The 57,035-nt window shown below is 68.9% G+C and carries 53 protein-coding genes (1 of these 53 running past the window's edge); 34 read left to right on the top strand and 19 right to left on the bottom strand.

What is annotated here, in order from left to right; genetic code table 11:
• On the bottom strand, positions 1–704 hold the 5' portion of the coding sequence (ald, locus tag EV140_RS08985; protein ID WP_130283165.1) for an alanine dehydrogenase. Its footprint begins 412 nt before the window's first position; 704 of the gene's 1,116 nt are visible here — the first part of the coding sequence; the start codon lies at positions 702–704; its stop codon lies beyond the left edge, outside the window.
• Between the two features lie 264 nt (positions 705–968).
• Between ald and EV140_RS08980 the strand changes: the two genes are divergently transcribed.
• From EV140_RS08980 to EV140_RS08965, 4 genes are read left to right on the top strand one after another with little or no spacing between them, the layout of a single operon-like run.
• Positions 969–2,174: an ABC transporter substrate-binding protein gene (locus EV140_RS08980; RefSeq protein WP_130283163.1), complete on the top strand. Its 1,206-nt coding sequence runs from the start codon at positions 969–971 to the stop codon at positions 2,172–2,174.
• Positions 2,175–2,218: 44 nt separating this feature from the next.
• On the top strand, positions 2,219–3,442 hold the full coding sequence (locus EV140_RS08975; RefSeq protein ID WP_130283161.1) for an ABC transporter ATP-binding protein: 1,224 nt from the start codon (positions 2,219–2,221) through the stop codon (positions 3,440–3,442).
• A 3-nt stretch (positions 3,443–3,445) separates the two neighbouring features.
• Complete coding sequence (locus tag EV140_RS08970; RefSeq protein WP_130283159.1) at positions 3,446–4,360, top strand: ABC transporter permease; 915 nt, start codon at positions 3,446–3,448, stop codon at positions 4,358–4,360.
• Between the two features lie 38 nt (positions 4,361–4,398).
• Positions 4,399–5,151 carry an ABC transporter permease gene (locus EV140_RS08965; protein WP_422386119.1) on the top strand — a complete coding sequence of 251 codons (753 nt, stop codon included), beginning with the start codon at positions 4,399–4,401 and terminating at the stop codon, positions 5,149–5,151.
• 24 nt (positions 5,152–5,175) lie between these two features.
• Here the strand turns inward: EV140_RS08965 and EV140_RS08960 are convergent, their stop codons facing one another.
• Positions 5,176–6,168: an asparaginase gene (locus EV140_RS08960; RefSeq protein ID WP_130283157.1), complete on the bottom strand. Its 993-nt coding sequence runs from the start codon at positions 6,166–6,168 to the stop codon at positions 5,176–5,178.
• A gap of 49 nt (positions 6,169–6,217) precedes the next feature.
• Between EV140_RS08960 and EV140_RS08955 the strand changes: the two genes are divergently transcribed.
• The 3 genes from EV140_RS08955 to dxr all read left to right on the top strand — a co-directional run bounded on the left by EV140_RS08955 (position 6,218) and on the right by dxr (position 8,904).
• Entirely contained in the window at positions 6,218–6,691 is a 474-nt protein-coding gene (locus EV140_RS08955) for an OsmC family protein (RefSeq protein ID WP_130283155.1), read from the top strand.
• A 124-nt stretch (positions 6,692–6,815) separates the two neighbouring features.
• Positions 6,816–7,802: an FKBP-type peptidyl-prolyl cis-trans isomerase gene (locus EV140_RS08950; RefSeq protein ID WP_198674410.1), complete on the top strand. Its 987-nt coding sequence runs from the start codon at positions 6,816–6,818 to the stop codon at positions 7,800–7,802.
• 22 nt (positions 7,803–7,824) lie between these two features.
• Positions 7,825–8,904, top strand: a complete 1,080-nt coding sequence (dxr, locus tag EV140_RS08945) for a 1-deoxy-D-xylulose-5-phosphate reductoisomerase (RefSeq protein WP_130283151.1) — start codon at positions 7,825–7,827, stop codon at positions 8,902–8,904.
• Here the strand turns inward: dxr and EV140_RS13360 are convergent.
• Both EV140_RS13360 and EV140_RS08935 read right to left on the bottom strand, forming a co-directional pair.
• The gene (locus tag EV140_RS13360) at positions 8,901–9,413 is read right to left on the bottom strand and encodes a hypothetical protein (protein ID WP_198674409.1); all 513 of its coding nucleotides are present in this window, start codon (positions 9,411–9,413) and stop codon (positions 8,901–8,903) included. The two genes, dxr and EV140_RS13360, sit on opposite strands and share 4 nt — an antisense overlap.
• Positions 9,410–10,708: a serine/threonine-protein kinase gene (locus EV140_RS08935; protein WP_130283149.1), complete on the bottom strand. Its 1,299-nt coding sequence runs from the start codon at positions 10,706–10,708 to the stop codon at positions 9,410–9,412. The genes EV140_RS13360 and EV140_RS08935 overlap by 4 nt, the downstream gene beginning before the upstream one ends.
• Positions 10,709–10,742: 34 nt before the next feature.
• Here EV140_RS08935 and EV140_RS08930 point away from each other — a divergent pair, with 34 nt between their 5' ends.
• Entirely contained in the window at positions 10,743–12,074 is a 1,332-nt protein-coding gene (locus EV140_RS08930) for a M50 family metallopeptidase (protein WP_241971395.1), read from the top strand.
• Positions 12,075–12,115: 41 nt separating this feature from the next.
• On the opposite strand, the gene EV140_RS08925 is transcribed toward EV140_RS08930, so the two are convergent.
• Positions 12,116–13,300, bottom strand: a complete 1,185-nt coding sequence (locus EV140_RS08925) for an acetyl-CoA C-acyltransferase (protein ID WP_130283145.1) — start codon at positions 13,298–13,300, stop codon at positions 12,116–12,118.
• 139 nt (positions 13,301–13,439) lie between these two features.
• Between EV140_RS08925 and EV140_RS08920 the strand changes: the two genes are divergently transcribed.
• The 9 genes from EV140_RS08920 to rbfA all read left to right on the top strand — a co-directional run bounded on the left by EV140_RS08920 (position 13,440) and on the right by rbfA (position 25,016).
• On the top strand, positions 13,440–14,219 hold the full coding sequence (locus EV140_RS08920; protein ID WP_130283143.1) for a CoA transferase subunit A: 780 nt from the start codon (positions 13,440–13,442) through the stop codon (positions 14,217–14,219).
• 2 nt (positions 14,220–14,221) lie between these two features.
• A complete protein-coding gene (locus EV140_RS08915; RefSeq protein ID WP_198674408.1) occupies positions 14,222–14,899 on the top strand; it encodes a CoA transferase subunit B in 678 nt (225 codons plus the stop codon).
• An 88-nt stretch (positions 14,900–14,987) separates the two neighbouring features.
• Positions 14,988–16,136: a flavodoxin-dependent (E)-4-hydroxy-3-methylbut-2-enyl-diphosphate synthase gene (ispG, locus tag EV140_RS08910; RefSeq protein WP_173826876.1), complete on the top strand. Its 1,149-nt coding sequence runs from the start codon at positions 14,988–14,990 to the stop codon at positions 16,134–16,136.
• A gap of 217 nt (positions 16,137–16,353) precedes the next feature.
• Entirely contained in the window at positions 16,354–18,126 is a 1,773-nt protein-coding gene (locus EV140_RS08905; RefSeq protein ID WP_198674419.1) for a proline--tRNA ligase, read from the top strand.
• Positions 18,127–18,244: 118 nt separating this feature from the next.
• Complete coding sequence (locus EV140_RS08900) at positions 18,245–20,284, top strand: PhoX family protein (protein ID WP_130283141.1); 2,040 nt, start codon at positions 18,245–18,247, stop codon at positions 20,282–20,284.
• 121 nt (positions 20,285–20,405) lie between these two features.
• Positions 20,406–21,401 carry a transcription termination factor NusA gene (gene nusA, locus EV140_RS08895; RefSeq protein WP_130283139.1) on the top strand — a complete coding sequence of 332 codons (996 nt, stop codon included), beginning with the start codon at positions 20,406–20,408 and terminating at the stop codon, positions 21,399–21,401.
• 11 nt (positions 21,402–21,412) lie between these two features.
• A complete protein-coding gene (locus EV140_RS08890; protein ID WP_130283137.1) occupies positions 21,413–21,700 on the top strand; it encodes a YlxR family protein in 288 nt (95 codons plus the stop codon).
• Between the two features lie 75 nt (positions 21,701–21,775).
• Positions 21,776–24,469, top strand: coding sequence for a translation initiation factor IF-2 (gene infB, locus EV140_RS08885; RefSeq protein WP_130283135.1), 2,694 nt, complete (start codon positions 21,776–21,778; stop codon positions 24,467–24,469).
• Positions 24,470–24,581: 112 nt separating this feature from the next.
• Positions 24,582–25,016: a 30S ribosome-binding factor RbfA gene (gene rbfA / locus EV140_RS08880; RefSeq protein WP_096421984.1), complete on the top strand. Its 435-nt coding sequence runs from the start codon at positions 24,582–24,584 to the stop codon at positions 25,014–25,016.
• A gap of 10 nt (positions 25,017–25,026) precedes the next feature.
• Here the strand turns inward: rbfA and EV140_RS13260 are convergent, their stop codons facing one another.
• Both EV140_RS13260 and EV140_RS08875 read right to left on the bottom strand, forming a co-directional pair.
• Positions 25,027–25,197, bottom strand: a complete 171-nt coding sequence (locus EV140_RS13260; RefSeq protein ID WP_157985634.1) for a hypothetical protein — start codon at positions 25,195–25,197, stop codon at positions 25,027–25,029.
• A gap of 106 nt (positions 25,198–25,303) precedes the next feature.
• Positions 25,304–26,566, bottom strand: coding sequence for an MFS transporter (locus EV140_RS08875; RefSeq protein ID WP_241971394.1), 1,263 nt, complete (start codon positions 26,564–26,566; stop codon positions 25,304–25,306).
• A gap of 77 nt (positions 26,567–26,643) precedes the next feature.
• Here EV140_RS08875 and EV140_RS08870 point away from each other — a divergent pair, with 77 nt between their 5' ends.
• A complete protein-coding gene (locus tag EV140_RS08870; RefSeq protein WP_130283133.1) occupies positions 26,644–27,192 on the top strand; it encodes an ArsR/SmtB family transcription factor in 549 nt (182 codons plus the stop codon).
• On the opposite strand, the gene EV140_RS08865 is transcribed toward EV140_RS08870, so the two are convergent.
• Positions 27,156–28,043, bottom strand: coding sequence for an HhH-GPD family protein (locus EV140_RS08865; RefSeq protein WP_241971393.1), 888 nt, complete (start codon positions 28,041–28,043; stop codon positions 27,156–27,158). The genes EV140_RS08870 and EV140_RS08865 overlap by 37 nt on opposite strands.
• Before the next feature lie 344 nt (positions 28,044–28,387).
• On the opposite strand from EV140_RS08865, the gene EV140_RS08860 reads away from it, so the two are divergent.
• The 3 genes from EV140_RS08860 to EV140_RS08850 are packed head-to-tail and all read left to right on the top strand — an operon-like array spanning position 28,388 to position 31,546.
• Complete coding sequence (locus EV140_RS08860) at positions 28,388–29,788, top strand: SDR family oxidoreductase (protein WP_198674417.1); 1,401 nt, start codon at positions 28,388–28,390, stop codon at positions 29,786–29,788.
• 24 nt (positions 29,789–29,812) lie between these two features.
• On the top strand, positions 29,813–30,589 hold the full coding sequence (locus tag EV140_RS08855) for a CAP domain-containing protein (RefSeq protein ID WP_130283131.1): 777 nt from the start codon (positions 29,813–29,815) through the stop codon (positions 30,587–30,589).
• Positions 30,590–30,637: 48 nt separating this feature from the next.
• A complete protein-coding gene (locus EV140_RS08850; protein ID WP_130283129.1) occupies positions 30,638–31,546 on the top strand; it encodes a glycerophosphodiester phosphodiesterase in 909 nt (302 codons plus the stop codon).
• Positions 31,547–31,559: 13 nt separating this feature from the next.
• Here the strand turns inward: EV140_RS08850 and EV140_RS08845 are convergent, their stop codons facing one another.
• A complete protein-coding gene (locus EV140_RS08845; protein WP_130283127.1) occupies positions 31,560–32,945 on the bottom strand; it encodes a M20/M25/M40 family metallo-hydrolase in 1,386 nt (461 codons plus the stop codon).
• Here EV140_RS08845 and EV140_RS08840 point away from each other — a divergent pair.
• From EV140_RS08840 to EV140_RS08825, 4 genes are all read left to right on the top strand, one after another.
• Entirely contained in the window at positions 32,944–33,489 is a 546-nt protein-coding gene (locus tag EV140_RS08840) for a hypothetical protein (protein WP_130283125.1), read from the top strand. The genes EV140_RS08845 and EV140_RS08840 overlap by 2 nt on opposite strands.
• Before the next feature lie 84 nt (positions 33,490–33,573).
• Complete coding sequence (locus EV140_RS08835) at positions 33,574–34,407, top strand: ABC transporter substrate-binding protein (RefSeq protein WP_130283123.1); 834 nt, start codon at positions 33,574–33,576, stop codon at positions 34,405–34,407.
• Positions 34,407–35,261 carry an amino acid ABC transporter permease gene (locus EV140_RS08830; protein ID WP_130283121.1) on the top strand — a complete coding sequence of 285 codons (855 nt, stop codon included), beginning with the start codon at positions 34,407–34,409 and terminating at the stop codon, positions 35,259–35,261. The genes EV140_RS08835 and EV140_RS08830 overlap by 1 nt, the downstream gene beginning before the upstream one ends.
• Positions 35,258–35,995 carry an amino acid ABC transporter ATP-binding protein gene (locus EV140_RS08825; protein ID WP_130283119.1) on the top strand — a complete coding sequence of 246 codons (738 nt, stop codon included), beginning with the start codon at positions 35,258–35,260 and terminating at the stop codon, positions 35,993–35,995. Before EV140_RS08830 ends, EV140_RS08825 begins: the two co-directional genes overlap by 4 nt.
• On the opposite strand, the gene mmuM is transcribed toward EV140_RS08825, so the two are convergent.
• Positions 35,988–36,887, bottom strand: coding sequence for a homocysteine S-methyltransferase (gene mmuM / locus EV140_RS08820; protein WP_241971392.1), 900 nt, complete (start codon positions 36,885–36,887; stop codon positions 35,988–35,990). The two genes, EV140_RS08825 and mmuM, sit on opposite strands and share 8 nt — an antisense overlap.
• Positions 36,888–37,122: 235 nt before the next feature.
• Between mmuM and EV140_RS08815 the strand changes: the two genes are divergently transcribed.
• Positions 37,123–39,252, top strand: a complete 2,130-nt coding sequence (locus EV140_RS08815) for a DEAD/DEAH box helicase (RefSeq protein WP_130283115.1) — start codon at positions 37,123–37,125, stop codon at positions 39,250–39,252.
• Between the two features lie 11 nt (positions 39,253–39,263).
• Here the strand turns inward: EV140_RS08815 and EV140_RS08810 are convergent, their stop codons facing one another.
• The 4 genes from EV140_RS08810 to EV140_RS08795 all read right to left on the bottom strand — a co-directional run bounded on the left by EV140_RS08810 (position 39,264) and on the right by EV140_RS08795 (position 43,098).
• Complete coding sequence (locus EV140_RS08810) at positions 39,264–39,812, bottom strand: hypothetical protein (protein ID WP_130283113.1); 549 nt, start codon at positions 39,810–39,812, stop codon at positions 39,264–39,266.
• A gap of 319 nt (positions 39,813–40,131) precedes the next feature.
• Positions 40,132–41,451 (bottom strand): maltokinase N-terminal cap-like domain-containing protein, encoded by a 1,320-nt coding sequence (locus EV140_RS08805; RefSeq protein ID WP_130283111.1) that lies wholly within the window; start codon positions 41,449–41,451, stop codon positions 40,132–40,134.
• A 29-nt stretch (positions 41,452–41,480) separates the two neighbouring features.
• The gene (locus EV140_RS08800; RefSeq protein WP_130283109.1) at positions 41,481–42,386 is read right to left on the bottom strand and encodes an aminotransferase class IV; all 906 of its coding nucleotides are present in this window, start codon (positions 42,384–42,386) and stop codon (positions 41,481–41,483) included.
• A gap of 7 nt (positions 42,387–42,393) precedes the next feature.
• Positions 42,394–43,098 (bottom strand): Pr6Pr family membrane protein, encoded by a 705-nt coding sequence (locus tag EV140_RS08795; RefSeq protein ID WP_130283107.1) that lies wholly within the window; start codon positions 43,096–43,098, stop codon positions 42,394–42,396.
• Positions 43,099–43,198: 100 nt separating this feature from the next.
• On the opposite strand from EV140_RS08795, the gene EV140_RS08790 reads away from it, so the two are divergent.
• The 3 genes from EV140_RS08790 to EV140_RS08780 all read left to right on the top strand — a co-directional run bounded on the left by EV140_RS08790 (position 43,199) and on the right by EV140_RS08780 (position 46,296).
• Entirely contained in the window at positions 43,199–43,699 is a 501-nt protein-coding gene (locus EV140_RS08790) for an 8-oxo-dGTP diphosphatase (protein ID WP_130283105.1), read from the top strand.
• Positions 43,700–43,748: 49 nt separating this feature from the next.
• Positions 43,749–44,681, top strand: coding sequence for an aldo/keto reductase (locus EV140_RS08785; RefSeq protein ID WP_130283103.1), 933 nt, complete (start codon positions 43,749–43,751; stop codon positions 44,679–44,681).
• 142 nt (positions 44,682–44,823) lie between these two features.
• Complete coding sequence (locus tag EV140_RS08780) at positions 44,824–46,296, top strand: hypothetical protein (protein ID WP_130283101.1); 1,473 nt, start codon at positions 44,824–44,826, stop codon at positions 46,294–46,296.
• On the opposite strand, the gene EV140_RS08775 is transcribed toward EV140_RS08780, so the two are convergent.
• Positions 46,205–48,448, bottom strand: coding sequence for a S9 family peptidase (locus EV140_RS08775; protein WP_130283526.1), 2,244 nt, complete (start codon positions 48,446–48,448; stop codon positions 46,205–46,207). The two genes, EV140_RS08780 and EV140_RS08775, sit on opposite strands and share 92 nt — an antisense overlap.
• Positions 48,449–48,481: 33 nt before the next feature.
• On the opposite strand from EV140_RS08775, the gene EV140_RS08770 reads away from it, so the two are divergent.
• The 4 genes from EV140_RS08770 to EV140_RS08755 all read left to right on the top strand — a co-directional run bounded on the left by EV140_RS08770 (position 48,482) and on the right by EV140_RS08755 (position 51,381).
• Positions 48,482–49,411 (top strand): J domain-containing protein, encoded by a 930-nt coding sequence (locus tag EV140_RS08770; protein WP_130283099.1) that lies wholly within the window; start codon positions 48,482–48,484, stop codon positions 49,409–49,411.
• 258 nt (positions 49,412–49,669) lie between these two features.
• Positions 49,670–50,449 carry a ParB N-terminal domain-containing protein gene (locus EV140_RS08765; RefSeq protein ID WP_130283097.1) on the top strand — a complete coding sequence of 260 codons (780 nt, stop codon included), beginning with the start codon at positions 49,670–49,672 and terminating at the stop codon, positions 50,447–50,449.
• Between the two features lie 141 nt (positions 50,450–50,590).
• Positions 50,591–51,028 (top strand): hypothetical protein, encoded by a 438-nt coding sequence (locus EV140_RS08760; RefSeq protein WP_130283095.1) that lies wholly within the window; start codon positions 50,591–50,593, stop codon positions 51,026–51,028.
• Entirely contained in the window at positions 51,025–51,381 is a 357-nt protein-coding gene (locus EV140_RS08755; RefSeq protein WP_130283093.1) for a hypothetical protein, read from the top strand. The genes EV140_RS08760 and EV140_RS08755 overlap by 4 nt, the downstream gene beginning before the upstream one ends.
• 4 nt (positions 51,382–51,385) lie before the next feature.
• Here the strand turns inward: EV140_RS08755 and EV140_RS08750 are convergent, their stop codons facing one another.
• The gene (locus EV140_RS08750) at positions 51,386–52,357 is read right to left on the bottom strand and encodes a DUF4190 domain-containing protein (protein WP_130283091.1); all 972 of its coding nucleotides are present in this window, start codon (positions 52,355–52,357) and stop codon (positions 51,386–51,388) included.
• Between the two features lie 32 nt (positions 52,358–52,389).
• Positions 52,390–53,292: a DUF429 domain-containing protein gene (locus tag EV140_RS08745; RefSeq protein ID WP_130283089.1), complete on the bottom strand. Its 903-nt coding sequence runs from the start codon at positions 53,290–53,292 to the stop codon at positions 52,390–52,392.
• Between the two features lie 80 nt (positions 53,293–53,372).
• Here EV140_RS08745 and EV140_RS08740 point away from each other — a divergent pair, with 80 nt between their 5' ends.
• A complete protein-coding gene (locus EV140_RS08740; RefSeq protein WP_130283087.1) occupies positions 53,373–54,137 on the top strand; it encodes a DarT ssDNA thymidine ADP-ribosyltransferase family protein in 765 nt (254 codons plus the stop codon).
• A 51-nt stretch (positions 54,138–54,188) separates the two neighbouring features.
• Here the strand turns inward: EV140_RS08740 and EV140_RS08735 are convergent, their stop codons facing one another.
• Positions 54,189–55,190 carry a PfkB family carbohydrate kinase gene (locus EV140_RS08735; RefSeq protein ID WP_130283085.1) on the bottom strand — a complete coding sequence of 334 codons (1,002 nt, stop codon included), beginning with the start codon at positions 55,188–55,190 and terminating at the stop codon, positions 54,189–54,191.
• 172 nt (positions 55,191–55,362) lie between these two features.
• Positions 55,363–56,793 carry an HNH endonuclease signature motif containing protein gene (locus EV140_RS08730; RefSeq protein ID WP_130283083.1) on the bottom strand — a complete coding sequence of 477 codons (1,431 nt, stop codon included), beginning with the start codon at positions 56,791–56,793 and terminating at the stop codon, positions 55,363–55,365.
• Positions 56,794–57,035 lie beyond the last annotated feature (242 nt).

Below are 57,035 nucleotides of genomic sequence, written 5' to 3'. Positions count from 1 at the left end.
ACGAGATCGGCGGCGACAACGGCCTTGTCGATCTCGTAGCCGTTCGACGCGATCGTCTTCACGCGGCCGGCATACAGGGCATCGAGCTCACGCAGACGCTGGAGGTTCGTGTCGAGCACGGTCACGTCCGCGCCCAGTCCCACGGCCATCGCGACCGCGTTCGTGCCTGCGACACCACCGCCCAGCACCACGACGTTCGCGGGGTGCGTGCCGGGGACTCCCGGTACCAACAGCCCCTGGCCCCCGTTGGGCCGCATCATCGCGTTCGCGCCAACGATGACCGACAGCCGACCAGCCACCTCACTCATCGGGGCGAGCAGGGGCAGGGCGCGCGAGGGCAGCTGGACCGTCTCGTACGCGATCGCGGTGACCCGTGCATCCAAGAGTGCGTGAGTGAGTGCCTCCTCCGCGGCGAGGTGCAGGTAGGTGAACAGCAGGAGATCGTCGCGGAAGTAGCCGTATTCCGACGCGATCGGCTCCTTCACCTTGAGCAGAAGCTCGGCCTCGCCCCACGCCGTGGCCGCGTCGGGCACGATGCGGGCGCCCTGGGCCACGTACGCCTCGTCGGGGATGGACGATCCCGCTCCGGCGCCAGCCTGCACCAGCACCTCGTGCCCGTTGGCAACAAGGTCGTGCACACCGGACGGCGTAATGGCCACGCGGAACTCGTTGTTCTTGACCTCGGCGGGGACGGCGATTCTCATCGGAACTCCTTGGATCGGGACGTTTCGGCGCGAGGGCGCGCGCTGTTGCGCCGCGCCCCACTGCGCTGCGGCACCACTGTAGCGCCGATTCACGATGGATTCCGCACTCTTTTTCGCCTGGATGTGCTGATTTCGTGAAATTTATGTTTCAGAATGGACGAATCGAGCGCTGTGGGGTGCGGTACGCGTCGTCCGTGTGTCAGTATCAAAGACACCACAGCCGCCAGGACAGAGACGTACCTGAACGACCAAAGGAGCAGCGCCATGAATCGTCCGCTTCCCGAAGACCCGATGGTCCGCAGCCTGATCGCGCACGCACGCCGCGGGCAGGTGACCCGTCGCACGATGCTCGCCGGTACCGGCGCATCCGCAACGGCACTCGCTCTTGCGGCTTGTGCCGGTGGCGGCAGTGAGTTGCAGCCCGCCGAGGACCGTTCCGAGTCGGACCCGACGCTCAACTGGGCGAACTGGCCCTTCTACATCGATGAAGATGACAACGGCAACTACCCGACACTCGAGGCTTTCCAAGAGCAGACGGGCATCTCGGTCACCTACAACATCACCGTTGACGACAACAACTCGTACTACGCCACGGTGCGTGACCAGCTCGCTCTCGGTCAAGACATCGGCGCCGACACGGTGTGCCTCACCGACTGGATGGTGAGCCGTTGGATTCAGCTCGGCTACACGCAGGAGTTGAACTACGACAACATCCCGAACGCCGCAAACCTGTCCGAAGACCTTCGTAACCCCGAGTTCGACCCGGGCCGCCGTTTCTCCATTCCGTGGCAGGGTGGTTTCGCGGGTATCGCCTGGAACACAGAGCAGGTGGGTGAGCTTCGCTCGGTCGATGACCTCTGGGCGCCCGAGCTCCGTGGCCGCGTGGGTGTGCTCTCCGAGATGCGCGACACCATGGGTCTCATTCTCATGAATAACGGCGTCGACATTTCTGGCGACTTCAGCGCAGACGACTTCAATGCGGCGCTTGACATCTTCCGCGAGCAGGTCACGGGCGGTCAGATTCGCAACGTCCGCGGCAACGCGTACACGGAAGACCTCGTCAATGAGGACACTCTGGCCGCGATCGCCTGGTCGGGCGACATTACGCTGTTGAACTTCGAGGCGGGGTATGAAAAGTGGAAGTTTGTGATCCCGGAGGCAGGCGGAACCCTGTGGGCTGACAACTTCCTCATCCCGATCGGTTCACCGCGCAAGACCAATGCTGAAACGCTGATCAACTACTACTACGAGCCGGAGGTTGCGGCCGAGGTCGCGGCATGGGTGAACTACATCACACCGGTCGAGGGAGCCCGTGAGGCGATGGAGGCGATCGACCCCGAACTCGCCGAGAACGAGCTCATCTTCCCGAGCGACGAAACGCTGGCGAACACCCGGATCTTCCGCGGCCTGACCGGTCAGGAAGAGAACGAGTACCAGGCAGCATTCCAGTCGGTGCTGCTCGGCGCCTAGCCGCGTAGCACCAGCCGATCTACCACCCCAAGGAGCACACCGCGGTGACAAACAGCGCTGTTTCGCGCGGGGATTTCGCTGAGGCAGGTGCCGACCTCGAACTGGTCGGCATCTCCAAGCGATTCCCCGGATTCACGGCAATCGACGACCTCGATCTCACGATTCCTGCCGGATCGTTCTTCGCCCTGCTTGGCCCATCGGGCTGCGGCAAGACGACGACGCTCCGGCTCATCGCGGGCCTCGAGGAGCCGACTGCCGGCCGCATCCTCATCGGCGGCAAGGACGTCACGCGGACGAAGGCGTTCCAGCGCCCGGTCAACACGGTGTTCCAGAGCTACGCCCTCTTCCCGCACATGACGATCCTCGAGAACGTCGCGTTCGGCTTGAAGCGTCGCGGGGTGAAAGACGCCACGAGGCTCGCGCACGAGGCCCTGCAGCTGGTCGAACTCGACCACGTCTCGGCGCGCCGACCCTCGCAACTGTCCGGAGGGCAGCAGCAGCGCGTCGCGTTGGCACGCGCGGTCGTCAACCGACCGGCGCTACTGTTGCTCGACGAGCCTCTCGGTGCGCTCGACCTCAAGCTGCGGCGTCAAATGCAGATCGAGCTGAAGGACATCCAGTCGGAGGTCGGTCTGACCTTCCTGCACGTGACCCACGACCAGGAGGAGGCCATGACCATGGCCGACACGGTCGCGGTCATGAACAAGGGCCAGATCGAGCAAATGGGTGCACCCCAGGAGCTGTACGAGCTGCCACGGACCGCGTTCGTCGCGACCTTCCTCGGCCAGTCGAACCTCTTCACGGGGCAGGTGGTGTCGTCGAACGCCGACAGCATCACCGTCGACTCGGCGGGAGCGCGCATCACGGTGCCGAAGCCTCGGGCGGAACGCCAGTCCGGCCTCGTCACGGTGGGTGTACGTCCTGAGAAGGTGTCGCTGACCAGCACGAAGCCTGCCGAAGCTGCCGGCGTCAACGTGGTGGGCCCCGGACGCATCAGCGACGTGTCGTTCAGCGGCGTGAGCACCCAGTATGAGGTGACGATCGCCGGTCACGGACCGATCTCCGTGTTCGAGCAGAACACGAGCATCTCGCGCATGCACCACGACGGCGATGAGGTCTGGCTCACCTGGAGCGTCGAGCACTCGTTCGGGCTCGCCGACGAAGGCGACGTCGAACACGACGCCCCGCGCTTCGTCGACGACACGCCTACGACGTCCATTGCGACGCGCAAGCGCGCGCAGCTCAAGGCGGAACTCGAGGAGGGCTAGCCCATGGCCTTCTCCGCGTTCACCCCGACGGAGCAGAAGGCCGACGCGTCGATCCAGAAACGATCGCCGGTCGCCCTGCTCTTGCTCTTGCCGGGTGTCATCTTCCTCGTTCTGTTCTTCGTCACGCCCCTGCTCTCGCTCCTACTGACGAGCCTCCAAGAGCCCGTTCCCGGCGGCTTCTTTGGTGAGTACCGCCAGGCGTTGCGCTGGGAGAACTACGTCTTCGTGCTCGAGACCTACGGCACGCAGACCCTGCGCTCCTTCGGCTATGCCGCGCTCGCCAGTCTCTTCGCGCTGTTGATCGGTTTCCCGCTGGCGTACTTCATCGGCATCACACTGCGGCGCTTCCCGCTGCTGCAGGCGCTGTGTCTAGTTCTCGTCATCGCCCCGTTCTTCATCTCGTTCCTGCTGCGCACCCTGGCGTGGAAGCAGATCTTCGCGATCGAGGGGCCCGTCGCCGGGTTCTTTTCGATGATCGGGATCCTCGGGCCAGGGCAGTCGATCACGGGAACCGCGTTCTCGGTGGTCTTCGGTCTCACCTACAATTTCATCCCCTTCATGACGCTGCCGATCTACGCGACCCTCGAAAGGCTCGACCTCCGACTCGTGGAGGCGGGAGGCGACCTGTACGCGAGCCCCGCCACGACGTTCCGCACGGTGACGCTGCCGTTGGCGGCGCCCGGCGTGATCTCGGGAACGCTGTTGACGTTCATCCCGGCGTCGGGTGACTACATCAACGCGTCCCGCGACTTCCTCGGCTCGACCGAGACGGCGATGATCGGAACGGTGATCGAGGCGAACTTCCTCGTGCTGCAGAACTATCCCGCGGCGGCGGCGCTGTCCATTGTGCTGATGGCCGTCATCCTCGTGCTGGTGGGCATCTACGTGAAGCGCAGCGGAACGGAGGACCTGCTGTGAGAGGCTTCGGCAAGTACACCATCTGGGTCTACTCGGGGATGGCGCTCGTCTTCCTGATGATCCCGATCGTCTACACGATCATCTTCTCGTTCAACGACGCACGGCGCACGAACATCATCTGGCGCGGCTTCACGCTCGACAACTGGCTCAACGTATGTGCGGCGCAAGACGTGTGCCGGGCCTTTGGTAACTCCATTCTGATCGCCGTCGTGGCGACCTTCATCGCCACGGTGCTCGGAACGATGATCGCGATCGCGCTCGTGCGGTACCGCTTCCGGTTCCGCAACACCACGACACTGCTGATCTTCTTGCCGCTGACGACGCCCGAGGTGGTTCTCGGTGCCGGCCTCGCCGCGCAGTTCCTGCAGGCTGGCGTGCCGAAGGGCCTCGGAACGGTGATCATCGCCCACGCCCTGTTCTGCATCAGCTTCGTCATCGTTACGGTGCGGGCCCGCGTCGCGAGTCTCGACCCTGCGCTGGAGGAAGCCGGGCGTGACCTCTACGGCTCGCCGCAGCAGGTGTTCTGGCGCATCACCTTCCCGCTCCTGTTGCCGGGCATCATCGCCGCAGCGCTGCTGTCGTTCGCGCTCAGCTTCGACGACTTCATCATCACGAACTTCAACCGTGGCGCCGAGGTCACCTTCCCGAGCTTCGTCTACACGGCGGCCGCCCGCGGTATCCCGCCGGAGGCAAACGTCATCGCGTCGGCGGTGTTCCTCCTCGCGATCCTGTTCGTGCTGGTGTCGCAGTTCACGGCGGCCGCGCGCCGCCGTCGACTGGCGAAGCTCTAGTCGCCCCGGCGGGTTGCGCGTGCACTACACGGTGACGCGCAGCCCGCCGACGACGGCGTCACCGCCTCGCACGGGCTCCTCAAGTTCGGCCCGAAACGCCGCGACGGTGTCGACGTCGACCTGACCTGTCGCGGCAAGAAGCTCAAGCGCCACCGGAGTGGTGGCACGCATCGACCCGTCCAGGATCTTCACCGCGACGCCGACGCCGCTCGGGAGGCCGATCACGACGAGCCCCTCCGCGCCGATCTTCGCGATCGCGCCGAGGGTTTCTATGACGCGGGTGTTCGCCCGACCCTCACCGTCGATGGCCCACGGCTCGGCGATGACGGCCGCCATGAGCCGCTGCGCTGCCGGCGTTGTCCCCGCCGCCACGCGGGCCGTGGCCCGCGCCAATGCGGCGAGCGACGTGGCGTGCAGCGGGGCGCCGCACCCGTCGACGCCGGTGGCGCGGATGCGCTCACCGAGCATCCCTTCGATGCTGTCGACGATGCAGCGCTGTACGGGATGCTCGGGGTCCAGGTAGCGAGACGGATCGCCGTCTCCGAGGGCGTCGCCGGCGCGCAGGAAGCCGGCGTGCTTCCCCGAGCAGTTCATCGCGAGTCGGCTGCGCTCGCCACCGTTCGCCCGGTACGCAGCCCGCTCGGCTGAGCCGAGCGGCCAGTCGGCCGGGCACTGCAGGTCGGCGGCAGTACGGCCGTCGGCGGCGAGCATGCGCTCGACGACGGCCAGGTGGCGGGGCGAACCGCAGTGGCTTGCCGTCGCGAGCACCAGCTCATCGTCGGCGAACTCCGCACCCGATTCGATCAGGGCGAGCGTCTGCAGGGGTTTCAGCGTCGAGCGCGGGAAGACGGTCGCGTCCACGTCGCCGAGCGTGCGCAGCCGCTCGCCGTCCGCCGTGACGACCGCGGCAGTGCCAATGTGGCGGGACTCGATGAGGCCCGAGCGGTGGAGGTGCGCGAGTTCGACGCTTCCGTCGACGCTCAAGGGTGCGGGGGCGGCGGACGGGGTCGAGTTCATGGTGAAATCGAGCGTAGCGCCGCGATGCGGCGACGAGAGGGAGACGCACATGCGCGAGCACGGCTACGCCGTCACCGTCACCTGGAGCGGCAATCGCGGTGAGGGCACGTCCTCGTACCGCTCATACGGGCGAGACCACGCGATCAGGGCGGACGGCAAACGCCACGCCATCGACGGCTCGGCCGACCGCACCTTTCACGGCGACGCCGATCGCTGGAATCCGGAGGAGTTGCTCATCGGGGCCCTCGCCCAGTGCCACATGCTGAGCTACCTGCACGTCGCCGCCGACGCCGGCGTCATCGTCGTCGACTACGTCGATGCGGCTTCTGGAACACTCGAGACGCGCGCGGACGGGGGAGGGGCGCTCACGGAGGCAGTCCTCCGGCCGGTCGTCACCCTCGCCGCCGGCGGCGACACGGAGCTCGCTCACCGCTTGCACGAGCGGGCGGCCGAACTGTGTTTCATCGCCAACTCGGTGTCGTTCCCCGTTCGCCACGAGGCGCGCACGGTCATCCGCGACTGACGTCTGCGCGCGTGGAGCCTGATTGATCCGCCGCGGCTGAGGGGGGATGGGGCGTGGAGCCGACTCCAACGCGACAGGTGGCAGACTGGGCCCTTCCGTTCGCATCGACGCCGAAGGACTTCCTGTGCGCCATTCCACCGTATTTTCTAGCCTCATCGCGGCCGGGCTCCTCGTCGGGCTCGCCGCGTGCACGCCGTCGGGGGAGTCGACGAGCAACGAGCGCGATACCGCAGACGGATCCTGCGCGGTAGCCGGCGCCGCTAGCGACGCGGTCGCGATCGACGGCGACTACGGGCAAAAGCCGGTCTACGAGTTCGACGGCCCGCTGAGCCCCGACACGACCGAACGCACCATCGTCTCCGAGGGGGACGGGGCCGAGATCGACGAGGGAGACATCGTCGATCTGAACTACTCGATCATCAACGGCGCGACCGCCGAGGAGATCGAGTCGACATACGATCAGGGAACGTCTGTTCAGCTGCGCGTCGACTCGCTCGCTCCCGTGCTCAGCGGGCTGTCGAAGACGATCGCGTGTGCCACCGAGGGCAGCCGCATCGTCGGCGTGATCCCCCCGGTCGACGCCTTCGGCGAGGCCGGCGCGCCCGAGTTCGGGCTGGAGGCCTCGCAGTCTCTGGTCTTCATTGCCGACATTGTGCGCATCGCGCCCGAGCCGCTCGCTCGCGCTGAGGGTGAGCCGCAGGAAGCCCCCGCCGACTTCCCCATCGTGGAACTCGCCGAGAGTGGCGTGCCGACGATCACCATTCCCGACGTTGAGCCCCCCGCCGGGTACGGGGAGGCGACGCTGATCCTCGGTGACGGTGACGTTGTTCCCGACGGCGCGACCGTGACGGTGCACTACACGGGGATCAACTGGAACACCGGCGAGGTCTTCGACTCGAGCTGGGAGCGCGGGCAGCCCGCCTCCTTCCCGACCGGAGGCGTGATCCCGGGCTTCCGTGACGCCCTGGTCGGCTCGACCGTGGGTTCGCAGATCGTCGCGATCATCCCGCCCGAGCTCGGCTACGGCCCGCAGGGCGGAACCCCTGACGGCTCGATCGGGGCGGAAGACACGATCGTATTCGTCGTCGACATTTTGGGCTTCGCTGGCTGATCGAGGCGGCAGGATGGTCACTATGCGCGACGTGATCATTCTCGGCTCCACCGGCTCCATCGGGGTGCAAGCCCTCGAGGTGGTGGAGGCGAACCCTGACCGATTCCGCGTGGTCGGCCTCGCTGCCGGTCGCAACCGTGAATTGGTGGAGGAGCAGGCTCGTCGCTTCGGCGTGCAGCACGTCGCGCTCGGCGCGGAGGAGGCGGCCCGACTCGTCGAGACGGTCGACTGCGACGTGGTGCTGAACGGCATCACCGGCTCGGTGGGGCTCGCCCCGACGCTCGCCGCGCTGACCGCCGGTCGTACCCTCGCGCTGGCGAACAAGGAGAGCCTGATCGTCGGAGGTTCCCTCGTGACCGAGCTCGCGCATCCCGGTCAGATCGTGCCCGTCGACAGTGAGCATTCGGCCATCGCCCAGGCGCTGCTCGCCGGCGTCGCGCACGAAGTGCGGCGCCTCGTCTTGACAGCAAGCGGGGGTCCGTTCCGCGGGCGCTCGCGCGCGTCGCTTGAGGGGGTCACCCCGGCGGAGGCGCTCGCCCACCCGACGTGGGACATGGGCCGCGTCATCACGACGAACTCCTCGACGCTCGTGAACAAGGGCCTCGAGGTCATCGAGGCGAACCTGCTGTTCGAGGTGCCGTACGACCGCATCGACGTCACGGTGCACCCGCAGTCGATCGTGCACTCCATGGTCGAATTCGTCGACGGGTCGACGATCGCGCAGTGCTCGCCGCCCGACATGCGGCTGCCGATCTCGCTCGGGCTCGACTGGCCGCACCGTGTCGCCGGTGTCGGGGCGCCGCTCGACTGGACGACGGCGAGCACGTGGACGTTCGAACCGCTGGACTCCCGGGCATTCCCGGCGGTCGAGCTGGCGAAGCAGGTGGGGGCTGCGGGCGCGACTTTCCCTGCCGTGTTCAACGCCGCGAATGAGCAAGCCGTTCACGCATTCCATGACGGACGCATTGGCTACCTCGCGATCCTCGACACCGTGCGCGACGTCATCGATCGGCACGAGGCGAACCCGATGACGCTCGAGGGCGTGCTCGAGGCAGAGGCCTGGGCTCGCCGCGCGGCCGACGCGGTGATCGCCGCGGCTTAGTCGCGGTTGCCCCGGCCGCCGCGACCGTTGCCCGGGTTGCCGGGAGGGCCCCCGTTGTCGCTGCCGGGTCCGCCGCCGTTACCGCCGCCCTCAGTAGCCTCGCGCTCGGCTTGCTCGCGCTCCGCCTGCTCGCGTGCGGCTTGCTCGCGCGCGGCCTGCTCGCTTGCCTCACGCTCGGCGCGTTCAGCCTCGGCGTGCTCGGCCGCCACGCGTTCGGCCTCCACGCTCGCCGCGACAAGGGCGATGGCGGCGATGATGCTGTCTAGCCGCTCCGTCGAGACGAGCCCGCGGGCGTGCGCGTCGCGCGCGTCTGCCTCAAGGGCCATCAGGCGCATGGCCGCGGCATTCCAGTCGCCGTCGGCGGCGGCTGTGGTCACCGCAAGCGTCTGTTGTTGAAGATCACGCGCGGTGTCGTCGTCGTAGGACGCGCCGCCTGCACAGCCCGATACGATGAGTCCCGCGGCGACGGCCAGCGCGGTCGACCGCGCCAGGAGCACGGTGAGCCTCACGGGGTCACGCTCCGCTGCAGTCGTTCGAGGTTGTCGCCGAGTTCCCCGGGCACACTCGGATACTCGACCGCGGGCTTGACCGACGAGTTTCCCGCCGTGAGTGAGGTCGCGAGGGCCACGCCGGCGACCCCAAGGGAGACGACCGCGATCGCCGCGGCGGCACCGAGGACGACGCGGGCAAGCCGCCCACGGAGGCCGAAGGGCCGACGCGACTCGTGCGGTCGGGTCGCATCGGCTGCGCGTGCCGCAGACTCGGTGCGGCCCGCCCCGCCGATCACCCCGGTCGTCCGCTGCTCGACCGGGGGCAGGATCCGGGTGGGCTCGGGCATCGCCCCCGTCGCCTCATCATCGATGGCGACCTCGGCGGTGCTGGCGGGCGCCGATACCGGGGTGGCGACGGTTGCCGCACTGTCATCGTCGATCTCGGGCAGCGCTGGGACGTCGGCGAGCCCTCTCAGCTCGTCGGCGACCTCGAGCGCCGTGGGTCGATCGTCGGGGTCGCGCGCCGACATGCGGCCAAGCAACGACCCCCACCCGACGTGCATGTCGTGGGGGATGGCGGGGTCGCGCGTCACGCGCGCTGCAGCGGCTTCCACGCCGGCGGCATCGAACGCGCGGCGCCCCGTGAGTGCTTCGAGCAGCACGAGAGCGAGCGAGTAGATGTCGCTCGGCGGCTCGACGGCGGAACCGAGGGCCTGTTCGGGGCTCAAGTAGTGCACGGTGCCGAGCACGGCGCCGGTTCCGGTCTGCCCGTCGGCGTCGACGAGGCGCGCGATGCCGAAGTCGACGAGCTTCGCGCGGGGGGCGGTTTCGCCCTCCGCGGTCGCCGGGACCAGGATGTTGCCGGGCTTGACGTCGCGGTGGATGATGCCGCGGGCGTGGATGTGCGCGAGCGCCTCCGCGATCGTGGCCCCGATGACGGCCACCTGATCGTGGGGGAGCCGGCCGCGCGAGATCATGCGCCCGAGATCGTCGCCGTCGACGAGCTCGAGCACGAGGGCTGCGCCTCCGGGGGCTGGCACCCCGTCGACGGCGTCGAACAGGGTTACGAGGGCGGGGTGGTTGAGGCCCGCCAGGAGGTCGACCTCGTCTCGGTGCCGGCGCATCCCGTCGCCCGCGGCCAGCTCCGCGCGAAACACCTTGAGCGCGACCTCGCGCCCGAGTTGCGTATCGGTGGCGGCAAAGACGCTCGACATGCCCCCGCGGCCGATGAGTCGGTCGACGCGATAGCGGTCGCCGACGATTCGGCCCGGCGCGAGGTCGAGGCCGCTGGTCCCTGCGGACGTGGCGGTCATGAGACGCAATGCTAGACCCGGTTACTCTGTGCCCGTGGAATCCGTCCTGCTGTACATCGTCGGCATCCTCGTCGTCGTTGTCGGGCTGGTGGTCTCGATTGCGCTGCACGAGCTGGGCCACTTTGTGCCCGCCAAGGCGTTTGGCGTGCGCGTCCGGCAGTTCATGATCGGCTTCGGTAAGACGATCTGGTCGACGCGGCGTGGCGAGACCGAGTACGGCTTCAAGTGGATCCCGCTCGGCGGTTACATCTCGATGGCCGGAATGTACCCACCGGCCGCCGGGTCGAAGGGGCGGTATTCCACGACGGGCTTCTTCCAGACGCTCGTACAAGACGCGCGTTCGGCGTCGGCTGACACGATTTCCCCGGGGGAAGAGCACCGCAGCTTCTACCTGCTCCCGGTGTGGAAACGGATCATCATCATGCTCGGCGGCCCGTTCATGAACCTCGTGATCGCGGTCGTGCTCTACGCGGTCTTGCTCATGGGCTTCGGCATTGCGCAACCGTCGACCACGCTCGGCAGCATCAACGAGTGTGTGGTTCCCGCCACGAGCGCCGTGCAGGAGTGCGGCCCCGACACGCCCGTGGCCCCCGGCAACGAGGCGGGGCTGCTTCCCGGCGACCGCGTGCTCGCGATTGACGGCCGGGCCATCGCCGAGTGGGACGACATCTCGGCCGCCATCCGCCCCGCCGCCGGCCGCACGATTCCCGTCATCGTGGAGCGCGACGGCGAGGAGGTCAGTCTTCGTCTCACGCCTCTCCTCACCGAACGCTACGTTCTGGATGATCGTGGCCGGCTCATCGACGGCCCTGACGGTCAGCCGCTCACCGAGGAGGTCGGCTTCGCCGGCATCGCCCCGGCGTACGAGACGGTTCAGCAGCCCGCAAGCGAGGTGTTGCCGGCGGTCGGTGACAACATCGAGGCCGTCGTGCGCATCATCGCGACGCTGCCGCAGCGCATGATCGATGTCGCCGAGGCCGCGTTCGGGCCTGCCGAACGTGACCCGAACGGCCCGATCAGCGTTGTGGGCGTCGGCCGTATCGCCGGGGAGATCGCGAGCCTCGACACGATTCCCGTGGTGGAGCGGGTGTCGGCGCTCGTCGGCGTTCTCGCCGCTCTGAACGTCGCCCTGTTCGTCTTCAACCTGATCCCGCTGCTGCCGCTGGACGGTGGCCACGTTGCTGGTGCGCTGTTCGAGAAGCTCCGCCGCTTCTTCGCGAAGTTGTTCGGCCGCCCCGACCCGGGCCCGCTCGACACGGCACGCCTCGTACCGATCACCCTTGGCGTCGTTATCGTGCTCGGCGTCATGAGTGCGCTGTTGATCTACGCCGACATCGTGAACCCGGTGAGGCTCTTCACCCCGTAGTGCCGAGACGCGCGTGCGCGCCCCGGCACTCTCGGGTGTTCCTAGACCGCCTCGAGCAGCAGCGACTGCCCTTGCCCGCCGCCCCCGCACAGCGAGATGGCGGCGCGGCGCGCACGGCCCGCGTGGACCGCGTGTGCGGCGTGCGCCACGAGGCGTGCCCCGGATGCTCCGACGGGGTGCCCGAGGGCGATCGCGCCGCCGTCGGGGTTCACGATCGCCGGGTCGACGCCCAGGTCGCGGGTCGACTGGATCGAGACGGCCGCGAACGCCTCGTTGATCTCGATGTGGTCGAGGCTGTCGACGCTCCAGCCGACCCGGTCGAGGGCGGCCGTGATGGCCCGCGACGGCTGGCTGTGCAGAGAATTGTCGGGGCCGGCGACTTCGCCCCAGCCGACGACGCGCGCGAGGATCATCGCACCCTGCTCGCGGGCCCAGTCCTCTCGCGCGACGACAACCGCCGCGGCGCCGTCGCTCAGCGGTGACGCGTTGCCCGCGGTGATGGTGCCGTCGACGGTGAAGGCGGGCCGGAGGCCGCCGAGCGTTTCCGCCGTGCTGTCGGGCCGCACCCCCTCGTCGCTGTCGACGGTGGTGGCGCCCCGTCGGTTTGCGATCTCGATAGCAGCGATTTCGTGGGCGAGTCGGCCGTCATCGGCAGCGGCCGCCGCCCGCTGATGTGAGGCCGCAGCGACCTCGTCTTGCTCGGTGCGGCTGATGCCGAGGCGTCCGACGTGACGTTCGGTGCTTTCCCCCATCGAGATTGCGTCGACCGCGTCGGTGAGACCGTCATACGCGGCATGGTCGAGCGCGCTCTGCGTGCCGTAGACCCAGCCCATGCGCACGCCCGGCAGCAGGTGCGGCGCGTTGGTCATCGACTCCATGCCGCCGGCGAGGACCGCATCGGCATCGCCGAGGCGCACGAGTCGCGCCGCGTCGGCGATCGCCCGCGCGCCCGAAAGGCACACCGAGTTCACGCTCGAGGTTGCCACCGAGGGCGCAAGGCCTGCGCCCAATGCGACCTGGCGCGAAGGGTTCTGGCCGCAGCCGGCGGGCAATACCTGGCCCATGATGGCGGCCTGGATCGCCTCGGCGGGCACACCGCTGCGCTCCAGCGCCGCGCGGGCGGCGTGGATCCCGAGGTCGACGGCGGAAAGGCGGGCAAGGCTTCCGCGGACGCGGCCCTGTGGGGTGCGGGCGGCGGCGATGATGACGACTGCGTTGTCGCTCATGAGAACTCCGTTCGTGGGGAGGGTGAGTGTCTTCGACCTTAGCGGCGCGCTCGCGCTAGTTTGGGCGTATCCCGACCAGGGACCGAGTCAGCGCCGACTCCGCGCCGACTCGTCGTGCCATCCCACAAGGAGACGAACGATGACGATCGACAAGACGGTCGGCAGTCCTGCCGACGCCGTCGCCGACATACCCGACGGCGCGAGCCTCGCGGTGGGTGGCTTCGGACTGTGCGGCAATCCGATGCTGCTGATCGAGGCGTTGCTCGCGCAGGGCGCACGCGAACTGAAGATCGTGAGCAACAACTGCGGGGTCGACGACTGGGGTCTCGGCATTCTGCTGGCGGCGGGGCGCATTGCCAAGATGACGTCGTCGTACGTCGGAGAGAACAAGGAGTTCGAGCGGCAGTTTCTGTCCGGCGAACTCGAGGTCGAGCTCACACCCCAGGGAACGCTGGCGGAGAAGCTGCGTTCGGGTGGCTCGGGGATCGCGGCGTTCTACACCCAGACCGGCGTTGGAACGCAGGTCGCGGAGGGCGGCCTCCCGCGACGCTACAACTCGGACGGGACGGTGGCTGTCGCGTCACCGGCCAAGCCCGTCGCGACCTTCGCGGTGCGCGGAGAGGATCGCGAGTTCGTCCTGGAGGAGGCGATTACCACCGACTTCTCGCTCGTCCACGCGGCGCTCGGCGACCGCCACGGCAACCTCGTGTTCTCCCGGTCGGCCCGCAACTTCTCTCCGCTCGCGGCGATGGCGGGTCGGGTGGCCATCGCGCAGGTCGAGCGGCTCGTCGAACCGGGCGAGCTCGATCCCGACATGGTTCACCTCCCCGGCGTCTTCATCGACCGAGTCGTCGAGGTGGGTTCGGACATCGAGAAGCGCATCGAGCGACGAACAGTGCGTTCAGGAGAGGGGAGCTGATCATGGCACTGTCCCGCACAGAAATGGCGGCGCGCGCCGCCAGGGAGCTCACCGACGGCGCGTACGTGAATCTCGGTATTGGTTTGCCGACCCTCGTTCCCAACTATGTGCCAGACGGCGTGACCGTCGTCTTGCAGAGTGAGAACGGCATCCTCGGCGTCGGCCCTTACCCGACGGACGACGCGGTCGATCCCGACCTCATCAACGCCGGCAAGGAAACGGTGACCGTGCTTCCGGGCTCCGCCTTCTTCGACTCGGCGACGAGCTTCGGCATGATCCGCGGCGGCAAGATCGACGCGGCGATCCTCGGGGCCATGCAGGTCTCCGAAAAGGGGGACCTCGCGAACTGGATGATCCCGGGAAAGATGGTCAAAGGGCCCGGGGGAGCCATGGATCTGGTGCACGGCGCAGGGCGCGTCGTCGTCTTGATGGAACACGTCGCGAAAGACGGCTCGCCCAAGATCGTGACCGAGTGCTCGCTGCCGCTCACCGGCCGCGGCGTCGTTGACCGCATCATCACGGACCTCTGCGTCATTGACGTCACGGATGCCGGACTCGAATTGGTGGAGGTGGCGCCGGGCGTGAGCGTTGAGGAGGTGACGGCAGCCACAGAGCCTCCGCTGCGCATCCCAGAGCGCCTTGCCGCACAAACGGCGGCAGTGCCTCAAGGCGGCGCCTGAGGCGCGGGTTCAGGGCGGTGCTCTAGTCTGAGCACCGTCCTCCCGCGGCCCTCTTCGCCGCCTCCCTGAACCCGAAAGTCGAGTTCTCGTGCCCGCCGTCAATCTCGGAATGCCCAAGGTTCCCGAGGTTCTTGCCCCGCGCCGCAAGACCCGCCAGATCAAGGTCGGCAAGGTGATGGTCGGTAGCGACCACCCGGTCAGCGTGCAGTCGATGACGACGACGCCGACGACCGACATCAACGGCACCCTGCAGCAGATCGCTGAGCTCACCGCCACGGGCTGCGACATCGTGCGTGTCGCCGTGCCGAGCCAGGATGACGCCGATGTGCTGCACATCATCGCGAAGAAGAGCCAGATTCCGGTCATCGCCGACATTCACTTCCAGCCGAAGTACGTCTTCCAGGCGATCGACGCCGGGTGCGCCGCCGTGCGGGTCAACCCCGGCAACATTAAGAAGTTCGACGATAAGGTCGGCGAGATCGCGAAGGCCGCCAAAGACGCTGGCGTCAGCCTGCGCATCGGTGTGAACGCCGGCTCGCTCGACCCGCGCCTGCTGCAGAAGTACGGCAAGCCCACCGCCGAGGCGCTCGTCGAGAGCGCCGTGTGGGAGGCGAGCCTGTTCGAGGAGCACGACTTCCACGACTTCAAGATCTCGGTCAAGCACAACGACCCGATCGTCATGGTGAAGGCGTATCGCCAGCTCGCCGAGCGCGGCGATTGGCCCTTGCACCTCGGCGTCACGGAAGCCGGCCCCGCCTTCCAGGGCACGATCAAGAGCGCCACGGCGTTCGGCATTCTGCTCGGCGAAGGGATCGGCGACACGATCCGCGTCTCCCTGTCGGCTCCGCCCGCCGAGGAGATCAAGGTCGGCCTCAAGATCCTCGAGAGCCTGAATCTGCGCGAGCGTAAGCTCGAGATCGTCTCGTGCCCGTCGTGCGGCCGCGCACAGGTCGACGTCTACACGCTCGCCGAAGACGTGACTAAGGGGCTCGAGGGCATGACCGTGCCGCTGCGGGTCGCCGTCATGGGCTGCGTCGTGAACGGACCGGGCGAGGCTCGCGAGGCCGACCTCGGCGTCGCCTCCGGCAACGGCAAGGGACAGATCTTCGTGAAGGGCGAGGTCATCAAGACCGTCCCCGAGTCCGAGATCGTGCAGACACTGATCGACGAGGCGAACCGCATTGCCGCAGAAATGCCTGACGCGCCGACCGGCAGCCCCGAGGTCGTCACCGCGTAGCACGGGGTTGCCTTCCGGCGCGAGCCGTGGCTCACCCCCCGATGGGGGACTGAACCGCCGTTCGTGCGCCGCGATAGTTTCAGAGGCGGGCCTGCGAGCGACACAAGCCCCCCTTGCCGTCGCTCGCAGGCCCTCCGCTTATTGTCACGCGAATCGCACTCGAATTCCAGCATCGGCCGTCGGACCGGCGCGGCGGCCGACGCTACGCTGGATGATCGTGACCACTCGCATGAGCCAGCTCTTCGTTCGCACGCTGCGTGACGACCCCGCCGACGCCGAGGTGGCGAGCCACCGCCTGCTCGTCCGCGCCGGCTACATCCGTCGTCAGGCGCCGGGCATCTTTGCCTGGCTGCCTCTCGGACTGCGCGTGCGTCGCCGTATCGAGGCGATCATCCATGACGAAATGGCGGCCGCGGGAGCCCAGCAGGTCCACTTTCCCGCGCTGCTGCCGCGCGAGCCCTACGAGGCCACCGGGCGCTGGACGGAGTACGGCGACGGAATCTTCCGCCTGAAGGACCGCAAGGGCGCCGACTACCTGCTGGCCCCCACCCACGAGGAGGTCTTCACGATGCTCGTGAAGGACCTCTACTCGTCGTACAAGGACCTGCCCCTGTCGATTTACCAGATCCAGGACAAGTACCGTGACGAGGCACGGCCCCGCGCCGGTCTTCTGCGCGGCCGCGAGTTCTCGATGAAGGACGCCTACTCATTCGACTACACCGACGACGGGCTCGACGCCTCGTACCAGGCCCAGCGCGACGCTTATGAGCGTATCTTCACGCGCCTGGGGCTCGAGTATGTGATCGTGCAGGCCGACGCCGGGGCCATGGGAGGTTCGCGCAGCGAAGAGTTCCTGCACCCGACAGCGGTTGGCGAAGACACGTTCGTGCGCTCAGCCGGCGGGTACGCCGCCAACGTCGAGGCGTATCGCACGACCGCGCCCGCGGCACTGCCTATCGACGGGCAGCCCGAGGCGGTCGTGTTCGACTCGCCCGACACGCCGACCATCGCCACGCTCGTGGCGCTGGCGAACGACCGACACCCGCGCGAGGACCGCCCGTGGGAGGCGGCCGACACGCTGAAGAACGTCGTGCTGCGGCTGACACATCTCGATGGCTCCAGCGAACTCGTCATCGTGGGGGTTCCCGGCGACCGCGAGGTCGACATGAAGCGCGCCGAGGTGGCGTTCGCGCCCGCCGAGGTCACCGCCGCCATCGACGAGGACTTCGCGAAGCACCCCGGCCTCGTCAAGGGCTACATCGGCCCGTGGAGTGCCGCTGGGCCGGTGCTCGGCGAGGAGGGCTCAACCACGGGAATCCGCTATCTCGTCGACCCCCGGGTGGTCGACGGCACCGCTTGGGTGACCGGCGCGAACGAGCACGAGAAGCACGTATTCCACCTGGTTGCTGGCCGCGACTTCGCGGCCGACGGGATCGCTGACATCGCCGAGGTACGCGCGGGCGATCCCGCGCCCGACGGCTCCGGCCCCGTCGAACTCGCCCGCGGCATGGAGATCGGCCACGTCTTCCAGCTCGGCCGCAAGTACGCCGAATCACTCGACCTGAAGGTGCTCGACGAGAACGGCAAGCTCGTGACCGTCACGATGGGTTCCTACGGCATCGGCGTGACACGCATCCTCGCGGCGATCGCGGAGGGCAATCACGACGAGCGCGGCCTCATCTGGCCCCGCGCCGTGGCTCCGTTCGACGTGCACGTCGTCGCTACGGGCAAAGATGCTGCCGTGTACGAGATCGCCGACGCGCTCGTCAGCGAGCTGCACGAGGCCGGCTTCGACGCGCTGTACGATGACCGGCCGAAGGTGTCGCCGGGGGTCAAGTTCGGCGACGCCGAGCTGATCGGTGTGCCGCTCATCATCATCGTCGGCCGCGGCGCCGCCGAAGGCACGGTCGAGTTCTGGGATCGCCGCTCGGGCGAGCGTCGTGATGTCGCCCTGGGCGAGGTGCCGGCGGCTCTGGCCCAGGCAGACTGACGGGGTTCACGCTCCGTTCACGGGGCGAACACCCTCCGGTCGCACGCCGGTCACGCGGCGGTCGCGCCCCTGAGCGACGGTGGCGGAGCATCCGTCATCTGACCGAGGGGGCTCGACCATGACCATCAGCGCCGATACCGACCAGCGCACCCATCTGCCGATCATCGACCACGCGCGCGGCAAGCGTTCGCCCGTCACGTGCCGACTGAAGTGCGCCGACGCGTGCCTCGGGCCCGAGTGCAACACCTCGAGCAACGCGACGTTCCGCTCGATCGCGCAGACCGCCTTCAGTCGGCGCGCGCTGCTCGGCGGAGCCGCCGCGGGCGCCGTCGTCATCGCGACGACCTCGCTCGAGCGGCCCACGGCCGCCGTCGCCGCGCCCGCCGCGACGGGCCTGCCGTTCACGCCGATCGCCCCCGTCGACGCGAGCGTCGACTCGTTCGTCGTGCCCGAGGGCTACACCTGGGCACCGCTCATCCGCTGGGGCGACCCCGTGCTCGCCGGAGCCCCCGTCTTCGACATCGTCGCCCAGTCGCCCGCCGCCCAGGCCGCGCAGTTCGGCTACAACAACGACTACATCGACATCATCGTCGACGCCGGCGGCCTCACGGGCGTGCTCGTCGCCAACCACGAGTACGTCAACCCCGACATCATGTTCGCGCCGTCGAGCGACCCGGCCGAGCTGCGGCGTCGCAGCGAGATCTACAAGGCAGCGCAGGGCATGAGCGTCGTCGAGGTCGTGCGGGATGCGCCCGGGGCTCCGTGGCGCACGGTTCCTGGCGGGCGCCGCAATCGCCGCTTCACGGTCGACTCGCCCTTCGCGCTCACCGGCCCCGCGGCGGGCTCGGAGCTCGTCCGCACCGCGGCAGACCCGGAGGGGCGCACGGTGCTCGGCACGCTCGGCAACTGCGCCGGCGGCACGACGCCGTGGGGCACGGTGCTCTCGGGCGAGGAGAACTTCAACGGCTACTTCTCGTCGCCCGCCACGACCCCCTCGCGCGCTCGCTACGGCTTCCGGCAGCGCCCGACGAGCACCGGGTGGGAGACCTGGGACAAGCGCTTCAACGGCGCCGAGCCGGGCTACGAAAACGAGGAGCACCGCTTCGGCTACATCGTCGAGGTCGACCCTCTCGACCCCGCATCCACGCCCGTCAAGCACACCGCCCTGGGGCGCTTCAAGCACGAGGGCGCGAACGTCTCGATCGCCGAGGACGGCCGTGTCGTGGCCTACATGGGCGACGATGAGCGCGGCGACTATCTGTACAAGTTCGTCTCGAAGCACCGGGTGAACACGGGCAGCGGCCCCGGCGCGCGCAAGCAGAACCTGAAGCTGCTCAGCGAGGGCGACCTGTTCGTCGCGCGGTTCACCGGCGACTCGCCGGCGAGCGAGATCGACGGCTCGGGCCGTCTGCCGCAGGACGGCCGGTTCGACGGCACAGGGGAGTGGATCGCCCTCACCCGCAAGGGCGAGAGCGCGGTGCCGGGCATGAGCGTCGAACAGGTGCTCGTGCACACGCGCCTCGCCGCCGACCTCGTCGGCGCGACCAAGATGGACCGCTGCGAGGACGTCGAGCCGCACCCGACGACCGGGCGCGTCTACATCGCGTGCACCAACAACTCGCGCCGCGGCATCGATGCGCCGGTCGACGAGGCCAACCCGCGCCTGTCGAACAGGGATGGCCACGTCATCGAGCTCGTGGAGTCGGAGGGGCAGGGCGGCACGCGGTTCGCCTGGAGCATCCTGCTGCTGTGCGGCGACCCGAGCGGGGCGGCGCTGACGTACTTCGCCGGGTTCCCGCCCGCGATGGTCTCGCCGATCTCGTGCCCCGACAACGTCGCGTTCGACGCGGAGGGCAATCTCTGGATCTCGACCGACGGGGCGCCGAGCACGATCCGCAAGAACGACGGGCTGTTCAAGGTGCCGCTCGAGGGGCCGGACCGCGGGCGCGTGCAGCAGTTCCTGTCGGTGCCGCGCGACGCCGAGACGTGCGGGCCGATCATCCGCGTCGAGGACGGCATGGTGCTCGTCGCCGTGCAGCACCCCGGCGAGGACGGCTCGTTCGCGGCTCCGAACTCGCTGTTCCCCGACTACGGTGCGAGCGGCGCCGGCACAGCTCGGGCGCCGCGGCCGTCGGTCGTGCAGGTCTGGCGCGCCTAGGCGTTCCGCTCGGCCTCTGCCGGGGGTGAGGAGGGGGCGCGGAGTCGGGTACCGTGGAGGTCCGACCCGCGCCCTCTCCTGTGAGCGGCGCGTGGCCCAATCGAATAGCGGAGGCACCCACGTGGACATCGACCTGGCAGTACTGAGGATGATGGAGCGCGAGCGCGAGATCCCGTTCGACGAGCTGGTGCAGATCATCGAGCAGGCCATTCTCACCGCCTATCTCAAGCACACCGATCAGGCCGACCAGCGCGGCTCCGACGCCCCGCAGCCTCGCGTCGAGCTCGACCGCAAGAGCGGCCACATCACGGTCTACGTTCCCGAGTTCGACGACGATGGCAACCTCATCGGAGAGGCGCCCGACAGCCCCGACGACTTTGGCCGCATTGCCGCGTTCGCCGCCAAGCAGGTCATCAATCAGCGACTGCGCGACATCGGCGATGACCGCGTGCTCGGCGAGTTCAAGGGCCGCGAGGGTGACATCGTCGCCGGTGTCATCCAGCAGGGTCCGAACCCGCGCATGGTGCACATCGACCTCGGCACGGTCGAGGCCATCCTTCCGCCCGAAGAGCAGGTTCCCGGTGAGGAGTACCCACACGGCAGCCGCATCCGCGTGTATGTCACGAGCGTGTCAAAGGGCTTGAAGGGTCCGTCGATCACGGTGAGCCGCACGCACCCGTCTCTCGTTCGCCGCCTGTTCGCGCTGCACGTGCCCGAGATCGCTTCCGGTGTCGTGGAGATTGTTTCGCTCGCGCGCGAGGCGGGCCACCGCACCAAGATCGCCGTCAGGGCGACGGAGCCGGGCGTCAACGCGAAGGGCGCCTGCATCGGAGAGTTGGGGCAGCGCGTGCGGGGTGTGACCGCCGAACTCGGCACCGAGAAGATCGACATCGTCGACTACTCGGATGACCTCGCGACGTTCGTGAAGAACGCACTGTCGCCCGCGAAGGTGACGGACGCGTTCGTCATCAACCCGGACACGAAGGCGGTTCGCGCCCTCGTGCCCGACTACCAACTGTCGCTCGCGATCGGTAAGGAGGGCCAAAACGCCCGCCTCGCCGCCAAGTTGACTGGCGCAAAAATCGACATTCAGCCCGATTCCGTGATGGATGACTAGCACCCGCTAGGATGGAACCCGTCAGAACCTGCGTCGGCTGTCGCGCTCGCGTTCCTCGTTCCGAACTTATTCGGTGCGTCGTGCGTGACGGAACAGTCGTCGCGGACGCGTTGGCCAGTCATCCTGGCCGGGGCGCGTGGGTGCACGCCACCCGCGACTGCATCGAGACGGCGACGTCACGTCGAGCATGGGCTCGCGCGTTTCGGACCGCCGGCCCGCTCGACGCAGGAGGGCTTTTGGCACTGTACGGATCCACCGGATCCTCGAGAGAACAGGCTGATCGGCACATGGACAACTGATGAGCGGCTCGAAATGAGACCCGTCCACCATTAGTGGTCTGCCCCTGTCCGGGTGCAGGCCCAGACAGGAGAGAAGTGGCTGGAAAACCACGCGTACACGAAATCGCCAGCGAGTTCGGAGTATCGAGTAAGGACGCGCTGGAGAAGCTGAAGGAGCTTGGCGAATTCGTCAAGGGTCCATCGTCGACAATCGAACCGCCCGTCGCGCGAAAGCTTCGCGCTGCCCTCGAGGCTGACGGGGCCAAGCCCGTCGCCGACGAGAAGCCGGCGGCGAAGAAGCCGGCCCCGAAGGCTGCACCGAAGCCCGCGCCGGCTCCCGCCGCGCCCGCGGCTGAGCCGGAGGCTCCGGCCGCGCCCGCCGCCGCCGAGGCTGCTCCAGCCGCGCCCGCGGCTCCGGAAGCACCCGCAGCGCCCGCAGGCGACGCGGAGAAGCCCGCGCCGTCGAAGCCTGCCGCGACGGGTGGTCCGCGTCCCGGCAACAATCCCTTTGCCTCCCAGCAGGGCATGGCGCGCCCCGGCACGCCCCGACCCGGCAACAACCCGTTCTCGTCCTCGCAGGGCATGCCCCGCCCGGGCGGCGCGGGTGGCGCGATCCCGCGTCCGCCGCGTCCCGGCGCGCCCCGCCCCGGAGCCCCTCGACCCGGTGCGCCCCGTCAGGGAGCGCCCGGACGCGGCAACGCGCCGTTCCAGACCCGCCAGGGTGGCGGCGCGCGGCCGGCGCCCGGTACCCCTGGCTTCCGTCCTGGTGGTCCCGGCGGCCCGGGTGGCCCCGGTGGCGGTGGCGGCGGTTTCCGCGGCGGTGGCCGTGGCCGCGGCCCCGGTGGCGGCACCGCTGGTGCGTTTGGTCGTGGCGGCGGCAAGAGCCGCGCCCGCAAGTCGAAGCGGACGAAGCGGCAAGAGTTTGAAATGCGGGAGGCGCCGTCGGTAGGCGGCGTCAGCGTTCCCCGCGGCGACGGCAAGACCGTTATTCGCCTGCGTCAGGGCGCATCCATTACGGACTTCGCCGACAAGTTGGAGACCGCCACGGGCATGAACTGCCCGCCCGGAAACCTCGTGACGGTGCTGTTCCACCTCGGTGAGATGGCGACCGCCACCGAGTCGCTTGACGGCGCCACCTTCGAGGTCCTCGGCGAGGAGCTCGGCTGGAAGATCGAGATCGTCTCGCCGGAGGACGAAGACAAGGAACTGCTCGAGGCGTTCGACATCGACCTCGACGAGGTGGACGACGAGGAAGACCTCGTCATCCGTCCTCCGGTGGTCACCGTCATGGGCCACGTCGACCACGGTAAGACGAAGCTGCTCGACGCGATCCGCGAGGCGAACGTCGTCGCGGGCGAGGCCGGCGGCATTACCCAGCACATCGGTGCCTACCAGGTGTGGACCGAGCACGAGGACATCGAGCGCGCGATCACCTTCATTGACACCCCCGGTCACGAGGCGTTCACCGCCATGCGTGCCCGCGGTGCGCAGGTGACTGACGTCGCGATCCTCGTGGTCGCCGCCGACGATGGCATCATGCCGCAGACGGTGGAGGCGCTGAACCACGCCCAGGCGGCCAACGTGCCGATCGTGGTCGCGGTCAACAAGGTCGACAAGGAGGGGGCCAACCCCGCTAAGGTGCGTCAGCAGCTCACCGAGTACGGCCTCGTCGCCGAAGAGTACGGCGGAGACGTCATGTTCATCGACGTCTCTGCGCTGCAGAAGAAGGGCATCACCGAGCTGCTCGACGCCGTTCTGCTGACGGCCGACGCTGGCCTCGACCTGCGCGCGAACCCGAACAGACTGGCGCGCGGAACCGCGATCGAGGCGAAGCTCGACAAGGGCCGCGGTGCGGTGGCGACCGTGCTGATTCAGGCCGGAACCCTGCGCGTCGGCGATGCCATCGTCGCGGGCACCGCCTACGGCCGCGTGCGCGCCATGACGGACGAGAACGGCGAGAAGGTCGACGAGGCCTACCCGTCGCGTCCGGTGGCCGTTCAGGGTTTGTCGACCGTGCCGCGCGCGGGTGACACGTTCATCGTCACCGACGATGACCGCACCGCCCGCCAGATCGCCGAGAAGCGAGAAGCCGCCGAGCGCAACGCCATGCTGGCCAAGGCCCGCAAGCGCATCAGCCTCGAAGACTTCACGAAGGCGCTGGAAGACGGCAAGGTCGAGTCGCTCAACCTCATCCTCAAGGGAGACGTCTCGGGTGCTGTTGAGGCCCTGGAAGAGGCGCTTCTCAAGATCGAGGTCGACGAGAGCGTGCAGCTGCGCATCATCCACCGCGGTGTTGGTGCGGTGACCGAGAGCGACGTGAACCTCGCGACGATCGACAACGCGATCATCGTGGGCTTCAACGTGCGCCCCGACACGAAGGCGCGCGAGCGTGCCCAGCGTGAGGGTGTCGACATCCGCTTCTACTCGGTCATCTACTCGGCGCTCGAGGAGATCGAGAACTCGCTGAAGGGCATGCTGAAGCCCGAGTTCGAAGAGGTGCAGTCGGGCGTGGCCGAGATTCGCGAGATTTTCCGCTCGTCGAAGTTCGGCAACATCGCCGGTGTCATCGTGCGCAGCGGCACGATCACGCGCAACGCCAAGGCGCGCGTGATCCGTGAGGGCGTCGTCGTCGGCGACAACCTCGCGATCGAGTCGCTGCGTCGTTTCAAGGACGATGTCACCGAGGTTAAGACCGACTTCGAAGCTGGTATCGGCTTGGGCAAGTTCAACGACATCCAGGTCGGCGACGAGATCGAGACGATCGAGATGAAGGAAAAGCCGCGCGCCTAAGCGTCGCGAGCGTGTCTGTCGGGCCCCGGCCCCGTGCATCCGCACGGCGGGCGGGGCCCGTTCGGCACAGAACAGAACCACACGCACCACACGACGAAGAAGGTGGGTCACCATGAGTGAGAACCCTCGCGCCCGCAAGGTCGCCGACCGCATCCATGAGGTCATTGCCACGCGCCTCGAGAGAGGCCTTCGTGACCCGCGACTCGGCTTTGTCACGATCACGGAGGTGCGCGTCACCGGTGACCTGCAGCACGCCAGCATCTTCTACACGGTGTACGGCACCGACGAGGAGCGCGCCGACTCGGCTGCGGCACTGAAGGCGGCCACCGGCATGTTGCGCACCGAGGTCGGCAAGAACCTCAATACGCGCCTGACTCCCACCATCGAGTTCATCGCCGACGGCGTGCCCGAGAACGCGGCGGCGATCGAGAACCTGCTCCGCGAGGCGCGCGAACGGGATGCCCAGACCGAGGCGGAGGCGAGAAGCGCCCAGTACGCAGGTGACGAAGACCCGTACGTCAAGCCCCGCGAGGCCGACGACGAGTAGGGGACGCGGCCTAGGAGTGGCCGCCCAGGTCGATCGACCCCGTGTTGAAGATGGACACGGCAATCAGGATCACGCCGGCGAGGATCGACAGTCCCGCGATCACGCCGAACAGGGCGACGCCCGCCTTTTCGATCAGGCCGGGGCGGGGTTCTGCGCCGGTGTGCTCTGCATCCATGCTCATCGAGTGACTCCTTTGTGACGGGATCGCGTTCGTCGACTCCTCCTATCGTGCCGCACATTGCTGAGAAGCGAGGACGGAACGCCCGGGCGGGTGCAGCGTTCGCCGTCTAGTGAGCGTTCAGTTCGGTGGGAAGGCGCCGCATCCCGAGGAGGGGAGAGGCGACGACGAATCCTGCGGCGAGGAGAACCCCGGCGGTAGCGAGCCACAACAGGGCCGGAATTCCGATGGTGGTCGCGATAACCCCAGACAGGACGCCCGCGATGGGCATGACGCCCCACACCACGAAGCGAATGGACGCATTCATGCGACCGAGGAGAGGCACGGGGCAGATGCGCTGCCGGAAGCTCACCTGGGCGATGTTGTAAACGAGCACGCTCACGCTCGTCACCGCGTTCCCGACCATGAGGAGCGCGATGGCGATGGAGGGGAAGACCGGCATGAGCGCGAACAGGGCCATCCCACCCACGCCCAGGAGTGCGGAGAGCGGGATCACGGTTCCTTCACCGATGCGTTCCGAGGCGGGTGCGGCGAGCACTGCCCCGATGAGACCCCCGACCGCGCCCACGGACAGCGCGATGCCGTACAGCGCCGGACTGATCTCGAGGTCACGGAGGACGAGCAGGGGCAGCATCGTGAACAGCAGGCTGGCGAAGAAGTTGGTGAGCGCCGTGCAGGCCGCAATCGACCGCAGGAGGCGCTGGTTCCAGACGAAGGCGAGACCCTCGACGATCTCCGTCCACAGCGGTCGTCGCTGATCTCGCGGCGCGGGCAGTTCCTCATCGCGGATGCTCGCGATCGCCACGAAGGAACCGAGGTACGTGATCGCCGTCGCCGCCAGCAGAATCGGGGCCTGCACAACGGCGAGGAGGAGGCCGCCGAGCCCCGGGCCGGCCACTCCCGCGAGTTGGGCGGTCGATTCGAGCTTTCCGTTCGCGTCGGAGATCTTGTCGCGAGGAACCAGCACGGGGATGTAGCTCTGGTAGGCGACGTCGAAGAACACCTGCGCGAATCCGATGACTGCGGCGAGCACGATCAGGTGCCACATCTGCAGGGCGCCGGCGGCCCAGAGGATCGGGATCGCCCCGAAGGCGAGGGCTCGCGTGATGTTTGCCCGCATCATCACTCGTCGCTTGAGGCTGCGGTCCACCCACGCCCCGGCCGGGAGTCCGACGACGAGGAACGCGAGGGTGCCTGCGGCGCCGAGAAGCCCGACTTCCCACTCGTTGGCGCCCAGGATCGCGACCGCGAGGACGGGAATGGCGATGCCGCCGAATTCTGCCCCGAATTGAGCTCCCGCTTCGCCGCTCCACAGGCGCATGAAGTTGCGGTGGCGCCACAGGGTCGGGGAGCGCGGGGGTGGGGAGGTCACGGGGACATCCTGGCTGAACCGATTGATAAGTGTCAATCGGTTGGTCGATCTCCGAAACGCTTCGCTATGGTCGAGCGGTGGCGACCACTCACTCGGCGAGCGCGAACTCCGACGATGCGGATGCGCGCCAGCTGTCGGCTGGGCGCGCGCTGGCATCGCCGCTGCGGTTGCGCATCCTGCGCTTCTGTCTCTACGACGCGCACACGAATCGCGAGATTGCGGAGGAGTTCGGCCTGAACGTCGGCACGAGTCTTCACCACGTGAGAACGCTCGTCGACAACGGATTCCTCGTCGCGGAAGAGACGCGCACCGGTCGGCGAGGAGCGCGGGAGATTCCCTATCGGGCAACCGGCCTGTCATGGTCCACCCGCATCGACGGCCAGGGTGCCCTTGTCATCCGGACCTTCCTGGAAGAAGTCGACGGCCTCGATCTTGACGAGCAGTTCATGGTGCGGATGGGCTTCAAACTCACTCCCGAACGGCTAGAAGAACTGCAGAACCGTTTGGTGGAGGTCATTCACGAGTACCACGAGTCACCCGACGACGACGGCACCCGGCACGGGCTGTTCCTCTCGGTCCACCCCGAGGGTCACCGCTCCTCGCGCACGGAGTCGGGAAGCGAGTAGCCCCGGTCGACATCGCCCGTGGCGAGGCCATCAGCGAGGAGACCCCTGAGGGCCCGCTCGCGCTGACCAGGGTCGGGCCACACCCCCTCAATGACCCAGGCCGGCACCGGACCGTCGCTGTGGCGCAGCTCCCGCATGATGAGCCCGCGCACCTGGCGGTCGCTTCCCTCGAACCGGGCCTGCCGCAGCGCCGCCGGCCCGTCGTAGGCGGGATAGTCGGCCGCTCGCCACGCGCAGAGCTCGGCGATCGGGCACGCGTCGCAGCGCGGAGCGCGAGCCGTGCAGACTGTCTGCCCGAGCTCCATGGCGCCCGCGTTGACGTCGTGCGCCTCGGCCGGGTCGTCGGGCAGCAGCGCGTCCATCGCGGCGAGGTCGGCCCGGATGCGGGCGGGGCCCGCCGCGCCCTGGCCGTGCACGGCGCGCGCGATCATGCGACGGGTGTTGACGTCGACGACGGGGACGCGCATCCCGAACGCGAAGCAGGCGATCGCGCGAGCCGTGTAGTCGCCGATTCCGGGGAGAGCGAGCAGCGCGTCGACGTCGGCCGGAACCTCGCCACCGTGCTGTTCGGCGATTCTCGTCGCCGCGGCGTGCAGGTTGAGGGCGCGGCGGGGGTAGCCGAGGCGGTCCCACGCCCGCACCGCCTCGGCGGGGGAGTCGGCCGCGAGCGCGTCCGGCGTCGGCCACCGGGCGAGCCACTGCTCCAGCCGGGGAATGACCCGGGCGACGGGGGTCTGCTGCAGCATGATCTCGCTTACGAGCGTGCCCCAGGGGCTGAACCCGGGGCGGCGCCACGGCAGGTCACGGGCGTTCTCGCGGTACCAGGCGGCGATCGTCGGGCTCAACTGCACGCGTTCAGCCTAGGCTCGCCCTCATGACGGAGACGCGCACGGCCCTGCTCGACGAGCTGAGCGACGAGTTGCTCGCGGCACACTGCGCCGAGCGATATGCCCGCGGCCGCGACTCGGCAGAGGGCTACTACCGCGACTCGTTCGACCATGACGCCCTGCGCGAGCAGACGGTGGTGCCGTTCCGTTCCAGCGCGACCGCCGTTCAGACGGTGGTCGACGTGCCGCGACGGGCAGGCGATCTACCGGCGCGAGGCGCAGCCGCACCGCGTGGCGACGATCGTGATCGACAATGCCGACCACGAGCATCCCCGCCCGGTATTCGCCGACTTCTGCTGGGCGAATGGATGCGCGGGGCGCGTTCAGGAGGTCGGGCTAGCGTTCCCAGCATGCGCACCCTCGTCACCGGCGCGACCGGGTACATCGGCGGCCGGCTCGTGCCGCGACTCGTCGCGGCAGGCCACACGGTGCGGGTGTTCGTGCGCGATGCCGACCGTCTGCGTGATGTGCCCTGGAGCGGCGATGTGGAGGTGGCGACGGGCGACCTGCGCAGCCCGCACGACGTCGCGGCGGCCCTCGACGGCGTCGAGGTGCTGTATTACCTTGTGCATTCGATGACCTCGGGGCGCGACTTCGAGACGTTGGAGAGGCGCATCGCCGACACGGTCGCCCGCGCGGCGGGGGAGGCGGGGGTTCGCCGCATCGTGTACCTCGGCGGGTTGCACCCCGACGGGCCGCTGTCGCGGCACCTGCGCAGCCGCGCCGAGGTGGGCGAGATTCTGCTCGCGAGTGGCGTTCCGACCGCGGTGCGTGACGTGCTGCACTACCTGATCGGCGCGGCGACCCTCCCCGCCGACGTGAACCGCACCTTCGACATCGGCGGACCGGACGTCTTGCGGTACGGGCAGATGATGAACGGCTACGCGCTGGAGGCGGGGCTCAAGCAGCGACCGATTGCGAGCCTGCCCGTTCTCACCCCGTATCTCGCCAGCCAGTGGGTGAACCTCGTCACCCCGATTCCGCGCTCGCTCGCAGTGCCGATCATCTCGTCGTTGCAGTACGACGCGATCTGCAGCGAGCACGACATCGAGCAGTACATCGCCGCGCCCGAGGGCGGGCTGACCGGCTACCGGCAGGCCGTGCGCTACGCGCTCGCGAAGATGCGCGAAGGGGAGGTCGAGACGAGCTGGCGCAACGCGGCCGTCGCTGAGGCTCCCGCCGATCCTCTGCCGAGCGACCCCGAGTGGAGCGGGGCGACCGTGTTCGTCGACCACCGCGAGGCCGACAGCGATGCGACCCCGGACGAGCTGTGGCGCGTCGTGGAGGGCATCGGTGGCGACAACGGCTGGTACTCACTGCCGGTCGCGTGGGCGGCCCGCGGCTGGCTCGACAAGCTCGTCGGGGGAGTGGGGCTGCGGCGCGGGCGGCTCGACCCCGAGCGCCTCCAGCCGGGCGACGCCCTCGACTTCTGGCGGGTCGAGCAGCTCGACCGCGGCACGTTCCTGCGCCTGCGTGCCGAGATGAAGCTGCCGGGTCGCGCGTGGCTCGAGTTCCGCGTCAGCCCCCGCGAGGGCGGTGGTTCGCACCTCGATCAGCGCGCCGTGTTCTTCCCGTCGGGGCTCGGCGGCCGCCTGTACTGGGGCATCATCATCCCCTTCCACGGAGTGATCTTCCCCGGCATGGCGGAGGGCATGGCCCGTCAGGCCGAGGCGAATGCTCGCATTCGGCAGGAGATTCGCGCAGAATAGGGCCCGTGGGGGCCGCACCGGGGGGTGCTGGCGTCGCTCGCGGGGCTGATGCTCGCGGCGGCGCTGATCGTCGCGCCCGGCGCCTCGACGCCCGCCCACGCCAGCGAAGCGGGCACGATTCACTCGCTGCTCAATCAGGCCAGGGGAGGCTCGGGGCTCGGCCCGTTGGCCCGCAACGGAGCGCTCGACCAGGTTGCGCTGAATTGGGCGAATCAGATGGCGGCCGAGGGGCGGCTGTACCACAACCCGAGCTACAGCGCTCAGATACCCGGCGGCTGGAGCCGCGCCGCGGAGAACATCGCGCAGGGCTACCCGACGGGTGCATCCATGCACGACGGCTGGTGGAACTCGCCCGGCCACAGGGCGAACATGCTGGGCGACTTTACCGATGTCGGCATCGCTTTCATCCAGGCCGGCGGTACGACTTGGGGCGTGCAGGTGTTCGCGAAGTACGGCTCGAGTGTGCCCGCACCCGCGCCGCCGCCTCCCCCCGCACCCGCAGAGCCCGCGCCAGCGCCCGAACCAGAGCCCGACACCGCCACAGCCATGCCCGCAATGGAGCCGCGGCCGACGCCCGAAGCGAGGGTCGTCGACGACGCGACCGCGAGCATCCGCATGTCGAATACGGCAGCGCTCTCCGCGACTGAGCTTCCCCCCGCGGTGGGCGCGGCAGCCGGGATGCTCGGTGCCGGTCTCATCGGATTGCTGGCGGTCGCCGGGTCGTTCTTCCCCCGAAAGGGGGCTGAGAATCGCCGCACTCGCGGGCGTCTTTGGTCACGGAACGGTAACGGATCCCCCTAGGCTGGTCGGCACCGCATCGACGCGGTGACCCGAGGACTGGGAGGTTTCGTGACGCATTCCGAGACCCAGCCCCGCCGCTTTTGTCGCGGTCACCGCTACTCGTTCCGTCGCGTGTCGACGACGGTCGCGGTGACCGTCGCCCTCGTGGGTGTGTTCTCGGTGGACTACACGGCCGCGACGGCGTACGCCGCCATCCCAGCGTATGCACAGGCAATGAATGACGGGGCTCCGCTGACCGCCGCCCACCGCGGAGACCCCGTCGCGGCTCCCGAGAACACCGTTCCCGCGATCGTCGCGGGCATCAACGGAGGTGCCGACATTGTCGAGTTCGATCTGCAGCTCACGAGCGACGGCCACGCCGTGCTGATGCACGACGACATGGTTGATCGCACGACCGACGGAGCGGGACCGATCAGCGAATTCACGCTCGACGGCATCCGACAGCTGGACGCGGGATCGTGGTTTGGTCCTGCCTGGCACGGCACCCCGGTGCCGACGGCACGGGAGGCGCTCGAACCCTTCATCGACGTGCCGACGACGGCTCTCGTCGAGTTCAAGGGCACGTGGCACGAAGAGGACGTCGCCCCGGTCGTCGCGGTGATCGACGAACTGGGAATCGGTGATCGCACCGTCGTCTCGAGCTTCGAGGCGCGCACCATGATCGCCTTGCAGCGGGCTGCTCCGCACCTGCAACGGGCCCTCACGATGCGCGTGCTTCCGGCGTCGCCGTTCGGCCTCGTGGCGGCCTACGACGCCTCTGTGGTCGTGACGAGTATGCGCTCGATCGACCTGTCGCCGCGCATGGTGTCGCAACTTCAGCAGGCTGGCGTGACGGTGATCGTCTACACGCTGAATACGCCGACGCTCTGGCAAAAGGCGCGTCAGGCGGGTGTCGACGTCATCGTGACCGATGACCCGCGCGGCATGAACCACTGGGCCGACTGGCTTAGTTCGTAGGGCGCATCTTGCGTCAGCGTTGGCGCAGCAACGCCTCGTAGACACGCACGCCCTCCAGGAACGCCGGCACCCGAATGCGCTCGTTCTTCGCGTGGAGGCACGCGCGCTCGTCGGCCGTCATCCGGAACGGCGCGAATCGGTACACGTGATCGCTGATCGCGGTGAACCAGCGGCTGTCGCTCGCCTGCATCATGACGTAGGGCGAGACCATGAGTCCGGGATGCACGTCGCGCACCGCCTGCACGATCGCCTCCCAGCCCTCCCCGGAGGCGGGCGACACGGGGGAGGGTTCGCTCGGTTCGAGCACCTCGACCGTGACGCGTTCGTCGTCGATGGCGGTTTCCACCTCGGAGACGGCCTCGGCGACGGACGTTCCGGGCGCGATGCGCATATTGATCGTGGCTTCGGCGCGTTCGGCCAACGCGTTGGCGGCGTGGCCGGCCCGCAGCTCGGTGACCGCGCGGGTCGTTCGCACGAGCGCTCGGGTCTCGGGGCTCGTGCGCAGAAACACGCGCAGCAGCAGCGGCGCGAACAGGTCCACCCGTCGGAACACGAAGCGGAGGGCCGGTTTCGCGCGTTCGCCGAGCGTACGAATCATGAGTCGGGTCGTCGCATCGAGCCGCGCGCGGGCGGGTCGGGCGTTCAACCGCAGGATGGCGCGCGCGAGCCGCTCGGTTGCCGCCAGCGGGGGCGGGCTCGCGGCGTGCCCGCCCTGCTGCTCGACGGTGAGGCGCAGGGTGGTGATGCCCTTCTCGGTCACGCCGACCACCGCGTACGGCTCGTCGACACCGGGAAAGGCGCCAGACACGATTGCCCCTCCCTCGTCGAGTACCAGGGATGGCCGCACTCCGCGCTCGCGGAGGACCTTCACGATGGCGCGCGCGCCGCGCCCGTTAACCTCCTCGTCGTCGCCGAGGCTGACGAGAACATCGTGCCGGGGGCGGAAGCCGGCCGCGAGTAGTCGCTCGATGGATTCGAGAATGGCGGCGGCGCATCCCTTGTCATCGATCGTGCCGCGGCCCCACAGCACCGCCTCGTCGCCGTCGGGACCGGAGTCGGTGATGACGGCGGCGAACGGCGGGTGTTCCCAGCCCTCCTCGGTCGCGGGCACCACGTCGTAGTGCGCCATCAGGACCGTGGGCGTCGACGCACCGGTGGGATCAGTTCCCGGCCAGCGATACAGCAGTGCCGCGTCGCCGATGCGCTCGCGGGTCAGGTGCTCGTGCACGAGCGGGTAGAGCGTCGGGAGGGCGTCGATGAATCGCTCGAACGGTTCCGGGCCGCGGCGCGGCCCCGGCCCGTCGGGCGGCCGCGAGACCGTCGGGATGCGCACCAACTCCTGCAACCGCGCGATCGCCCTCTCGTCGCGCAGCGTGCCAGGCGATAGCGTCGCGGTCATGCGCCCCATCGTCGCACTGCGGGGTCTCGTCACGGCGATGCTGGTCGGCGTGGCCGCTCCGCTCGACGCGATCGTCACCGCCGGGTTGCTGTCGCGGCAGCCACTCAGCGCAGCCGGCGCCGAGGTGAACGATCACCTCACCGGTCTCGACCAGTACATCCGCCTCGCCGTAGCCGGTCGCACGCGCGTGCTGCAGTCGCCGCAGGGTGCGCTGCGCGAACCGATCGACCCGAACGACCGCGGGGCGCGGCTGAAGCTGATCGAGCGGCTGTTGCCCTGGGCGGTGCTGTTCGGCCACGAGAAAGAGTGGGCGGCAGAGCTCGGCTCGTTCTACGCCGAGGGTGAGTCGCCCAGCTGGTTCCGCGGCGCGCGCCCGTTTACCGTCGGCGCCTTCGCCGCCGGCGTCGGCTCGGTCAGCTCCACCCTGTCGTCGAGCTACTCGGGCACGAGTTCATCGGGCGGCTCCGGCGGCGGGGATCCTCGGGCGGCGGTAGAGGCGGCGGCGTGTAGCCGCGCTGCGCGAGGTGGTCTTAGGGGGGCGTAACAATTCGACCCGGATCGCGCGTCGAAACCGGACCACGGTTCACAATGACTGTCACCCGCACTTTCACCGCACCTGGAGGCCCTCGTGACCACGCGCATCCGTCGTCTTACCCCGCTCGCCGCTCTTGCGGCATCCGCGCTCGTTCTCGCCGGCTGCGCCGCCGATGCGCCCGCCGATGATGTGAGCGGCTACGTCACGGAGGGCGTGTTGACGATCGCCACCGGTGAGCCCGCCTACTTCCCGTACGTGATCGACGACGACCCCACCACGGGTGAAGGGTTCGAAGCGGCGGTCGCGTACGCCGTGGCCGAGGAGCTCGGATTCGCGCCCGAGGACGTGGTGTGGGTGCGCACGAGCTTCGAGTCGGCGATTCAGCCGGGCCCGAAGACCTTCGACTTCAACCTGCAGCAGTACACGATCACCGCGGAGCGGGCCGAAAACGTCGACTTCTCGACCCCGTACTACGCAACGCCGCAGGCGGTGATTACCGTCGAGTCGTCGCCCGCCGCTGGCGCGGCGAGCCTTGCCGACCTGGAGGGCTTCCTGATTGGCGCCGCGACCGGAACGACGAGCTTCACCGCGATCGAGCAGCAGATCGCGCCCACGGCCGGTGCCCAGGCGTTCAACACGAACGATGACGCGGTGCTGGCGCTGCAGAACGGCACCGTTGACGCCATCGTCGTCGACCTTCCGACCGCGTTCTTCCTCAGCGCCGTCGTGCTCGAGGGCGGCGTGCTGCTCGGCCAGCTGCCGGCCGACGCCGGCATCAGCGACGAGTGGGGCCTCGTGCTCGCCAAGGACAGCCCGCTGACGGAGGCGGTCTCGGCCGCGGTTGACCGCCTGCGCGACAGCGGTCGCCTGGCGGACATCGCCGACGAGTGGCTCGGCGCCGACGCGGGCGCGCCTATCCTGCAGTAGTGCCAGCGTCCCGCGAAACCGTCAGCGACGTCGAACTCGGTCGGCGTGCCTATCGGCGGAAGCAGAATGCGCGCTCGGTACTGATCTCCTTCGTCTCCACGATCGTCTTCGCGGTGATCGTGTGGATCACGATCATCAACACGCCGGGCTGGAACCGCGTGCAGCGCAGCTTCTTCGACCTGGAGACTGCGATCGCCGCCTGGCCGCGCGTGATCGCGGGTCTGTGGATCAACGTGCAGGTGCTGTTCTTCGCGGTGATCGGCGTGCTCGTGCTGAGTGTGCTGCTCGCGACGATTCGCACGCTTCGGGGGCCGATCTGGTTCCCGCTGCGCGCCCTTGCGGCCGCCTACACCGACCTGTTCCGCGGCCTGCCGTTGATCATCGTGCTGTTCCTCGTCGGCTTCGGGCTCCCCGGCCTCGAGCTGTTTCCCCGCAACAGCGCGCAGTTCTGGGGCACAATCGCGCTCATCCTGACGTATTCGGCGTACGTGAGCGAGGTGTTCCGCGCCGGAATCGAGGCCGTGCATCCCTCGCAGCGGCTGGCCGCGCGTTCCCTGGGCCTGAACCACGGGCAGTCGATGCGCATCGTCGTGCTTCCCCAGGCAGTGCGTAAGGTCACCCCGGCCCTCATGAACGACTTCGTGGCCATGCAGAAAGATGTCGGGCTGATCTCGGTGCTCGGGGTGGTCGACGCCGTGCGTGCCGCGCAGATCGAGACGGCCGCGAACTTCAACTTCACCCCCTACGTCGTCGCGGGCCTGCTGTTCGTGCTGCTGGCGCTTCCGATGATTCGCCTCACCGACTGGTACACGGCACGTCTCAGGGCGCGCGAACAGATGGGGAGCCTCGTATGACCCCGCCTGTCCTCCGGCTCGACGGCGTGCGCAAGCGATTCGGCGACACCGAGGTGCTCGGCGGGGTCGACCTGACCGTGGCCGAACACGACGTCGTCGCGCTCATCGGTGCCAGCGGATCGGGTAAGTCAACCCTGCTGCGGTGCGTCAACCTGCTCGAGCGCATCGACGACGGCCAGATCTGGTTGCGCGACACCGACATCTCCGACCCGCGGGTGCACGCCGACCGGGTGCGCGCCCGTATCGGAACGGTGTTCCAGCAGTTCAACCTGTTCCCGCACATTCGGGTCATCGACAACGTCACGCTCGCGAGCCGTCGCGTGCTGCGCATCCCGCGCGCAACGGCCGAGGCGACCGCGCTCGAGCTGCTCGATCGCGTCGGATTGGCGGGCAAGGCACGCGAGTATCCCGACCGCCTCTCCGGCGGTCAGCAGCAGCGCGTCGCCATCGTGCGGGCGATCGCGACCAACCCCGAACTGCTGCTGCTCGACGAGATCACCTCGGCGCTCGACCCCGAACTGGTCGTCGAGGTGCTCGACCTCGTTCGCGACCTGAAGAACGAGGGCACGACGATCGTGATGGCGACGCACGAGATGGCGTTCGCCCGCGACGTGGCAGACCGCGTCGTCTTCCTCGACGGCGGCGTCATCGTCGAGGAAGGGCCGGCCGCTCAGCTGTTGCGCGAGCCCCGGGAGGACCGCACACGCGCCTTCCTCGCTCGGTTCCTCACGTAGCGGGGGCGTGCCTGCGGACGACGTCGGCGATACCCGCGATCTCGGCGGGACCGACCCGGCAGCATCCGCCGACGATGCTCGCTCCCTGCTCCAGCCACCGCGACACCTGCGCGGGAGCAAAGCCGGGCTCGCCCTCCCAGCGTCGCTGCGCCCGATTCCACTGCTCGCCACTGTTCGGGTAGACGACGATCGGCTTGTCGGTCACGGAGCGCGCGGCGCGGATCGCGCCCGAGACCTCCGCGGGGTGGGAGCAGTTGATGCCGACCGCGACGATCTCGTCGACCGCGTCGGCGTCCGCAAACGCGTCCGCGAGGCTCTCGCCGGTGCGCAGCCGCCCGTCGACCACCGTGAACGACAACCACGCCGCGACGCCCGTCCCGCGCAGCAGCTCGAGCAGCGCCCTCGATTCAGCACGGCTCGGAATGGTTTCGATGGCGAGCAGGTCCGCGCCGCTCTCGGCGAGCACGGTGAGACGCCGCGCGTGCCACGCGCGCAGTCCGGCGCGGTCGAGGTCGTAGTCGCCGCGGTACTCGGACCCGTCGGCTCGCGCGGCGCCGTAGGGGCCAACGGAGGCCGCCACCAGCCCATCGGGCCGGTGCTCGTCGCGGGCCTCGGCGGCGAGGGTCACACTCGCACGCATCAGCTCGGTCGCGTCGTCATCGGACAGTCCGCGCCGGCGCGCGCCCTCGAACGAGAGCTGATAGGAGGCGGAAATCGCGATATCGGCACCAGACGTGAAGTAGTCGTGATGAGCATCCCGAATCGCGTCCGGATGGTCGTGAAGCAGGCGGGCGCTCCAGAGGTCGCCGCTCAGGTCGTGGCCGATCGCCTCGAGGTGACTGCCGAGTCCGCCGTCCAAAACGGCGACTGGGGGAAAGGACGGATGCTGCACAGGATTATCGTGCAACACACACGCCCCTCTCCGCCTCCTTGCGCGGCATGATTCGTCATGTGCGGGCGCCGGTGCACTAGACTGGTGGCGGCATTTCGGCCCACCGGGCGTTCTCGACCGGGTCAGGGCACGAGATGCTCCCGGCCTTTGTGACCCACCGCGGGGCCGACGCTCCACCCTCGCGGGCCGCGCACGAGAACCGCGAGATGTCACACGTTTGCACCCGAGGAGGGTCATGGCCCAGACCGGCCAGCGCACCAAAAACAACGCCCGCGGCACTCAGGCGCGGCGACGCCGTCGACCCCTCGACGAAGAGGGCATCATCCCGATTCTTGCCCGCGCCGTGCGTGAGGTCGAGAACGCCGCCGGCCGCGGCAAGGTGAGCCCGTCGAACCGCACCAAGTTCCAGGTGGCGGCCTTACTCGTGCGCGAAGAACGTGCACGCGTGAAAGACGACGCTGAGGTTCCCGAGTCAGAGCGGGCCGAGGTCCTGAAGCGTCTCGACGGCCTCGCGGGCATTATGGCGAAAACCGCCGCCCGCGACACCTCGCTCATCGCCCTGCTCGCACCGGAAGCGAAGGTGTCAGACACCGCGAAGGCGCTGCGCCGCGACATGCTGCTCGCCTCGGGCGCCGAGCTTGAGCCCGACGAGCTCATCATCGTCACCGAGGCGATCGAGGTCGCCCCCGACGTGGCCAAGCAGGTGACGCCGCCGAGCGTCAAGCAGGCGCAGCTGGCGAACCCCTTCCTCGCCCCCGACCTGTCGGCTCTGACCCCGCCGCGGAAGCCGGCCTCGACGCGGCTCGCCAACTGGGAGCTCATCGAGCCGCTGTTCCGCTCGTTCGAGTACGGCGCCGGTGGCCAGGCCGCCACGATGGAGCTGCCCGAGGCCGACTCGCTCGCAACCCCCGGCGGCCTTCCCCTCATGCGCCACCAGGCACGTCTCGTCGAGTCGGTCAAGGCCGGCCACCGCACCTTCCTGCTCGCCGACGAGCCGGGTCTCGGCAAGACTGCGCAGGCGCTCATGGCGGCGAACGTGGCGAAGGCTTTTCCGTTGCTGGTCGTCGTGCCGAACGTCGTGAAGACGAACTGGGCGCGCGAGGTGGAGCGCTGGATTCCGCAGCGCTCGGCGACCGTCGTGCACGGCGACGGGGACGACCTGGACGCGTTCGCCGACGTCATCATCGTCAACTACGAGATCCTCGATCGGCACGTGGGTTGGCTCGGCCGTTTCGGCTTCAAGGGCATGGTCGTCGACGAGGCGCACTTCATCAAGAACGCGACGTCTCAGCGCTCGCGGCACGTGCAGTCGCTGGCCGCGAGCATCCGGATGTTGCACCCGAAGGCGCTGATGATGGCGCTGACGGGTACGCCGCTGATCAACCAGATCGAGGACTTCCGAATGATCTGGAAGTTCCTCGGCTGGATCGACGACAAGAAGCCGCTCGGCGAGCTGATGGGGAAGCTGGAAGAGACGGGGCTCACCCCCGCCGACCCCGGGTTCTTCAGCGAGGCTCGAAAGGCCGTCATCGACATGGGCATCGTGCGGCGCAAGAAGGTGGATGTCGCCTCCGACATCCCGGCGCGCCGCATCGCCGACATCCCGGTCGAGCTGGATGACGAGATCGGGCGGTCGATCCGCGCCAGCGAGCGCGCGCTCATCGCGCGGCTGCTCACGCGGTACCGTCGCGCCGCCGAGGCCCGGGAGGTGCCACCGGTGGAGACCGACCACGAGCTGGTGCGCCTCGTTGCGGCCGCCGAGCTGGAGGAGTCGCGCCAGTCGTCGACGGGCGACAACGTCTTCACGATGGTGCGCCAGATCGGTACCGCGAAAGCAGTGCTCGCCGCGGACTACACGGCGCAGCTGGCCCGTAACGTCGGCAAGGTCGTGTTCTTCGCGAAGCACATCGACGTGATGGATGCGGCGGAGCAGCACTTCGCGCAGGCCGGCTTGCGCTCGGTGAGCGTGCGCGGCGACCAGTCGTCGAAGGCGCGCCAGGAGGCGATCGACGCGTTCACGAACGACGAGGACGTGTCGGTCATCGTCTGTTCGCTGACCGCTGCTGGTGTCGGCCTGAACTTGCAGGCCGCGTCGAACGTGGTGTTGGCGGAGTTGTCGTGGACGTCGGCGGAGCAGACGCAGGCGATCGACCGCGTGCACCGCATCGGTCAGGAGATGCCGGTCACGGCGTGGCGCATCCTGGCCGCGCAGACGATCGACGCGCGCATCGCCGACCTCATCGACGCGAAGGCGGGCCTCGCCGCGCGCGCGCTCGACGGGTCGGACGAGGAGGTCGCGGCCGAGGGCACGGTCCAGCTGCAGGCGCTCATCTCGCTGCTGACCGACGCGCTCGGCGGAAAGTAGGGGCCCGTTTGTCAGGCGAGCCAGCCGGTTTCTGGCAACCACCCCGCTGACGGCGGATGTCGCACGCGGCTGACCGGTCGGCAGTAGGTGGGCGCGCGCTCGCGATCGCAGGTTGATTCGTGACGGGCGATCGTTGTGGCTGTGGGGATGAGTCTTCGCGGGCTGCGGCGGTCGGGTTCGTCGTCGTGCTCCGGAAGTGTTTCCCAGTGAATGACGACCGGTACGGTGCTGCGGGCGCTGAGCGGCCGGCTCGCGATCGGCGAGTTTGCGCGGACGCAGATGTGCAGGGGGAGCGTGAGGTGTGCATCCTGCCGGTAGGGGTCGGTGCCAAATTCGCGTGCGGACCGACAGGTGAGAAGCCCGCTCCACGCCCACGCGTGCACGATGGGCGAGGCAATCTCGGGGTGCGCGTACCACCCGCGCCGGATGCGCCGTAGGGAGTCGTAGTCGTGCGCGATCCGAAGGTTTTGAGCGTCGAGACCGTACGGGTAGAGCTCGCGGGCTGAGGCGATGCCGCCGAGGTCTGCGAGGAGGCGGGCGATGCTGCGGGGGCTCCACATGGATCCCATGGTGGGTGCAGGCGGTCTCGGCCGCCGCGCGTCAGTCTGGTTTTCGGGATGGCGCGCGCTACGGGCGTCACGTGGAGGAGCCGCATCCGGTCGCAACGAGCATGACCGAGACCGGTTTTCCGCCACGATCACCGCTGTCTCTCAGATGTCATCCCACTCTGCCAGCGACTACTCCGCTGTAGGACGTCCTACAGCGGAGTAGTCGCGGGGGAGGGGGAGTGCTTTCGGGAGGGAATCGCCGGAAACCCCGGACAATTTGGGCACGTCGGAAAACGCGGGCAGCGCGCGCCTCGTATGGCGTAGGCGCCCGTTAGCGGGCGCTGGCGCGGGCTTCCGAGACCAGGTATCGCACCGCATCCATCGGGATCGGCAACCATGTGGGGCGGTTACGCGCCTCATACATGGCCTCGTACACGGCCTTGTCGAGCTCGAAGGCGTCGAGCAGCGCGCGGTGGGCGCGCAGATCCACGCCCGACTCGGCGATGTAGCCGTCGAGGAATGCGTGGCGGGTGCCGCGCGACCAGGCGGCGTCGACGCGCGCCCGTGCATCCGCGTCGGGGGCGGTGTTCAACCGTGCCCCGGTCACGTAGTCGAACGACCGCAGCATGCCGGCGACATCGCGCAGCGGCGAGTCGACCCGGGTGCGCTCATCGAGCGGGCGCAGCGGCTCGCCCTCGAAGTCGACGACGACCCATTCGCCGCTCGCGCGACGCAGCACCTGCCCCAGGTGGTAGTCGCCGTGCACACGCTGCAGGTCGGGCCACGGTGCATCCTGGGCCGCGTCGTACACCGCCTCGATCGCGGGCCGCAGCTCGCGCAGCGCCGGCACGTCCGAGCTCGCCACCGCGAGCCGCTGGTGCCAGCCAGCGACGAACCCCACGATGTCGCCCAGCGTCGCGGGGCGCACCGGCATCGCCTCGGCGAGACCCGCGTGGATGCGCGCCGTCACGCGTCCCAGCTCTGTCGCCTCGTCGACGAACGCATCCCCAGCGGCGGCGCGCTCAAGCGCCAACTCCCACCCGTCGACCACGTCGCGCACAAACTCCTGCGCAAACGCGAGGTGACCCGAGAACGAGCGGCTCGGCTCGTGCGGGTCATCCCAGTAGCCGGTCACCGAGCCGAGCATCCGCGGCACCTGGCGGTAGCCGCGCGCCGTCAACGCCGACGGCAGCGTCACATCGGGGTTCTCGCCCGCGTGCACCAGCCGGAACACCTTCGCCACGACAGGCGCCTCGCCTCCCCGGTCGAAGATGATCGACGTGTTCGACTGCTCCCCGCCGTGCACGCGTGAGGTGCGATCCTGCCGGTGCACGTGCATCCGGCGCAGCAGCGCGCTCGTGTAGGCCGGGTCGTGAGCCCCGTCGAAGAGGTAGTCGCCGTCGGTATTGCGGCCCACCATGGTCGGCCCGGCACCCTTCGGCACCGTCTGCCGCAGCACGATCGGCACGTGGTACAGTGACGGCGGATTGTTGGCGAGGTCGCGCACGATGAGCACGAGAATCCGCGCATCCGGATCCTCCGACGGCCACTCGTCGCGGGTCACCTCAAGCAGGTTCGGCAGTCGGCCCTTGCCGGCATACCAGCGCTGGCGTGTCATCCAGTCGGTGAGACACTCCATCGTGCTGTTCATGCGTTCGACCCTATCCCCGGGGCCACGCGCTACGCGCGACGAGACCTCAGGAAATCGTTCATTCCCTGGCTCAGTTCAGCATCGACGGTGATTGTCACGCCATCGACCTCCCGAATCGGCGCAGCGTGCCGCACACTCGACACCAACCACGCCGCGTCGGCAGACATCAGGTCGGATGCGCGCAGCACCTCGATCGCGGTCGACAGGCCCCACAGGTGCGCCGCCTCGAACAGGTCGGCCTGGGTCGTTCCCGCGAGAATGCCGAGCGACGCCGGGGGAGTGACGAGCTGCGACCCCTGCCGCACGATGAGGGTCGAGGTGGGCCCCTCGAGCAGCAGCCCATCGCTGGAGACGAACACCACGTCGTCGGCGCCGCGCCGCACCGCTTCGCGCTGGGCGGCCCGATTCACCGCATAGGACAGGGTCTTCGCTCCCGCGAGCAGCCAGGGGCTCGTCGCAGCCACGTCGCTGCGCAGGCCCCGGTCGAGCACGGCGACGCTGATGCCCTCGGTGCGTGCGCGGGTGAAGTCGGGGGCGGGAGCCGCATAGACCCACCCGGTGGGCGCTGTGCCCTCGGGTGCCGAGCCGGTTGCCGCGGGGCCCGCCTCCACACCGCGGGTCAGCACGATTTTCAGCCAGGCCTCCTCGACGTCGGCGAAATGCGCGGCGATCGCGAAGATCGCGTCACGCCACACGGCGAGCGTCGGCTCTGGCAGGTCGAGGGCGCGCGCCGACGCGGCAAAGCGGTCGAGGTGCAGCTCGAGCGACTGCGGCCGCCCGTTCGCGAGGCTGAAGGTCTCGAAGATGCCGTCGCCGCGCACGGGTGCCGAGTCGAGCACGCTCAGCTGCGGGCGCGACACGTCGGCCTCGAGAAACCCGACCGCGACCCCGTCGGGCCGGTGCGTGATCAGGGCGAGATGCTCGGGCGCGCTCATGCTCCGATCATGTCAGGGCGGTCGGCTTCTGGCCGTGCACCCCGCGCGTCTGCAGGTGGTTGATCGTGACGGCAATCGCGGTCAGCCCGATGATCAAGGCAGCGATGGCGACGACGTGGGCGGCCACGCCGGGAACACCGTTCGGCCCGAACGGTTCGAGGAACGGGTATGGGTACCAGCCGTCGGCGGCCCCGCGCAGCATCGTCACGCCGACCCAGATCAGTGGGTAGGAGACGGCCAGCCACATGGTTGACCAGGCGATGCGGGGGCGGCCGGTGGCGAGCATCCAGTCGACGGCGATGTAGATCGGGACCCACACGTGCAGGGCCTCGTTCGGCCACCACGGGCCGACGTAGCCGTCGTCGTTCGGCACGTCGCGCAACAGCAGGTTGTAGACGACGCCGGTCACGACCGCGTACGAGAACACGGATGCGCGAATCGCCGTGTACAGGCGCGTGTCGCGCTCGGCACGCAGCGCCAGGACGCCCCCAACGGCAAGCACCACGATGTTGATCATCGCCGTCTGGATCGTGAAGAAGGCGAAGTATTCGGTCGGCTCGAACCGGCCGACCGAGATCTGGTCGGTGATCTGGGTCACGAGCGCCGCGAAGACGGTTGCGCTGGCCGCGAGGGACAGGATTCCTGCGATGCGGCGCAGAAGGACGAGGCGGCGGGATGCGGTGGCGTACTCGGGCGCTGACGTCGCTGTCACGAAGGGGAGGCTAGCAAGTTTCATGTGTGCACGCGCACAGGTGCGCGTGTGGCGTGGCGTTCACCGTCCGCGCGGCGACCGCGCGACCTAGGCTTCCCCCATGGCGATGTTCGAGGTGGCGGTGGTGTACGTGACTCGCTCCACCGTCGTCGACGGCCAGCCGCGCCGCGAGGTCCTGCTCGGTCGCAAACTCACCGGGCTGGGGACGGACAGGCTGGTCGGACCCGGCGGAAAACTCGAGCCGGGCGAGAGCGCGCGCGACGCGGCGGTGCGCGAGGTCGCCGAAGAGGTGGGGCTCACGATCGACCCGGCCGACCTCGTGCCGATCGGCGAGATTGCGTACCCCTTTGTGGACGAGCCGCACTGGTCGCAGTTTTCGTACGCCTTCACGACCGATCGCTTCGATGGCGAGGTACGGGCCAGCGACGAGCTCGAACCGGTGTGGTGCCCGCTTGACGCGTTACCGGTCGACCGCATGTGGGCCGACGCGGCGCTGTGGCTCCCGCGGGCGCTCAGGGGTGAATTTGTGCGCGCAACACTGCACTTCGGGGTGGGCGATCGTGTGGTGCGGCAGGAATGGGGCGTTGCCGACCGCTCGTGACGTGCGGCGTGCATCCGGCTCTCAGTGAGGGCTCGTACGGTGGGGCCACGTGACGGATTCTGCGAACACTCAGCCCACGACCGACTTTGGCCCCCTCGTTCTCGGCGGCAACGTGTTCGGCTGGACGGCCGACCGCGACGCCAGCTTCGCGGTCCTGGACGCGTTCGTCGAGGCGGGAGGCCGTGCCATCGACACGGCAGACGTGTACTCCGAGTGGGCGGACGGCCACATCGGCGGCGAATCGGAGACCGTCATCGGCGAGTGGCTCGCGGCGCGCCCCGGCATGCGCGAGCGGGTGAGCATCGCGACGAAGCTGTTCATGAAGAGCGACCGGAAGGGCCTCGCGCCGGAGAACCTGCGCGCCGCGCTGACCGAATCGCTCGAGCGCCTGCAGACCGACTACATCGACCTCTACTACGCGCACCGCGACGACCCCGAGGTGCCGCAGGATGAGGTCGTTACGGCAATGGCCGAGTTCGTCGCCGATGGGCGAGTTCGTCAGCTGGGTGCGTCGAACTTCACCGCGGAGCGGCTGCGTAGCGCCGTCGATGTGGCGACCGCGCACGGAATCCCGGGTTTCACGGTCGCCCAAGACCTCTACAACCTGCTGCGCCGCGACTACGAGACGGACCTACAGCCGACCATCGAGGCGCTCGGCCTCGCCGAGTTGCCGTTCGGCGCCTTGCAGGGCGGGTTCCTCACCGGCAAGTACCGCGCCGGCGGCGAGGCGATCGACTCGCCTCGGGCGGAGAACGCCACGAAGCTGCTCGACGACGACCGCGCCGTGGCGACCCTGGAGGCGCTGCGCGGCGTGGCGGAGGCGCGCGGAGCGTCCATGACCGCCGTCGCCCTCGCATGGTTGCGCCAGCAGCCGACGGTGGGCGCCCCCATCGCGAGCGCCCGCTCGACCGAGCAGCTGACGGCGCTGGTGGAGTCGTTCGACCTGACGCTCACCGCCGAGGAGTTGGCCGCGCTCGCCTGAGCGCCGCCACCAGCCGCACACAGTGTTGCGTCGCGGAGACGGAGGATTTCGCCCGTATACGCGGGGGAGAGCGGGTCTTCTCGATAGTCGAGGGATACGCAATAGTGGAAATCCGTCGAATGTTCGGCCTAGGGTCGAATTCATGGCATCGACGCCCCGCCGTTCCCCCATGCTTGCCGTGGTGGGCGTCGCGATGCTCATCGCACCCATCGCCGTGCTGTCTGCCCCCGCGGCAGCCTCGGGCGATAGCAGGGGTGCACACACCGACGTTGGTGCGTTCGTCAACCCCGGCGAGACGGTCACGGTCGAGTTCCCGTATCGCGCCGAACAGTACCAGTGGGCGGTGCCAGACGGCGTCACCACGATCACCGTCGAACTCGCGGCCGGTTCCGGAGGCAGCGTCTCGTATGGCGACGGCGACGACGCCGTCGGCGGTGTGGGCGGTTACCTCATCGCGCAGGTGCCTGTCGCCGACGTTCCCGTTGTGTCCATCATCGTGGGTGCCCGCGGTGCGGCCAATGCGGGCGGCGGGTCCACCGCTGTCGCACAGAGTACCGCCGTGCTGGCGGTCGCGGGCGGTGGGGGCGCAGGCTGGGGATGCGCGTTGCCTGGCCTCGCGTGCGCACGCGGTGGTGCTGGCGGGTTCTCGGCAGAGTCGGGGTCGTCCGCGGGACGCGACGGCGAGAACACCAGCCCGCTGATCGATCTCTCCGTTGCGGGCACTGGCGGCACTCTCGCGTCGGCGGGGCTCAGTCGGCCGGAGGTGGCTGTCGAAAGCGATGGGGTCTCCGAGCCTGTCTCGATCATCCGAGCTGCGGCGATTCAACCGGACCCCGGCCCCATGACGGTCACCGCTGGGGTGATCAGCCCCGCGGTGGGTCCCGTCGGCGCCGCCTTCACGGGGGGCGGTTCCGGGTACTTCGCCGGCGGGCATGGAGCCTCACTCGAGGTTTCCGAATTCGGCGACGGCGATCTCGCATCGCGTGAGCACTACTCGGGCGGCGGAGGCGGTGGCTCCGGCTTCCTCGCCGCCGGCGTCGACCAGATCGAGGTGCGGGACAACGTCGGCGACGGCTTCGCCAGGATCACGTACACCGTGCCCGAGCCGGATGTCGTCGACACCGTTGAGCCTCAACTGACTCTCGGCGCGGCGGCCGTCCGCGCGGGTGGGTCCGTCACGCTGCGGGGCAGCGGCCTCGACCCCGAGCGTGAATACCCAGTCATCCTCAACTCCGACCCGGTGCTGCTCGGCACCGTCACCACTGACGAGGAGGGAGCGTTCGACGCGAGCCTGACGATTCCTGCGTCGGTGCCCGCCGGCGAGCACGTGATCACGGTCGGTGATGCGAGCATCCCGATCACGGTGCTGGCGGCCGAGGGCACCGTGGATGCTCCACCGACGAGGCTCATCGCTGACGAGGGACAGGGCGGGCTGGAGCTCGCTGCCACGGGCGCTGACCCGGCCGCCGCGAGCATCCTGGGTCTCGTCGCCGCGGCACTACTCGCCGCGGGCGCTGCCGCCGTCAGGGTGTCCCGTCGGCCGACTCCGGTGCGCCAGCCGACCCCGGAGCGTCAGCTAGTCCCAGCACGTCGAGCAGCCACGCCAGCTCAATAGCGCGCTGGTTCCACGCCGAGTAGCGGCCCGAGACACCGCCGTGCCCGGCCTCCATCTCGCAGCGCAGCACCGCGTCGGCGCCGACCTCGCGCAGGCGCGCCACCCACTTGGCCGGCTCGACGTACAGCACGCGCGTGTCGTTCAGTGACGTGACGGCCAGAATGCGCGGGTACGCCTGCTCGCGCACGTTCTCGTACGGCGCGTAGCTCTTGATGTACTGGTACGCCTCCGCGTCGTCAAGCGGGTTTCCCCACTCGTCCCACTCGATCACCGTCAACGGCAGTGACGGGTCGAGGATGCTCGTCAGCGGATCGACGAACGGCACCTCCGCGAGAATGCCCGCGAACAGTTCGGGCGCCATGTTCGCGACGGCGCCCATGAGCAATCCACCGGCGCTGCCGCCCTCCGCGACGAGCCGGTCGGGTGCGGTGACGCCGGTGTCGATCAGGTGGCGCGCGCAGGCGATGAAGTCGGTGAACGTGTTCTTCTTGTGGCCGAACTTGCCCTTCTCGTACCAGTCGCGGCCGAGCTCGCCGCCGCCGCGCACGTGCGCGATCGCGAAGATGACGCCGCGGTCGAGCAGCGACAGCCGGGGGATCGAGAAGCCCGGGTCCATGCTCGCCTCGTACGAGCCGTAGCCGTACAGCTCGAGCGGGCTGGGCTCGGGGCGCGCGCCGTCGGCGGAGGCGTCGCTCGATGATGCGTCACCGTCGAGCGCCGGCACGAGCCCGCGCCTCCACACCAGCGAAATCGGGATGCGCGTGCCGTCGTCGGCCACCGCCCAGTCGCGCTTCTCGGCGTAGTCACCCGACGCGTAGCCGCCGAGCACGGGCTGGCGCTTCAGCACCGTATAGAAGCCGGCGGCCACGTCGTAGGAGGCGACGGTGGCCGGTTCGATGAAGCTCGTGTAGCCGATGCGCAGGGTCGGCTGCTGCCACTCGGGGTTGCCGCGCGCGCCGATCGAGAGCAGGCCGCCGCGGCCGGAAGCGGTGGGCGGCACGAGCTCATCCCAGGTCAGGTCGGCCAGTGTTTCGCCGCCGTCGAGCCGCGCCACAGCGGTCTTCGGAAGGCCACCCGTGCGGTAGTCGAAGACGAGGAAGCGCGCGAAGGCGTCGACGCCTTCGACGCGCCGCCCGGCCTCGTGCTCGATCACGGTCACGGGCTCGGCCTGCGGGTTCTCGACCGGCACGGCGACGACCGTGAAGTCGGGCGCGTTCTTGTTGTGGGTGATGAGCCACCAGTCTTTTCCGGCGATCACGGCGTGCTCGGCGTCGTATTCGACGCCCTGCTCGCGCTGCCAAATGAGCGCGAACTCCCCGGTCGGGTCGCTCGCGTCAAGCACGCGCGTCTCGCTCGTCACCGACGAGGATGCGCCGATCACGAGGTACCGCCCGCTGCGGGTGCGCCCCGCCCCCACCCAGTAGGAGTCGTCGGGCTCGTGGAAGACCTGCACGTCGGCTGCCGGGTCGGTGCCGACCTCGTGCCGCCAGACGGTGTCGGGGCGCCACGACTCGTCGACGGTCGAGTAGAAGACGTAGCGTCCGGAGGGATCGAAGAACGCGCCAGATGACGTCTCACGAATCTCGTCGGCGAGCTGTTCACCCCTCTCAAGGTCGCGGATCCGCAGTGTGTAGCGCTCGTCGCCCGCGGTATCGACACCGAAGAGGAGGAATCGCCCGTCGTCCGAGATGTCGAAGGTGCCGAGCGAGAAGAAGTCGTGCCCCTCGGCCTCCACATTCGCGTCGAGGATGACCTGCTCGCCCTCCCGCGGCTGGGCCGGGTCCTTCAGCGGCGGCGGGGGAGTCCACGCGACCGGGTCGGTGGGGTCGGCCGGGTAGATGGGCCGCGCCGCCACCCGACACTGGATGCTGTACTGCTTGCCCTCGACCGTGCGGCCGTAGTACCACCAGTCGCCCTCGCGCACGGGAATCCCCATGTCGGTCTCCTGGGTGCGCGCGCGGATCTCGGCCACGATGCGCTCCCGCAGCGGGTCGAGGTGCTGCATGCGCGCCTCGGCATACGCGTTCTCGGCGCGCAGGTGCGCGAGGACGTCCTCAGACGTCTTGTCGCGCATCCATTCGTAGTGGTCGGTGACGGTGTCGCCGTGGTGCGTTCGAGTGACGGGGATGCGCGGGGCCTGTGGTGGGGGAATGCTCACGCAGCCAGCGTAGGCTTTTCCGCGACTATGGCTGACTCACCCCTGGCGTCGAACCCGTACGAGGTGCTCGGTGTCGCGCCGAACGCGAGCGACGATGAGTTGAAGCGCGCGTACCGTAAGCGGCTGCGCGAGGCGCACCCCGACACGGGCGGCTCGAGCGCCGAGTTCGACCGCGTGCAGCAGGCCTGGCAGCGGGTGGGCACGCCCTCGGCGCGCGCCGCGTACGACACCGGCTCCGACGCGGGCAGCGGCGGCGGTGGCTCGTGGGCGCAGTCCGCAACAGGGGGTGCGCGCCGGCGCGGCGATAGCCGTCCGAACGCGACGAGCCACGGGCATCCGGGGGGATATTTCCGCGAGCGGTACCTCGACCTCATGCGCGAATGGGTGGGGCGCGGTGTCGAACTCGACGACCCCTACGACCCGCAGCTGGTGCGCCGCGCGCCGCGTGAGATTCGTCACCTGCTCGCCGTGGCCGTTGCGGAGGAGAAGACGGCGACCGCGCTGTTCACGCTCGGCATGGGGTTCACGCTGTGGCACGACGTGCTCGCCGGCTCGGGCCCGCTCGACAAGATCGACCACATCGTTCTCGGCCCGACCGGCCTTTGGGCTGTGCTGAGCGAAGACTGGGGCGGCCCGGTGAAGGTCAAGCGTGGGGAGGTCATCGGCGAGGGGCTCGCGCCGGGGGAGCGGCCGCTGCACGACCTCGCCGTGCGCGCCAAAGTCGTCGCTCGCGAGGCGAAGGTGCGCTTTTCGGCGCTCGTGGTGGTCGTCGATGATGAGCACGCGCCGCAGTCGCTGACAAACCTCAGGTCGATCCGCGGCGCGCAGGGCCTGCTTGTCGAGCGTTCGCGGCTCGTCAACCTGATCCGCACAGGCCTTCCCGGCGTCGGGGTCGGCGGAACCGACCTGTTCGAGGTGCGCACGCGCATCCAGCACAGCGTTCGCATTGTGTACTGACGCGGGCACCCCGCGCTGAACATCGCGACACCCCCGTTTACGGGGTATTGAAACGCGCTCGGCTGTGCCAGTGTGATGCGTGGAGTCGACCACCCATCGTCTTCCGGCGTACCCGCGCCGAGCATCATCCCCCACACCCGTAACCCCAAGATTCCACACCCGACCCGCTGGTGACTGTCGTCGCCTGTGACGCTCGCCTCCCCGAGGCGCCGCGCTACACCTCACGCCGCCGGTGGGTGGAACCCGATGGGAGCCCCCATGCCCCGGTTGATTGAGATTCCCTTTCCCGACGGTGAGCCGATTGACGCGCCGCCCCCTCACGAGCCCGCCTTCCGCATCGAGCACCCGCTGTACGAGCCCGAGACGCGCGCGGAGTGGATCGCTGAACGGCTGCTCACCGATGATGACCTCTTCGCCGGGAAGGTGCACGTGCCCGCCAAGAAGTCGGGCAAGAGTATCGGCGGGGCGAAGGCCATCACCTACGCGACGTTCCGCGGTGTTGTCGACCACATGTTGCGTGGCGCGCGGCGCGCAGAATCTGTCTGCCTGCCTGACGCGCTCATCGCCGAAGCCGTGCTCGAGGGCCCCAACTCACTGACGCACCATAAAGTCGAACAGGGCGGCCACCTATTGGCGCGCCTGTTTCTGCACTACTGGCGCGCGGTCGCGAACGCCTTTGACGAGGCGTGGGACGACCACCACGATCACCTGCTGTGGCATCCGCACGGTCTCGCCGCGTTTGGCTCGCTCGGTTCACGCATCGTTCAAGACCAGGTCGACTCGTACGACATTCGCCAGCACTACTTTGACGAGGTGCTTCAGAGCATCGCCGCCAGCGTCAGTCTCAAGAAAAGCGATCATGCGGACGTCGCCGCGCACGACATGACTGACCACCTTCTCGTTCTGCTGACCTCAGCGCGCGCCGCCAGCCGTCGCACTGCAGGTCTCACCGCCGTGCCCCGCACGATTGGGTCCATTGATTGGGGTTCGAGCGCGGCACCGCTGTCGCCCGACGTCGACATCGCCTCGGCGAGTTGAGCCTGCGGGCGTGAGCCCTCATGAGACGGCCTGAACGCGGCGCAAAGGGGGCTCCGCGTTCAGGCTTCTGCCACCTGGCTGACAGCAACACGCGAGGTTACCTCCAGCCCACGCGCTGGTGGCGAGAGCACCCTGACGGGCATGGCATGGCTGACGAGGAAGCGGCCGGATGCGGTGCACGCACCCGACCCGAACGGTGACGACGCGTTGACGACCGACTGGTCGAGCGACGACCCGACGGGGTCGATCATGGTGGTGCACGAGCGCATCGCCACGTCCTCCCCGCCCACGGGCCCCATTCTCGCCGGCCCCGTACTTGACGGCGCCGTGAGCGCCACCGTCATCGAAAAGGTCGACGGTCTCATGCAGCAGGTGCAATACGACCTGTCCATCGGGCACCACCTCGAAGCGGACGAGCTGCTGCGCGAACGCCTGAAGGCGTCGCAGATCGAACTCGAGGAGGAGCAGATTGCCGCGCTCGTGGACGAGCTCGCCCCCGTTGACTATGCGCGGCACGAGCGCGAGCGCCGCGAGGCGGACGAGGCGGCAGACGCCGCCGGTGAGGAGACGAGCTCATGACACTCGATCTGTCCAGTCAGGGACTGCGCAGCGACATGTACGCGAACCCCCACCGAGAACGGATGCCCGTGATCACTTCGCAAGACTCCCCGGTCATGCAGGGCTGGTCAGACGCGTCAGCGCGTCAGAAGATTGCCGGCGTCGTCGACCAGGTACGCCTTGACCTGTCCCGAGGCCACCATCACACGGCGGAGGAGCTGCTGCGCGAGCGCTTCACGCAGACGCGCCTCGACGTAGATGACGAGCGCATCATCGCCCTGGCGATGTCGTTGCGCGCGGTCGACCACGAGCTCACCCGCCGGACAGAGGAGGCCCGCCGCGCCGCCGCAGGGGGCGGCGGGTCATCCGCCTGATTCGCTACTGCGCCTGGAAGTAGAAACCTTCCGAGTCGAAGTAGCTGTACACCAGCCATCGGCCGTTCTCGACGTCGGCACTCGGCACGAGTACGGTCACGTTGCCGGTCGCCGTGTCGCCCTCGCTCAGCTCACCGAGGTCGAAGAACGAGGGGTCCGGGTCAACGACCAGCGCGTCGAACTGCGTGTGCGTCGTGCTCGCGCTCGACAGGAACTCGACCTCGATCGCGAACCACGGGTCGGCGGGTTCACCGGCGACCTTCGTCACCGTGAGCGTCATGACCGCGTACTGGGTACCCGGCTCCGGCGGCTCGTTGAACTCGTTCACAGCAAGAACGGCCTCATCGGCGGACAGGTCGACGGCGTCGACCGTCACCTCCCACGTGTCGGTGCCGAAATCGGTGAGGATCACCGTCTGGCCGTTGGCGAGAGGCTCGTCGAACGACCCGGGGCCGCTGTCGGGCGTCGTGACCTCGAACAGCCCGTCACCCGGGTCGACCGGGTCCGGCTCAGTCGCGCCGTCGTCGCCCGGGTCGGCCGGCTCGGTGGTTTCCATGGGCGGAACCGGGGTGAGCTCGTCTTCGATGGCGGTGAACCAGGCGGCGAAGCCGACGGCGTACAAAATCACGAAGATCAGCGCGAGGAAGGCGGCGATCGCGTTGATGATGACGCCCGAAATCGGCAGTCCCTTGCCGGCGGCGTACTTGCGCAGCGCCAGAATGCCGAGCACGAGGCCGACGATCGCCATGATCAGTGAGCCGATGTTGAGCAGCGGAATCGCAACGCCGAGGAGGGCGAGGATTCCGAGCACGAGCGACGTGATCGCCATGCCGCGACCGGGCGCACCGCCCGGAGCGGCGGCCGCCGGCGTGCCACCGGGAGCGGCAGCGCCGTAGGCGGGTGCGTAGGGGCCTGCGGGCGGCGGCGGGGGCGGCGGCTGTTCGGGCGGCGGGGGAGGCGGCGTGTCATTACTCATGCCTCGACCGTACTGGTCGAGGGGTGCTCGTGTCAGGACGAACTGTCTACCGGGCGCGCCGCACCCCAGTACGCACGCCATTGACTTGCGCGGGCGGTGCGGCGGGCCGGTGCGACGATGCTGGCGATGCGTCCGCGTGCATCCCGGTCGATGGTGGCGGGGTCGAGAGTTCCGAGCGCCTGCGTTGTGGCGGAGCCGTGCCGGTGCCAGAACGCCGCCGTGTAGGCGCAGACGGCGGCGTCGATGAGGTCTTCGCGGTGCTTGCGCGCCTTTTCACCGCTCGGCGGGGTCAGGGTTGCGGCGATCTCGGCGGTGACCGCGTGGCTTCGGAAGTGAAGACGCGGGTCGGCGTCTGCCTCGGCGAGCCGGTCGAGGCGGAGGATCAACTCGTCGGTTGCGGCGGCGCGGCGAATCTTCGCCTCGGAGGACGCGATCGAGCGGTCGAGGCGCTTGTAGCGGGGGCGCTCGTCGTCGTACCCGAAGGCGTCAATGCCGACGAGGGTCGTGTACGGGTAGCACTCGAAGGCGACGGCGGTGCCGGGGGCCGCGGGTGTGGTGCCGTCGGAGTAGGCGACTCCGCGCTGCTCGAGCAGGTCGAGCAGCACCTCGCCGGCGCGGCTCGCGAGCGCCCGGTTGCTCGCGTTGGCGCCGAACTTCCACCGCCCGTAACAGCGGCCGACGTCGCGTTCGCACGCGCGCATCCCGGTCTCGTTCGACACGATCAGCGGCGCGTCGATGGCGATCACGACCGTCTCGCCGGGTGCGCGGTGCTGCGCGAGCATCGTTCCGACCCACTCGTCGACGGCGCCCGGCCCGCGGGTCCAGCCGGCATCGAGGATGCGCCCGGTCTCGTCGAGCGCGCAGAGCCCGGTCTCGTTGGGCGGTCGCCTCCCGCCGAGCGCCCACGCGAGGTCGATGCCGAGGAACAACGCCATGGGGTGAGACTACGAGCTTCGCCGGTGCCGTAGCCTTGAGGGTCGGGCCTGGGGCCCGGCCGACGCGAGGAGTATCAGCTATGGACGAGTGCATTCACGGATTCGAACCGGGGATGTGCGCCAGCTGCTTCCCCGCCCCTGAGCCCGAGAAGCAGGCTCCTGCTCGCCGCGCGTCAACCAAGCCCGCCTCGTTGCGCACTCCGAAGGCCGACGCGTCGGGCCGGGTCGCCGCGGTAAAGGCCCCCAACCTCCCGCAGCGTATTTTCCACGTCACCCACGTCGACAACCTCGCCGGAATTCTCGGCGACGGGGCCATCAAGCCGTCGAGTGCGGCCGAGCCCGCCGTCAAGTTGGGCAGCGAGATCACCGACGAGCTGCGCCGCACCGCGTCGGCGACGCTCGAGGCGTCGGTTGCCGACTGCGTCGCGTTTTCGCTGAGCCCGCAGGCCACGTGGTGGGGCGAGGTGCAGCAGGGCGCTGCCGGCCCGACCTGGAGCGAGCAGGCCCGCCACGCCACCATCACCGACTTTGTCGTGCTCGGTGTGCCCGTCGCGGCGGTTGAGGATCGCCTGGTGGTCACCGACGGCGATGCGGCGGCGATGGTCACGACCATCTCGACTCCCGACACCGTTCGACGGATGCTCGCGCGCGCCGCCGGGGACCCGGCAGTCCTGCAGGCGGCTGAAGCGCTCATCCCCGGCGAGGTCGCGTTGGACGCGGTCGCGCTGGTCGCGGTCGCCAACGATAAGCGGCGCGCGGAGGTGCGCGGTTTGCTCGCCGAGGCGGGCGTGAATGCGAAGGTGGTCGTCTACCCGCCGTGGTTCGTCGCGCTCGAGTGGGAGTAGTCGCGGGGGGTCCGGCACACCTCTCGCGCGGCGAGAATCGGCGATCTGCGCTTAGGCGACGCGGACGCCGCGTTCGGCGTTGAGCAGCTCGACCGAGGTGGGTGGTTCGGCGCCGACCTGGCCGATGGTGTACTCGGCGGTGCGCTGCGCCCAGCACGCGATGGTGCGCAGGGTCTTCAGGTCGATGGAGGCGAGTTCGTCGCGGTGCGCCTGGCGGCGCAGGCCGACGATGTCGATGCCGCTGATGAGCCCGGCCATGAACGCGTCGCCGGCGCCGACGGTGTCGACGACGGCGGGCCGGTTCGACGCCATGTGGGTTCGGTGGTTCTCGGTGGCGAGGTGCACGCCCCGCTCGGCGTCCGTGATGGCAACGAGGGCGGCGCCGGCGGCGAGCCAGCGTTCGGTGGCGGCCGCGATCATCCGTTCGGTGCTGGATTCGGTGCGCCGGCTCGGGTCGGCGAGCAGCTCGGGGTGGATGTGGGCGAGGTCGTCGACGCTGGCACGCACGATGTCAGCGATTCCGGCGTGCCGGTCGACGCGGGCGCGGGCGGCGTCGCGGTTGCGGTCGACGAGGGGCCGAATGTTGGGGTCGTAGCTGACGAGCGTGTTCGGTCGGAACGTGTCGACGAGCTGGTCGACGTGGGTGGCGCCCGGCTGGATGACGGTCGAGATGGAACCGAAGTGGAGGAAGTCGGCAAGGCCCGCTTCGGGCGTGCCGGTGAACTCGAGGTTGAACGTGAGGTCGAACTCGTAGCTGGCGTTGCCGTCGGCGTCGATGGTCGCGAGGGCCACGCTGCTGCGCCGTCCGACGCGCAGCGGCGAGTAGACGTCGACCCCTTCGGTGACGAGGCGCAGTTCGATCTGGTCGGCGAGGTGGTCGCGGCCGAGGTCGGTGACGAAGGCGACGTCGGCGCCTTGGCGGGCGAGGCCGATGGCGACGTTCATGGGGCTGCCGCCGGGCTTTTCGGTGCGGGTGTCGCCGTCGATGATGACGTCGATTAGTGATTCTCCGATAACGAGTGCGCGCAGTGGGCGCGTGGCCGACCCGTTCATATCACCCCCCGACTATGCGATCCGTGCTGCAACCTTCCGCACCGTGTGTGCGTGTTACGTCTTGTTCGGAGCACCCCTGCGCCCGGATCGTTCCCTCAGCGTAGAGCCGAGCGAGCCCGTCTCAGTATCCCCAGTATCGGGGGACGACAGATTGGTCTGCCCACACTGGGCGTCAGGCGCTGAGCGCGCCCCGGAGTGCCGCACTGCGGCTGGGCATGTCGCGCCAGTGGTGGGGCTGCTGTTCGCTGCCCGGCGGTTTCAGCACGTAGCTGGGGCCGGCGCGTTCGATTTCCCACCCGTTGTTGTGGGCGAGCATGTGGTGGTGTCTGCAGAGCAGGATTCCATCGGCGACGTCTGTTCGCCCGCCGTCTCTTAGCCAGTGGTTGATGTGGTGGGCTTCGCACCAGCTGGGCGGGCGTTCGCACCCGGGCCAGCGGCATCCGCCGTCGCGGGCGGTGAGCGCGATGCGCTGGGCGCGGCTGAAGAGGCGTCGTTCGCGGCCGAGGTTGAGGGGCTGCCCGGCGTTGGCGGGGTCGCCGTCGACGGTGATCGCGATCGTGCCGCCCGCGCAGGCAAGCCGTTCGACGGTCTCGACGGATACGGGGTCTGCTTGTCCTTCGAGCCAGCCGCGCCCGCGTCGGTTCTCGAGCGTTGTTGCCGCGACGATCACCCGCACGGCGGCGGGCCCGTCGCCGAGCAGTCCACTGGTGTCGGCGTTCGAGCCCTGGCGCAACAGCTCGGTGAACATGTCGCTCGCGTACTGCTCGAGCGTGCGCTCGTCGGTATCGCAGGCGCTGGCGTCTTCGTCATGACTAGCGAGATCGCCGGTATTCCCCTGGCCATCGTCGCCAACGCGGCCATCAGCGCTGCCACGCCACGGTGTTGCGTCGCTCGGCTCGAATGACGGCACGCGCCGCTTCGGCGAGGTGACTCGGTCGTAGAGGTCGCTGACGATGGCGAAGGTTTCGGAGTCAAGCACCCAGTGCGCCCAGCCCATGCCGTTGGATTTCTTGCCGATGCGAAACGACCGCTGGTCGCGCCGTTCTTCTTCGCGCTCTGCCACCCCGGCGAGGTCGAGTTCGTCACGGAGGGCGCGGGCTTCGCGGAGGGCGCGGTCGGCGTCGAGGGTGGCGGCGCGTTCGAGAAGTGAGTGGGCGGCGGCGTCGAGCGCGCGGGCATCCAGCTGGCGGGTGGGGCGGCCGAGCCCGGTGCTGATCGCGTCGGCGACGGCGACGCTGACCCGGCGATTGAGCACGGCGGTGCCGAGCGCGGTGGGCGTTTCGGCTGCCGCTGTGGCCCCGACGCGGACGGCGGTGCGGGCGTCGGCGGCGGTTGTTCCAGTGGCGACGCGCACCGCCTCTTCGGGAGTGCGGTGGCCTTCGCGCTGCGCGAGACCGTCGCTGCCGAGTTCGGGCGCCGAGCGTCGCGCGATCTCGCCGGCGAGTAATGACACGTGCAACTGCGCGAGCCGCACTTCGTCGGCGGCGACGCGGGTGAGCGCGAGGAGCGCTTCGTCATCGAGGGCGCGCACGGTGTCAACCTCACGTGGAACGCGCTCAAGCGACGCGACGGCGGCAGCCATGTGGGTGGCGAGTTCGCCCACGGTCCCTCCCTTCGTCGCGCGTCGGTGTCTTACTCGAATATACCTTCGACTACCGACACTGCGAGGCTGAAGAACACCGCTGTGAGATGAGTCGCCTACAGTGCTAATCGGGCTCTTCGCAGTTGACGGTGTAGACGTCCGGGCCGAGTCGTTGCCGGGGTAGGGGTCGAGGTCTTCCAGGATGGAAGTTCCTACGCTCACCGTCCGAAAGACCTCGACGTGCCCAACGCTACCTTCGACGC

Origin of the sequence: Microcella alkaliphila (assembly GCF_004216855.1) — a bacterium.
GTDB lineage: Bacteria > Actinomycetota > Actinomycetes > Actinomycetales > Microbacteriaceae > Microcella > Microcella alkaliphila.
The sequence above is the reverse complement of the archived record's forward strand: the minus strand, read 5'-3'. Positions and strand labels throughout refer to the sequence as shown.

What these genes read in the sequence shown, in the direction of transcription:
- EV140_RS08980 (WP_130283163.1), top strand. Translation starts at nt 969, where the DNA reads ATGAATCGTCCGCTTCCCGAAGACCCGATGGTCCGCAGCCTGATCGCG.
- EV140_RS08970 (WP_130283159.1), top strand. Translation starts at nt 3,446, where the DNA reads ATGGCCTTCTCCGCGTTCACCCCGACGGAGCAGAAGGCCGACGCGTCG.
- EV140_RS08965 (WP_422386119.1), top strand. Translation starts at nt 4,399, where the DNA reads ATGGCGCTCGTCTTCCTGATGATCCCGATCGTCTACACGATCATCTTC.
- EV140_RS08960 (WP_130283157.1), bottom strand. Translation starts at nt 6,168, where the DNA reads ATGAACTCGACCCCGTCCGCCGCCCCCGCACCCTTGAGCGTCGACGGA.
- EV140_RS08955 (WP_130283155.1), top strand. Translation starts at nt 6,218, where the DNA reads ATGCGCGAGCACGGCTACGCCGTCACCGTCACCTGGAGCGGCAATCGC.
- dxr (WP_130283151.1), top strand. Translation starts at nt 7,825, where the DNA reads ATGCGCGACGTGATCATTCTCGGCTCCACCGGCTCCATCGGGGTGCAA.
- EV140_RS08935 (WP_130283149.1), bottom strand. Translation starts at nt 10,708, where the DNA reads ATGACCGCCACGTCCGCAGGGACCAGCGGCCTCGACCTCGCGCCGGGC.
- EV140_RS08925 (WP_130283145.1), bottom strand. Translation starts at nt 13,300, where the DNA reads ATGAGCGACAACGCAGTCGTCATCATCGCCGCCGCCCGCACCCCACAG.
- EV140_RS08920 (WP_130283143.1), top strand. Translation starts at nt 13,440, where the DNA reads ATGACGATCGACAAGACGGTCGGCAGTCCTGCCGACGCCGTCGCCGAC.
- EV140_RS08915 (WP_198674408.1), top strand. Translation starts at nt 14,222, where the DNA reads ATGGCACTGTCCCGCACAGAAATGGCGGCGCGCGCCGCCAGGGAGCTC.
- EV140_RS08900 (WP_130283141.1), top strand. Translation starts at nt 18,245, where the DNA reads ATGACCATCAGCGCCGATACCGACCAGCGCACCCATCTGCCGATCATC.
- EV140_RS08890 (WP_130283137.1), top strand. Translation starts at nt 21,413, where the DNA reads ATGGAACCCGTCAGAACCTGCGTCGGCTGTCGCGCTCGCGTTCCTCGT.
- rbfA (WP_096421984.1), top strand. Translation starts at nt 24,582, where the DNA reads ATGAGTGAGAACCCTCGCGCCCGCAAGGTCGCCGACCGCATCCATGAG.
- EV140_RS13260 (WP_157985634.1), bottom strand. Translation starts at nt 25,197, where the DNA reads ATGAGCATGGATGCAGAGCACACCGGCGCAGAACCCCGCCCCGGCCTG.
- EV140_RS08860 (WP_198674417.1), top strand. Translation starts at nt 28,388, where the DNA reads ATGCGCGGGGCGCGTTCAGGAGGTCGGGCTAGCGTTCCCAGCATGCGC.
- EV140_RS08840 (WP_130283125.1), top strand. Translation starts at nt 32,944, where the DNA reads ATGCGCCCCATCGTCGCACTGCGGGGTCTCGTCACGGCGATGCTGGTC.
- EV140_RS08845 (WP_130283127.1), bottom strand. Translation starts at nt 32,945, where the DNA reads ATGACCGCGACGCTATCGCCTGGCACGCTGCGCGACGAGAGGGCGATC.
- EV140_RS08825 (WP_130283119.1), top strand. Translation starts at nt 35,258, where the DNA reads ATGACCCCGCCTGTCCTCCGGCTCGACGGCGTGCGCAAGCGATTCGGC.
- EV140_RS08815 (WP_130283115.1), top strand. Translation starts at nt 37,123, where the DNA reads ATGGCCCAGACCGGCCAGCGCACCAAAAACAACGCCCGCGGCACTCAG.
- EV140_RS08810 (WP_130283113.1), bottom strand. Translation starts at nt 39,812, where the DNA reads ATGTGGAGCCCCCGCAGCATCGCCCGCCTCCTCGCAGACCTCGGCGGC.
- EV140_RS08805 (WP_130283111.1), bottom strand. Translation starts at nt 41,451, where the DNA reads ATGAACAGCACGATGGAGTGTCTCACCGACTGGATGACACGCCAGCGC.
- EV140_RS08800 (WP_130283109.1), bottom strand. Translation starts at nt 42,386, where the DNA reads ATGAGCGCGCCCGAGCATCTCGCCCTGATCACGCACCGGCCCGACGGG.
- EV140_RS08790 (WP_130283105.1), top strand. Translation starts at nt 43,199, where the DNA reads ATGGCGATGTTCGAGGTGGCGGTGGTGTACGTGACTCGCTCCACCGTC.
- EV140_RS08780 (WP_130283101.1), top strand. Translation starts at nt 44,824, where the DNA reads ATGGCATCGACGCCCCGCCGTTCCCCCATGCTTGCCGTGGTGGGCGTC.
- EV140_RS08770 (WP_130283099.1), top strand. Translation starts at nt 48,482, where the DNA reads ATGGCTGACTCACCCCTGGCGTCGAACCCGTACGAGGTGCTCGGTGTC.
- EV140_RS08765 (WP_130283097.1), top strand. Translation starts at nt 49,670, where the DNA reads ATGCCCCGGTTGATTGAGATTCCCTTTCCCGACGGTGAGCCGATTGAC.
- EV140_RS08760 (WP_130283095.1), top strand. Translation starts at nt 50,591, where the DNA reads ATGGCATGGCTGACGAGGAAGCGGCCGGATGCGGTGCACGCACCCGAC.
- EV140_RS08755 (WP_130283093.1), top strand. Translation starts at nt 51,025, where the DNA reads ATGACACTCGATCTGTCCAGTCAGGGACTGCGCAGCGACATGTACGCG.
- EV140_RS08750 (WP_130283091.1), bottom strand. Translation starts at nt 52,357, where the DNA reads ATGAGTAATGACACGCCGCCTCCCCCGCCGCCCGAACAGCCGCCGCCC.
- EV140_RS08745 (WP_130283089.1), bottom strand. Translation starts at nt 53,292, where the DNA reads ATGGCGTTGTTCCTCGGCATCGACCTCGCGTGGGCGCTCGGCGGGAGG.
- EV140_RS08740 (WP_130283087.1), top strand. Translation starts at nt 53,373, where the DNA reads ATGGACGAGTGCATTCACGGATTCGAACCGGGGATGTGCGCCAGCTGC.
- EV140_RS08735 (WP_130283085.1), bottom strand. Translation starts at nt 55,190, where the DNA reads ATGAACGGGTCGGCCACGCGCCCACTGCGCGCACTCGTTATCGGAGAA.